Source organism: Acinetobacter sp. SH024 (assembly GCF_000163635.1).
GTDB lineage: Bacteria > Pseudomonadota > Gammaproteobacteria > Pseudomonadales > Moraxellaceae > Acinetobacter > Acinetobacter pittii.
The window spans coordinates 864,524-917,510 of sequence record NZ_GG753600.1; the positions used below are offsets into that span (position 1 = coordinate 864,524).

59 protein-coding genes and 1 pseudogene are annotated in these 52,987 nt (G+C 39.4%); 10 read left to right on the top strand and 50 right to left on the bottom strand.

What is annotated here, in order from left to right; genetic code table 11:
* Both HMPREF0013_RS09970 and HMPREF0013_RS09975 read right to left on the bottom strand, forming a co-directional pair.
* Positions 1-140, bottom strand: a 140-nt coding sequence (locus HMPREF0013_RS09970) for a helix-turn-helix domain-containing protein (protein WP_236753751.1), incomplete at its 3' end; no start/stop codon positions are given.
* Positions 141-209: 69 nt separating this feature from the next.
* Positions 210-590 (bottom strand): hypothetical protein, encoded by a 381-nt coding sequence (locus HMPREF0013_RS09975; RefSeq protein ID WP_005802678.1) that lies wholly within the window; start codon positions 588-590, stop codon positions 210-212.
* 268 nt (positions 591-858) lie between these two features.
* On the opposite strand from HMPREF0013_RS09975, the gene HMPREF0013_RS09980 reads away from it, so the two are divergent.
* Entirely contained in the window at positions 859-1,353 is a 495-nt protein-coding gene (locus HMPREF0013_RS09980) for a CinA family protein (protein WP_002121541.1), read from the top strand.
* A gap of 50 nt (positions 1,354-1,403) precedes the next feature.
* Here the strand turns inward: HMPREF0013_RS09980 and clpB are convergent, their stop codons facing one another.
* Positions 1,404-3,983 carry an ATP-dependent chaperone ClpB gene (clpB, locus tag HMPREF0013_RS09985; protein WP_002121602.1) on the bottom strand — a complete coding sequence of 860 codons (2,580 nt, stop codon included), beginning with the start codon at positions 3,981-3,983 and terminating at the stop codon, positions 1,404-1,406.
* 300 nt (positions 3,984-4,283) lie between these two features.
* On the opposite strand from clpB, the gene HMPREF0013_RS09990 reads away from it, so the two are divergent.
* Positions 4,284-5,093 carry a M23 family metallopeptidase gene (locus HMPREF0013_RS09990; RefSeq protein WP_002121535.1) on the top strand — a complete coding sequence of 270 codons (810 nt, stop codon included), beginning with the start codon at positions 4,284-4,286 and terminating at the stop codon, positions 5,091-5,093.
* On the opposite strand, the gene HMPREF0013_RS09995 is transcribed toward HMPREF0013_RS09990, so the two are convergent.
* From HMPREF0013_RS09995 to HMPREF0013_RS24415, 3 genes are all read right to left on the bottom strand, one after another.
* Positions 5,090-5,515, bottom strand: coding sequence for a GNAT family N-acetyltransferase (locus tag HMPREF0013_RS09995; RefSeq protein ID WP_005802684.1), 426 nt, complete (start codon positions 5,513-5,515; stop codon positions 5,090-5,092). The two genes, HMPREF0013_RS09990 and HMPREF0013_RS09995, sit on opposite strands and share 4 nt — an antisense overlap.
* 96 nt (positions 5,516-5,611) lie before the next feature.
* On the bottom strand, positions 5,612-6,034 hold the full coding sequence (locus tag HMPREF0013_RS10000; protein ID WP_002121528.1) for an OsmC family protein: 423 nt from the start codon (positions 6,032-6,034) through the stop codon (positions 5,612-5,614).
* Between the two features lie 78 nt (positions 6,035-6,112).
* Positions 6,113-6,232: a hypothetical protein gene (locus tag HMPREF0013_RS24415; RefSeq protein ID WP_002121587.1), complete on the bottom strand. Its 120-nt coding sequence runs from the start codon at positions 6,230-6,232 to the stop codon at positions 6,113-6,115.
* A 240-nt stretch (positions 6,233-6,472) separates the two neighbouring features.
* Here HMPREF0013_RS24415 and crp point away from each other — a divergent pair, with 240 nt between their 5' ends.
* Both crp and HMPREF0013_RS10010 read left to right on the top strand, forming a co-directional pair.
* Complete coding sequence (gene crp, locus HMPREF0013_RS10005; protein ID WP_005070320.1) at positions 6,473-7,180, top strand: cAMP-activated global transcriptional regulator CRP; 708 nt, start codon at positions 6,473-6,475, stop codon at positions 7,178-7,180.
* A 159-nt stretch (positions 7,181-7,339) separates the two neighbouring features.
* Complete coding sequence (locus HMPREF0013_RS10010) at positions 7,340-8,389, top strand: NADP(H)-dependent aldo-keto reductase (protein ID WP_002121558.1); 1,050 nt, start codon at positions 7,340-7,342, stop codon at positions 8,387-8,389.
* A gap of 54 nt (positions 8,390-8,443) precedes the next feature.
* On the opposite strand, the gene HMPREF0013_RS10015 is transcribed toward HMPREF0013_RS10010, so the two are convergent.
* The 5 genes and pseudogenes from HMPREF0013_RS10015 to HMPREF0013_RS10030 all read right to left on the bottom strand — a co-directional run bounded on the left by HMPREF0013_RS10015 (position 8,444) and on the right by HMPREF0013_RS10030 (position 13,658).
* A complete protein-coding gene (locus tag HMPREF0013_RS10015; RefSeq protein ID WP_002121572.1) occupies positions 8,444-9,223 on the bottom strand; it encodes a M48 family metallopeptidase in 780 nt (259 codons plus the stop codon).
* Between the two features lie 115 nt (positions 9,224-9,338).
* Positions 9,339-9,655, bottom strand: a pseudogene (locus tag HMPREF0013_RS0105195) (hypothetical protein).
* A gap of 122 nt (positions 9,656-9,777) precedes the next feature.
* Entirely contained in the window at positions 9,778-11,097 is a 1,320-nt protein-coding gene (locus HMPREF0013_RS10020) for an adenylosuccinate synthase (RefSeq protein WP_002121613.1), read from the bottom strand.
* 63 nt (positions 11,098-11,160) lie between these two features.
* Positions 11,161-12,327 carry an ATP phosphoribosyltransferase regulatory subunit gene (locus HMPREF0013_RS10025; protein WP_002121550.1) on the bottom strand — a complete coding sequence of 389 codons (1,167 nt, stop codon included), beginning with the start codon at positions 12,325-12,327 and terminating at the stop codon, positions 11,161-11,163.
* Between the two features lie 311 nt (positions 12,328-12,638).
* On the bottom strand, positions 12,639-13,658 hold the full coding sequence (locus tag HMPREF0013_RS10030) for a type I glyceraldehyde-3-phosphate dehydrogenase (RefSeq protein WP_002121544.1): 1,020 nt from the start codon (positions 13,656-13,658) through the stop codon (positions 12,639-12,641).
* A 269-nt stretch (positions 13,659-13,927) separates the two neighbouring features.
* Between HMPREF0013_RS10030 and alaS the strand changes: the two genes are divergently transcribed.
* From alaS to HMPREF0013_RS10055, 5 genes are all read left to right on the top strand, one after another.
* Positions 13,928-16,564, top strand: coding sequence for an alanine--tRNA ligase (gene alaS / locus HMPREF0013_RS10035; RefSeq protein ID WP_005802693.1), 2,637 nt, complete (start codon positions 13,928-13,930; stop codon positions 16,562-16,564).
* Between the two features lie 286 nt (positions 16,565-16,850).
* The gene (locus tag HMPREF0013_RS10040; RefSeq protein ID WP_002121611.1) at positions 16,851-18,056 is read left to right on the top strand and encodes a tyrosine-type recombinase/integrase; all 1,206 of its coding nucleotides are present in this window, start codon (positions 16,851-16,853) and stop codon (positions 18,054-18,056) included.
* A gap of 161 nt (positions 18,057-18,217) precedes the next feature.
* The gene (locus HMPREF0013_RS10045) at positions 18,218-18,712 is read left to right on the top strand and encodes a LexA family protein (protein WP_001289330.1); all 495 of its coding nucleotides are present in this window, start codon (positions 18,218-18,220) and stop codon (positions 18,710-18,712) included.
* A gap of 3 nt (positions 18,713-18,715) precedes the next feature.
* Positions 18,716-20,014: a Y-family DNA polymerase gene (locus HMPREF0013_RS10050; RefSeq protein WP_002121526.1), complete on the top strand. Its 1,299-nt coding sequence runs from the start codon at positions 18,716-18,718 to the stop codon at positions 20,012-20,014.
* Between the two features lie 77 nt (positions 20,015-20,091).
* Positions 20,092-20,838: an IS5-like element ISAba31 family transposase gene (locus HMPREF0013_RS10055; protein WP_002051611.1), complete on the top strand. Its 747-nt coding sequence runs from the start codon at positions 20,092-20,094 to the stop codon at positions 20,836-20,838.
* Between the two features lie 137 nt (positions 20,839-20,975).
* On the opposite strand, the gene HMPREF0013_RS10060 is transcribed toward HMPREF0013_RS10055, so the two are convergent.
* The gene (locus tag HMPREF0013_RS10060; RefSeq protein ID WP_002045824.1) at positions 20,976-22,139 is read right to left on the bottom strand and encodes a zinc-dependent alcohol dehydrogenase; all 1,164 of its coding nucleotides are present in this window, start codon (positions 22,137-22,139) and stop codon (positions 20,976-20,978) included.
* A gap of 441 nt (positions 22,140-22,580) precedes the next feature.
* On the opposite strand from HMPREF0013_RS10060, the gene HMPREF0013_RS10065 reads away from it, so the two are divergent.
* On the top strand, positions 22,581-22,997 hold the full coding sequence (locus HMPREF0013_RS10065) for a hypothetical protein (RefSeq protein WP_005070343.1): 417 nt from the start codon (positions 22,581-22,583) through the stop codon (positions 22,995-22,997).
* A 112-nt stretch (positions 22,998-23,109) separates the two neighbouring features.
* On the opposite strand, the gene HMPREF0013_RS10070 is transcribed toward HMPREF0013_RS10065, so the two are convergent.
* The 38 genes from HMPREF0013_RS10070 to HMPREF0013_RS10215 all read right to left on the bottom strand — a co-directional run bounded on the left by HMPREF0013_RS10070 (position 23,110) and on the right by HMPREF0013_RS10215 (position 52,642).
* Positions 23,110-23,601: a hypothetical protein gene (locus tag HMPREF0013_RS10070; protein WP_005802707.1), complete on the bottom strand. Its 492-nt coding sequence runs from the start codon at positions 23,599-23,601 to the stop codon at positions 23,110-23,112.
* A gap of 241 nt (positions 23,602-23,842) precedes the next feature.
* Positions 23,843-24,388: a glycoside hydrolase family 108 protein gene (locus HMPREF0013_RS10075; protein ID WP_002121604.1), complete on the bottom strand. Its 546-nt coding sequence runs from the start codon at positions 24,386-24,388 to the stop codon at positions 23,843-23,845.
* A 42-nt stretch (positions 24,389-24,430) separates the two neighbouring features.
* The gene (locus HMPREF0013_RS10080; RefSeq protein WP_000433912.1) at positions 24,431-24,820 is read right to left on the bottom strand and encodes a hypothetical protein; all 390 of its coding nucleotides are present in this window, start codon (positions 24,818-24,820) and stop codon (positions 24,431-24,433) included.
* 67 nt (positions 24,821-24,887) lie between these two features.
* A complete protein-coding gene (locus HMPREF0013_RS10085; RefSeq protein ID WP_002121538.1) occupies positions 24,888-28,313 on the bottom strand; it encodes a host specificity factor TipJ family phage tail protein in 3,426 nt (1,141 codons plus the stop codon).
* Positions 28,306-28,668 (bottom strand): hypothetical protein, encoded by a 363-nt coding sequence (locus HMPREF0013_RS10090; protein ID WP_000835159.1) that lies wholly within the window; start codon positions 28,666-28,668, stop codon positions 28,306-28,308. The genes HMPREF0013_RS10085 and HMPREF0013_RS10090 overlap by 8 nt, the downstream gene beginning before the upstream one ends.
* Positions 28,665-29,171 carry a DUF1833 family protein gene (locus HMPREF0013_RS10095; RefSeq protein WP_025464104.1) on the bottom strand — a complete coding sequence of 169 codons (507 nt, stop codon included), beginning with the start codon at positions 29,169-29,171 and terminating at the stop codon, positions 28,665-28,667. Before HMPREF0013_RS10095 ends, HMPREF0013_RS10090 begins: the two co-directional genes overlap by 4 nt.
* The gene (locus tag HMPREF0013_RS0105200; protein ID WP_000277438.1) at positions 29,171-29,569 is read right to left on the bottom strand and encodes a hypothetical protein; all 399 of its coding nucleotides are present in this window, start codon (positions 29,567-29,569) and stop codon (positions 29,171-29,173) included. The genes HMPREF0013_RS10095 and HMPREF0013_RS0105200 overlap by 1 nt, the downstream gene beginning before the upstream one ends.
* 64 nt (positions 29,570-29,633) lie before the next feature.
* On the bottom strand, positions 29,634-29,795 hold the full coding sequence (locus HMPREF0013_RS25095) for a hypothetical protein (protein WP_002121607.1): 162 nt from the start codon (positions 29,793-29,795) through the stop codon (positions 29,634-29,636).
* A gap of 504 nt (positions 29,796-30,299) precedes the next feature.
* Entirely contained in the window at positions 30,300-34,634 is a 4,335-nt protein-coding gene (locus HMPREF0013_RS10100) for a tape measure protein (RefSeq protein ID WP_002121623.1), read from the bottom strand.
* A 130-nt stretch (positions 34,635-34,764) separates the two neighbouring features.
* Positions 34,765-35,028, bottom strand: a complete 264-nt coding sequence (locus HMPREF0013_RS10105) for a hypothetical protein (protein WP_001275792.1) — start codon at positions 35,026-35,028, stop codon at positions 34,765-34,767.
* 1 nt (position 35,029) lies between these two features.
* Entirely contained in the window at positions 35,030-35,710 is a 681-nt protein-coding gene (locus HMPREF0013_RS10110) for a hypothetical protein (protein ID WP_000721572.1), read from the bottom strand.
* Between the two features lie 98 nt (positions 35,711-35,808).
* Positions 35,809-36,213 (bottom strand): type II toxin-antitoxin system HicB family antitoxin, encoded by a 405-nt coding sequence (locus HMPREF0013_RS10115; protein WP_000966688.1) that lies wholly within the window; start codon positions 36,211-36,213, stop codon positions 35,809-35,811.
* Between the two features lie 92 nt (positions 36,214-36,305).
* Positions 36,306-36,488 (bottom strand): type II toxin-antitoxin system HicA family toxin, encoded by a 183-nt coding sequence (locus HMPREF0013_RS10120; protein ID WP_000838146.1) that lies wholly within the window; start codon positions 36,486-36,488, stop codon positions 36,306-36,308.
* Between the two features lie 325 nt (positions 36,489-36,813).
* Positions 36,814-37,329, bottom strand: a complete 516-nt coding sequence (locus tag HMPREF0013_RS10125; protein ID WP_025464105.1) for a hypothetical protein — start codon at positions 37,327-37,329, stop codon at positions 36,814-36,816.
* A 70-nt stretch (positions 37,330-37,399) separates the two neighbouring features.
* Positions 37,400-38,317, bottom strand: coding sequence for a phage tail tube protein (locus HMPREF0013_RS10130; RefSeq protein WP_002121543.1), 918 nt, complete (start codon positions 38,315-38,317; stop codon positions 37,400-37,402).
* A gap of 52 nt (positions 38,318-38,369) precedes the next feature.
* Positions 38,370-39,698: a hypothetical protein gene (locus HMPREF0013_RS0105205; RefSeq protein ID WP_023187966.1), complete on the bottom strand. Its 1,329-nt coding sequence runs from the start codon at positions 39,696-39,698 to the stop codon at positions 38,370-38,372.
* On the bottom strand, positions 39,698-40,051 hold the full coding sequence (locus tag HMPREF0013_RS10135) for a hypothetical protein (protein ID WP_002121621.1): 354 nt from the start codon (positions 40,049-40,051) through the stop codon (positions 39,698-39,700). Before HMPREF0013_RS10135 ends, HMPREF0013_RS0105205 begins: the two co-directional genes overlap by 1 nt.
* A 68-nt stretch (positions 40,052-40,119) precedes the next feature.
* The gene (locus HMPREF0013_RS0105210; RefSeq protein WP_002121567.1) at positions 40,120-40,518 is read right to left on the bottom strand and encodes a phage tail terminator-like protein; all 399 of its coding nucleotides are present in this window, start codon (positions 40,516-40,518) and stop codon (positions 40,120-40,122) included.
* Position 40,519: 1 nt separating this feature from the next.
* Positions 40,520-40,888, bottom strand: a complete 369-nt coding sequence (locus HMPREF0013_RS0105215) for a hypothetical protein (RefSeq protein ID WP_000539743.1) — start codon at positions 40,886-40,888, stop codon at positions 40,520-40,522.
* Positions 40,860-41,264: a hypothetical protein gene (locus HMPREF0013_RS10140; protein WP_002121581.1), complete on the bottom strand. Its 405-nt coding sequence runs from the start codon at positions 41,262-41,264 to the stop codon at positions 40,860-40,862. The genes HMPREF0013_RS0105215 and HMPREF0013_RS10140 overlap by 29 nt, the downstream gene beginning before the upstream one ends.
* Positions 41,265-41,318: 54 nt before the next feature.
* A complete protein-coding gene (locus HMPREF0013_RS10145; protein WP_005802746.1) occupies positions 41,319-41,762 on the bottom strand; it encodes a hypothetical protein in 444 nt (147 codons plus the stop codon).
* Positions 41,740-41,964, bottom strand: coding sequence for a hypothetical protein (locus tag HMPREF0013_RS25270; RefSeq protein WP_005802748.1), 225 nt, complete (start codon positions 41,962-41,964; stop codon positions 41,740-41,742). Before HMPREF0013_RS25270 ends, HMPREF0013_RS10145 begins: the two co-directional genes overlap by 23 nt.
* Before the next feature lie 37 nt (positions 41,965-42,001).
* The gene (locus HMPREF0013_RS10150; protein ID WP_023187965.1) at positions 42,002-42,370 is read right to left on the bottom strand and encodes a hypothetical protein; all 369 of its coding nucleotides are present in this window, start codon (positions 42,368-42,370) and stop codon (positions 42,002-42,004) included.
* Entirely contained in the window at positions 42,370-42,750 is a 381-nt protein-coding gene (locus HMPREF0013_RS10155; RefSeq protein WP_002121501.1) for a hypothetical protein, read from the bottom strand. The genes HMPREF0013_RS10150 and HMPREF0013_RS10155 overlap by 1 nt, the downstream gene beginning before the upstream one ends.
* Before the next feature lie 3 nt (positions 42,751-42,753).
* The gene (locus tag HMPREF0013_RS25275; RefSeq protein WP_005802754.1) at positions 42,754-43,065 is read right to left on the bottom strand and encodes a HeH/LEM domain-containing protein; all 312 of its coding nucleotides are present in this window, start codon (positions 43,063-43,065) and stop codon (positions 42,754-42,756) included.
* Between the two features lie 261 nt (positions 43,066-43,326).
* Positions 43,327-44,298, bottom strand: coding sequence for a hypothetical protein (locus HMPREF0013_RS10165; RefSeq protein ID WP_002121495.1), 972 nt, complete (start codon positions 44,296-44,298; stop codon positions 43,327-43,329).
* 2 nt (positions 44,299-44,300) lie between these two features.
* Positions 44,301-45,032 (bottom strand): hypothetical protein, encoded by a 732-nt coding sequence (locus tag HMPREF0013_RS10170; RefSeq protein WP_005802756.1) that lies wholly within the window; start codon positions 45,030-45,032, stop codon positions 44,301-44,303.
* Positions 45,033-45,140: 108 nt separating this feature from the next.
* A complete protein-coding gene (locus HMPREF0013_RS10175; protein ID WP_019767894.1) occupies positions 45,141-45,692 on the bottom strand; it encodes a hypothetical protein in 552 nt (183 codons plus the stop codon).
* Between the two features lie 121 nt (positions 45,693-45,813).
* Positions 45,814-45,966 carry a hypothetical protein gene (locus HMPREF0013_RS25100; RefSeq protein WP_005802759.1) on the bottom strand — a complete coding sequence of 51 codons (153 nt, stop codon included), beginning with the start codon at positions 45,964-45,966 and terminating at the stop codon, positions 45,814-45,816.
* 15 nt (positions 45,967-45,981) lie between these two features.
* The gene (locus tag HMPREF0013_RS10180) at positions 45,982-46,224 is read right to left on the bottom strand and encodes a hypothetical protein (protein WP_005802761.1); all 243 of its coding nucleotides are present in this window, start codon (positions 46,222-46,224) and stop codon (positions 45,982-45,984) included.
* A 98-nt stretch (positions 46,225-46,322) separates the two neighbouring features.
* Complete coding sequence (locus HMPREF0013_RS0105225; RefSeq protein WP_000965230.1) at positions 46,323-46,751, bottom strand: hypothetical protein; 429 nt, start codon at positions 46,749-46,751, stop codon at positions 46,323-46,325.
* A 9-nt stretch (positions 46,752-46,760) separates the two neighbouring features.
* Positions 46,761-47,864: a minor capsid protein gene (locus HMPREF0013_RS10185; RefSeq protein ID WP_005802763.1), complete on the bottom strand. Its 1,104-nt coding sequence runs from the start codon at positions 47,862-47,864 to the stop codon at positions 46,761-46,763.
* A 9-nt stretch (positions 47,865-47,873) separates the two neighbouring features.
* Entirely contained in the window at positions 47,874-49,217 is a 1,344-nt protein-coding gene (locus HMPREF0013_RS10190; RefSeq protein WP_005802765.1) for a DUF4055 domain-containing protein, read from the bottom strand.
* Positions 49,218-49,256: 39 nt separating this feature from the next.
* A complete protein-coding gene (locus tag HMPREF0013_RS10195) occupies positions 49,257-50,549 on the bottom strand; it encodes a terminase large subunit domain-containing protein (RefSeq protein WP_005802767.1) in 1,293 nt (430 codons plus the stop codon).
* On the bottom strand, positions 50,509-51,024 hold the full coding sequence (locus tag HMPREF0013_RS10200) for a DUF2280 domain-containing protein (RefSeq protein WP_000729387.1): 516 nt from the start codon (positions 51,022-51,024) through the stop codon (positions 50,509-50,511). The genes HMPREF0013_RS10195 and HMPREF0013_RS10200 overlap by 41 nt, the downstream gene beginning before the upstream one ends.
* 58 nt (positions 51,025-51,082) lie before the next feature.
* Entirely contained in the window at positions 51,083-51,724 is a 642-nt protein-coding gene (locus tag HMPREF0013_RS10205) for a putative metallopeptidase (RefSeq protein WP_002121497.1), read from the bottom strand.
* The gene (locus tag HMPREF0013_RS10210; RefSeq protein ID WP_002121499.1) at positions 51,693-52,127 is read right to left on the bottom strand and encodes a hypothetical protein; all 435 of its coding nucleotides are present in this window, start codon (positions 52,125-52,127) and stop codon (positions 51,693-51,695) included. The genes HMPREF0013_RS10205 and HMPREF0013_RS10210 overlap by 32 nt, the downstream gene beginning before the upstream one ends.
* Positions 52,128-52,186: 59 nt before the next feature.
* Positions 52,187-52,642 (bottom strand): hypothetical protein, encoded by a 456-nt coding sequence (locus HMPREF0013_RS10215; RefSeq protein ID WP_001136775.1) that lies wholly within the window; start codon positions 52,640-52,642, stop codon positions 52,187-52,189.
* Between the last annotated feature and the right edge of the window lie 345 nt (positions 52,643-52,987).

Here is a 52,987-nt window from a genome sequence, read left to right on the forward strand (position 1 = left end):
GTGTTATCAGAAGCATATCGAGCTTGATAAACGTCATTGATGCTATTTCTTTTAAGCTCACGATAGATCGTACTAGGATGTCTTTTAATGAGTTCAGCAAATTTTCTGGCTGAAAAGCCTTCTTTTCTTGACTCAAGCATTAATGCAGTACGATCTTCAAAGTTAAGATGATGGTATGACAATTTTATATACTCCATAAACCCTTTAAATTAATTAGGTGGTTTATGTCGCACTTCAAGTTTTACTCTGCCAAGTAATGCCATCATTTCCAGTTTCTTCTTTTCTTTACTATCGATAACATGGTTTTGTTTTTGTTCTTGATAAGGTGAAAGTACACTTGTTCTAAGTGCATCCCATCGAACTTGCTGTAAATAATTATCACCTAACACCTGACGTGCTTGTTGTTGTTCTATCATTGGTTTCTTAGCATCGTCTTGAGCTTTCGCAATAATCACAGGTAAAGCTGCATTTACTGCCCCTGTTTGTGTTGCTAAGGCCCCTTCACTTAGAGGCTGCGCACCCCATACGTTAATTGGTATCAGTATAATACAACCTAAAATACACAGCGCAGGTCCTTGTTTATTGTTCATTGCATTTATCCTAAATTGTTATTGTTCGTTATATCGAACAAAATTAACAATTTTTTAAACATGTCGCAATGTTATAAATAGACTTCCCGACAATTAACATTGATCATTTTAAAACCTGAACTATTACACAAGCATTTAGTGAATATTCAAGTTGTTTTATAGATTTTTATCTCAGACTTGTACGACACTGCTAAATCACTTACTGTAATTTTATAATTTATCTGTAAATCGATTCTATTTATAAATAAACACCATTCGAGGTGAAATAATGCTTCAGCAGTGCTGCCAACTATTAGAAGATCGCCAGCTCAAAATTGCTTTTATTGAAAGTGCGAGTTCGGGTTATTTAACAAGTCAGTTTTCTATTCATAAAAATAGTGGTGCAGATATTTTACTGGGTGGCTTAGTTAGCTACGACCCAAGCATTAAAATTAGTATTTTAAATATCGATCCAAAGTTAATAGAGACTTACACAGCAGAGTCACCTCAAGTCACCGAGGAAATGTGTAGGCTGGGTCAAAGCTTATTTCAACAAGCTGATATTATTGTCAGTTGTACTGGGCTATTAAAATCTGGCGGAAGTGAAACCCCAGAAAAACCTGTGGGCACCTTTTTTATTTGCATTTCTTACCAACAACATATTTATCATTATCGTTATTTTTTATCTGGTCACTCAGAACAAAAGTTAAAGACATTAACTCAGAAAGTTTCAGATGCCATAATTGCTTTACTCACATCAACCATAAAAACTGATTCACCATAAAAAAAGAGAATATGTTTCCATATTCTCTTTTCGGTTTTAGCAGACAAAGCTTAGCTGAGTTTCATTTTATCGAAGACTAAATGCCCATTTTCGCCTTTAACTAGAATAGTATCACCTGCAACAAAATCACCCGACAAGATTTTTTGTGCTAATGTGTTTTCAATCTGTTGTTGAATAGCACGTTTTAATGGACGCGCGCCATAGACAGGATCGAAACCAGCATCAATCAATAAATCAAAAGCGGTATCATCTACAGTTAGACTCATGTCACGATCAACAAGACGCGAACGTAATCGATCCAACTGAATATCGGCAATACCACGAATTTGTGCTTTTTTGAGTGAATGGAAAATCACAAGCTCATCAATCCGGTTAATAAATTCCGGACGGAAATGCTGACTTACCGCATTCATTACAATGGTACGCACTTCATCGTCTGTTGCTCCCTCACCTAGCTCACGTACATCTTGTGAACCTAAGTTCGAAGTCATCACAATTACCGTATTTTTAAAGTCTACTACTCGACCTTGTGAATCGGTTAAGCGGCCATCGTCCAATACCTGGAGCAAGATATTGAATACATCTGGATGTGCTTTTTCAACCTCATCAAACAACACCACACTATATGGCTTACGGCGAACAGCTTCAGTTAAAACACCACCTTCTTCATAACCGACATATCCTGGAGGTGCACCAACCAAACGGCTAACAGAATGTTTCTCCATGAATTCACTCATGTCGATACGAATCATGGCATCATCACTGTCAAACAAGAAGTTAGCTAAAGCTTTAGTCAACTCTGTTTTACCAACACCTGTTGGACCCAAGAACAAGAATGATCCACTTGGACGATTCGGGTCAGACAAACCGGCACGTGAACGGCGTACTGCATTAGACACTGCAACAACTGCTTCATCTTGCCCTACAACACGGTCATGTAAAAACTCTTCCATATTAAGAAGTTTTTCACGCTCGCCTTGCATCATTTTAGCAACCGGGATACCTGTCGCAGCACTAACAACTTCGGCAATTTCATTTTCAGTCACTTTAGTACGAATGAGTTTTGGCTCTTCGTTCTCTTCTGCAACTTCATCTTGCTCCAGTTGTTTTTGTAACTCTGGAATTACACCATACTGTAAACGTGCTGCTTCAGCCAAATCGCCTTCACGCTGAGCTTTCTCAAAAGCAATACGTGCTTTATCAAGTTCCACCTGAGCCTGTTTAGTACCTTCTACCAAAGTTTTTTCAGACTTCCAGATTTCTTCAAGATCGTTGTATTCTTTCTCGACTTCAGCAATCTGTTTTTCAAGATGAGTGACTTCAGCTTTACTGCCGACATCTTCATCTTTTTTCACAGCTTCCAATTGCATTTTCAACTGGATTAAACGACGATCGAGCTTATCGAGTGCTTCAGGTTTAGAGTCAATCTCCATTTTTATACGAGAAGCTGCCTCATCAATCAAATCAATTGCCTTGTCTGGTAATTGACGATCAGTGATGTAACGATGAGACATTTTCGCCGCAGCAATAATCGCAGAGTCTAAAATTTGCACACCATGGTGAGTGGCATATTTTTCTTTGAGTCCACGTAAAATTGCAATCGTATCTTCAACACTTGGCTCATCAACTAGCACTTTTTGGAAACGACGCTCTAAAGCTGCATCTTTTTCAATATATTGACGATATTCATCTAAGGTGGTCGCACCCACACAGCGCAATTCACCACGAGCCAACGCAGGTTTTAACATATTACCTGCATCCATCGCGCCATCACCTTTACCTGCACCTACGAGTGTATGTAACTCATCAATAAACAGGATGATTTCGCCTTCGTGTTTTGCCAAGTCTTTTAAAACAGCTTTTAAACGTTCTTCAAACTCACCACGATATTTAGCACCAGCCAGTAATGAACCTAAGTCGAGGGATAAAACACGTTTATTTTTTAATCCCTCTGGCACTTCACCATTCACAATACGCTGTGCCAAACCTTCAACAATAGCGGTTTTACCTACGCCCGGCTCACCAATAAGAACAGGGTTGTTTTTGGTACGACGCGATAACACCTGAATGGTACGGCGAATTTCATCGTCACGCCCAATGACAGGATCAAGTTTTCCAGATAAAGCACGCTCTGTTAAATCAATCGTATATTTATTAAGTGAGTCACGTTGGTCTTCGTGATTATTACTCATGACTTTGTCATTACCTCGAATATGTTCAATTACTTTGCGTAAGCTGTCGGGAGTTACACCTACCGCACTTAAAATACTTTTAGTTTCGCCGGTCTCTGCCAAACCTAATAAAACCCAGTCAGTTGATAAAAATTCATCACCTGCCTTTTGCGCATATCTGTCTGCCAGATTAAGTGCTTTCACAGCTTCTGGGTTTAAGTTGACATCACCCGTTGGATTGGCAATTGTCGGCGCATCTTTTATAGCTTGCTCAAGCTTTTGTTTAAGTTCAGGTAACCGTGCACCTGCTTGTTGCAACAAACTAATATTTGATGGCTCTTCTAACAAGGTAGACAAAATATGAATACCTGCGATAGCGGTATGGTCTTTACCCATCGCTAAAGATTGAGCATCTGAGAGGGCTTGCTGCAAGCGGTTTGTAAATTTCTCAAAACGCATTCTTGTTATTCCTCACAACAAATTTGTACTTGTCTAATAGATGGGAACACTTCTTCGAATTTCAAATAAATTTTTATATATTTTTCATAATGTTATAAAAATAACAGTGAGTAAAACTCCATTATAATATGGGATTGTTTTGTATATATTTCAAGTACAGTTCAGCTACATTTTATTAAAATGCTTGAATATTTAGATTCATGCTTATTCTTACTACGCTTTTCACAAAGTCTTCATTGAGAATTTAGTAATTAAGCTTTAGTTTATCTTGCTAGTTTCCTACTCGTTTTGAAATGAAAAATGCACTTTAAACATATTATATTAACAACAACTTGTCTTTTTACTTCGGCACTGGCAATCGCTCAGCTCCCCCAAGACTCTAGACGACCTGGTGGAATTGCAGTTGTTCCTCTAACTACTGATATTACTCAGGTCACTTTTCAACAAAAGCCTGTTTTAATTAGCCAAGAAGGTCAGCAACGTTATGCCGTGCTTGGCATTCCATTATCTACTCCAATCGGCAGTATTCAACTCGACACAAATAAAGCCCCGATTCAAATAGAAGTTAAGTCTTATCCTTACGCAGAACAACGGATTAAAGTCACGAACCAAGATTATGTGAACCCTAACCAAAGTCAATTAGACCGCTACGCTCAAGAAGCAAAAGAACAAAATGATGTGTATACCTCATTTACACAGAGCTCATGGCAAACCCTACCTACATTTATACGCCCGACTTCAGGGAAATTTAGCAACTCTTTTGGAAGAAAACGCTTCTTTAACGGCGAGGAACGCGCGCCTCACTCAGGTCTAGATATTCCTGCGCCAGTAGGGCAAAAAGTTGTTGCTCCCGCAGATGGTGTGGTTATCCAAACTGGATCTTATTTTTTTAATGGACAAACCGTGTTGATTGATCATGGCCAAGGCTTAGTCAGCATGTTCTGCCATTTAAGCGCAATTAAAGTAGAGAACGGCCAACATATCCGCCAAGGAGAAACACTAGGTTTAGTAGGCAAAACAGGACGCGTGACAGGCCCTCATCTGCATTGGGGCATGAGCCTTAATAATGCTCGGGTAGATCCTCAGCTTTTTCTAAATACAGCTCGTTAATTTAAAGCTTTACGAAAATACTTTGGCGCTTCGACATAGCCTTCTCTTAGGTAAAATTGATGTGCCAAAGGTCTTTGCATTCCTGAATGCAGTTCCATTCGATCACACCCTCGGCGTCTGGCTTGTTGCTCAGCCTCCTTTACGAGTAAATGCCCTACACCTTTGCTACGCATATTCTCATCAACACACAGATAGCATATTTTGGCAAAGTCACCTTGTAAGGCAATTTGCGGAATAAAGTAGAGAGATAAAAAACCATAAATTTTACCCCTCTCTTCAGCAATCAAAATTTGTGAGTTAGCGTCATTATGGAGTATCTCAAATTTTTCTTGAATAAGAGCAAAAGGCTGTGGGTATCCCATCTGTTTAAGTAGATCACATATAGCTTGAGTATCTTTTGATTTAGCAGAACGAATATTCACTTTCATTCTTCCTTTTATTTTTTAGTTATTTTTGACAATAAAAAAAGCCAACTCTCATGTCAGCTTTTTTTAATTTCTAGTTATCAAAAAAAGGCCTTATTCCGCTTCAATAATTTCGAAGTCATGTGTAATTTCAACACCACCATCGGAAAGCATTTTACTTGCTGAACAATATTTCTCGGCAGACAATTCAACTGCTTTTGCAACCTGCTTTTCTTTCACAGCTTTACCAGTTACCACAAAATGTAAGTGGATTTTAGTAAACACAGCCGGAATTGCGTCAGCGCGCTCAGCTTTTAAATTACATACAACATTCGTCACATCTTGGCGAGATTTCTTTAAAATAGTCACAATATCAAACGAAGCACACCCACCAAGTCCCATTAATATCAGTTCCATAGGACGTGGACCACGGTTTTCACCACCATACTCAGGTGAGCCGTCCATGATGACACTATGCCCACTATCCGATTTCGCTTCAAAAGCAACATTCTCTAGCCAATGTACACTTGTTTGCATTGCAACTACCCAAAAAAAATTATAAATTTAAGCAGGGTCTGTTGACATTTCATCTATGGATTGCGTTATAGCTAAAAATTAATCCAAATAAGACGCAAAACCCAGACAATGGCAATCCTTTGTCCAGTTTTGTAATAAAGTTTGTGAAATTTCAGCCATAATCTGAGTTGCAATTAAAGCAGCGCAGGCATAGCGCAAGACCAAGTTATTTTGTACGTTCCGTTGTTAAGATCTATTTATTTAGAATGGCTAAATTTCATAGTTCTTATTTGGTACGTCTAAAAGAATTGTCTTATGTTGCAACCATCTGTGAAATGTCAACAGGCCCTTGTTTTGTACACTAACATAAAATGAGTTGATAAGGAATTTCATCTCTTCTGTGTAATAGCTCATCTCGAGCTTGTGTGAATTGTTTACCCTATTCGGAACATATTAAGCATGACTTCAAATTTTTCACAACTCAGCACAGATGCTTTATCTCCGGGGCAACTACCTGAATCCGTTAAAGCATTGTTAAAACGTGCTCACATCAACAGATATCCAAAACGAACCACAATTGTTGATGCCGGAACAGAGTCAAAATCTTTATATTTAATTTTAAAAGGCTCAGTTTCAATTATTTTGCGTGAAGATGATGAACGTGAAATTGTTGTTGCGTATTTAAATCCGGGCGATTTCTTTGGGGAAATGGGGCTTTTCGAACCGAACCCTCAACGTACAGCCGAAGTTCGAACTCGTGATGTCTGTGAAATTGCAGAGATCTCTTATGACAACTTCCACGAACTTAGCAAACAATACCCAGACTTAAGCTATGCTGTTTTTGCACAATTAGTTCGCCGTCTAAAAAATACGACTCGTAAAATGACAGATCTTGCGTTCATTGATGTGTCTGGCCGTATTGCACGTTGTTTAATCGATCTATCTTCTCAACCAGAAGCAATGATTTTGCCAAACGGTCGTCAAATTCGCATTACTCGTCAAGAAATTGGCCGTATTGTTGGATGTTCGCGTGAGATGGTTGGCCGTGTACTCAAAACCTTAGAAGATCAAGGTATGATCCAAACTGATGGTAAAGCCATTCTTATTTTTGATGCATCATTAGAAGAAAACACTGTTTCTGATGATGACTACGACGATGAAGAATAATATTCATTAAATTTTTAATAAAAAGCAAACTTCGGTTTGCTTTTTTTATATGCAACAATGAGTTAATACACAAAACTTACAAACTATTCTAATTTTATGATTTAAGTTGAATACATATTCTCCATTAGGCTAACTCAAAATTTCCAAGGATTCCGCTGTATGCAATTTAACCCACTTAGTCGCACAGGCCTTAAACTTCCAGAAATTTGTTTAGGCACCATGACATTTGGTGAGCAAAACTCCCAACAAGAAGCTTTTGAACAACTCAATTACGCCTTGGCACATGGTTTATATTTTTGGGATACGGCAGAGATGTATTCCGTTCCACCAAAACCTGAAACTTATGGCGCAACTGAAACGATTATTGGCAATTGGTTTGCCCAAAATGGACAACGTGACAAAGTCTTTCTCGCATCTAAAATTGCAGGTCCTGGCTTTGGAGGAACACACATCCGAGAAGGCAATACACGCTTTAACAGTGACCATATTGCCAAAGCTCTAGATGGATCACTTAAACGCCTCCAAACGGACTATATCGACCTTTATCAACTGCATTGGCCTGAACGTCATACTAACTTTTTTGGTACGCTCGCTTATGGTAATCAGCAAGCTGAAAATGATTACGACACAACACCTCTAGAAGAAACATTACTTGCTCTACAAGAAGAGATTAATCGCGGACGCATTCGCTATATTGGTTTATCAAATGAAACCCCGTGGGGCACCATGAAATTTTTACATTTGGCCGAAAAGCTAGGTGTCAGTAAATTTGTAAGTGTTCAAAACCCATATAGCCTGCTTAACCGCACTTATGAAATAGGTATGTCAGAAATTGCTAAATATGAAGATGTCGGCTTGCTCGCCTACTCTCCTCTGGCTTTTGGTTACTTAACGGGTAAGTTTAGAAATGGTGCGCGTCCCGCCAATGCTCGTGTAACACTATTCCCTCGCTTTAGCCGCTACAGCAACCCTCAAAGCGAATGGGCGACTGAACAATACGCACAGCTAGCAGAAAAGCATGGGCTAAGCTTAACTCAAATGGCCTTAGCTTTTATTAAGCAACAATTCTTTGTGACCAGCACAATTATTGGTGCCACTAATTTAGATCAACTCAAAGAAAATATTCAGGCATTTGAGATTGAACTACCAAGTGAAGTTCTAAAAGGTATTGAGGCCATCCATACCCAACAGCCCAACCCTGCTCCTTAAATAAAAAACGGATGCTTAAGCATCCGTTTTCTTTATCTATATAAAATTTATATCTTATTTACGGCTATTATAAACTGCCATTGCCGCAGGTAAGTTTTTACGCATATCACCAATACGTTGTGAGTTAGATGGGTGAGTAGACAAGAATGATGAACCACCGCCACCTTCAAGCTTATTCATTTTTTCCCAAAGTGTAATCGCTGCATTTGGATTATAGCCTGCGCGCGCCATCAACATTAAACCACCTTGGTCAGCACGACTTTCCAAGCTACGAGAATATGGTAAGCCCACACCCACTTGTGTACCTAACTGAGCGGCAGCAGTACCAAGCTGGCCTACGTTATTACCCGCATAGCTTAAACCGATGCCTAGAGCTAAATCAGTTAAAGCTTGTGCACCGATTTTACTTTTTGCATGCTCTTCTAAAGCATGTGTCATTTCATGTCCCATAACAGCTGCAATTTCAGCATCTGTCAGGTTCAATTTATTCACAATACCTGTATAGAACACTACCTTGCCACCAGGTGCAACGTAAGCATTAATCGTATCTGATTTCAACACCGCTAACTGCCAACTAAATGGTTGACCAGTCTGATTCATCTGGTTAGCATATGGTTTTAAACGGTTGAATACAGCATTAATACGGTTATATGTACTAGAGCTTGTATCGAGAGCACCCTTACCACGTGCTTCCTGCACCATCTTATTAAAACCTTGAGCAGATTGAGCATTTAAGGTTGCAGTATCTGCACCAGCCATGTCCGCCACTGTTGCACAGCCAGAAATGGTCATCACACTTGCTGCACACAAGCTTAAAAAGAGTTTTTTATTCATAACACGGATCACCTAAATCGATAAAAAGCTGTTTATTCTTTTGCACTTATTATAAGAAATACCACTCATGCTTTGAATGTCTCATTTCTTCATGATCATAGTATTTATGTAACGATCAAGTAGATAAAGTCATCAAATAAATCCAGAAAATTAAACAAATTACATTTAACCCCAAATAAACATGACTTAAGGTTTTAACTTTCTCTTCAAGATTAGGACTTTCTCGTTTCCAGAGTAAATAACTATTTTGTATGAGTACTACAGGAATTAACACACATGCGAACAAAACCGACAAGCTCATAAAAGCGGTCATAAAGAAATCTTCATGATATTCCTGTCCATAAATAACCAACATCGCCAGCGTGGGTGAACCACCAATAGCAAATAAAAAAGAATAAAAATTGTTTTTGAAATAGTTGGTTGCAGCTTCATCCTGAGCCCATCCTTCCTTATCTATATATAACGTTTTAATCTGAATCTAATAAAACGAAAACTGCACTTTAGTCGGGTATAAAAAAAGCCCCCTTTCAGGAGGCCTTTTTAATCTTTGCTAATTAAGCAGAGAATGGATGACGTAAAACAATTGTTTCTGCACGATCTGGACCAGTTGAAACGATATCAATCGGACATTCGATTAATTGTTCAATACGCTTAACATAAGCCAAAGCATTTGCTGGTAATTGATCGATACTAGTTAAACCAACAGTCGACTCGCTCCAACCAGGCATAGTTTCATAGATTGGCTTCAAGCATTCAAAAGAAACTGCATCTGAAGAACCTACACAACCTGAATCTGTATTTTCATAACCTACACAGATTTTTACTTCTTCCAAACCATCTAAAACGTCAAGTTTAGTTAAGCAAATACCTGAAAGTGAGTTTACATCTACAGAACGGCGAAGAATTTCAGCATCAAACCAACCACAACGACGTTGACGGCCAGTAGAAGCACCAAATTCATGACCAACTGTACCTAGGTGTTTACCAATCGGATCACCAGAATCAGCAGCTGCATCGTAAACCAATTCAGTTGGGAATGGACCAGCACCTACACGTGTTGTATAAGCTTTAGTAATACCTAATACATAATCAAGATGTAAAGGCCCCATACCTGAACCAGAGCTTACGCCACCAGCAGTTGTATTTGAACTTGTAACATACGGATAAGTACCGTGGTCGATGTCTAGAAGTGAGCCTTGAGCTCCTTCAAACATTACAGCCTTACCTTCTTTGCGATAGTCATGCAATACTTTAGTCACATCAATCACTAATGGAGCAAGCACTTCACGCCATTGGTTGCAAAGAGCCAATACATCTTCAAATTTAACAGCTTCTACACCGTAGAACTGAGTTAACTGGAAGTTATGTAACTCAAGCATTTCTTGGAGTTTTTCTTCAAGCGCTGCACCACCACGAACAAGGTCAGCAACACGCACTGCACGGCGAGCCACTTTATCTTCGTATGCAGGACCAATACCACGACCTGTAGTACCGATTTTAGCATTACCACGTTTTTTCTCACGTGCCTGATCAAGTGCAATGTGGTTAGGCAAAATGAGTGGACAGTTTGGAGAAATACGTAGACGTTCTTTAACAGGAACACCTTCCGCTTCCAAAATTCCCATTTCTTCAATTAACGCGGCTGGTGAAAGTACTACACCATTACCAATTAAGCACAATACGTTTTCACGTAAAATGCCTGATGGAATGAGGTGCAATACAGTCTTTTTACCACCTACGACAAGAGTATGACCTGCGTTATGTCCGCCTTGATAACGTACTACCGCAGCCGCCTGATCTGTGAGCAGGTCGACGATTTTACCTTTACCTTCGTCGCCCCATTGGGTACCAAGTACCACAACATTTTTGCCCATAATAGCCTCATTACATCATGCTGTTAAAATTGGAAACCACCAGTAAAAATTTACCGTTGGCGATTAAATCTTTTTAATATTCCATTGTCCATTTTGCGACACGAGTTGATGGGTCGCATATGGAATAGAACTTAAATCATCATTACCTAACAATTGAACCACACGTAAACCTTGAGCACGTGCATTCGAAATTGCTGAGAGTAAATCCTGTTCTGAGCCTTTTGGAGCAACAACAGTTTCGATTTCCGCGAACTGATTTGCACCTAAGGCATATAAATCACAACTAAAGCCAGTAGCAGGACGTGCGCGGCCAAAGTGCTCACCAATACCATCATAACGGCCACCCTGTGCTAAAGGCGCAGCTCGATTCGGTGCATAGACCGCATACATTAAGCCAGTGTGATAGTGATAACTACGTAGCTCTACAACATCAATACCGATATTGAGATTTGGCCAACGGCCTTTAATTTGCGCAAGTGTCGTTTTAAGTGCATCTAATGCTGACTTAAATTCAGCATCTTGTAAGATGTTTGCACTTAAATTCGCCTGCAATGCTTCTAGATCACTAGAATAGCGGCCAAGTGCATAGAAATCAGAACCCATATTGAGGTTTTGAGTAAATTCAGCTAACTCTGGTAACGCTTTTCTTTGATAAAGATCTGAAAGCTCATGCTCTTCATTTTTTGACAGTCCAGCACATTTTACTAAACTGCGGAACAACCCTACATGACCCAAATCTAAATGCGCGCCTTGTAAAGTATAGATGTTCTCGATCAACCCCAGCATAACATCGACCATTTCGACATCAGCTTCGATACTGTCATGCCCGTATAACTCTGCACCTAATTGTAGAGGTGCACGTGTGGCATTAAAATTTTGTGGTTTAGTATGTAATACAGTCCCTGAATAACAGTAACGTGCAACACCTTCAACTGGTCTTACATGTGCATCGATACGTGCAACTTGTGGCGTCATATCAGCACGAACACCGAGTAAACGGCCTGAGAGCTGATCAATGACCTTAAAAGTTACTAAATCTAAGTCTTGATTTGATTCTGATAATGAAGACAACGATTCGATGTATTCGATAAATGGTGTATATACCAATTGATAACCTCGTACCGCGAGGAAATCTAAAGCTTCACGGCGAAGTTTTTCAATGACTTGCGCCTGTTCCGGCAATACATCTGCTACCCCGTCAGGCAGCAACCATGTCTCTGAAATGGTCATATTTCAAGCCTAAAATCTGATCAACGTGGAACGACCCCACATAAAAAAATCGGGAACACACCCGATTTCTCTTAGTGTAGCATGATACTTTGTGCCATGCACCTGACAATTTGCATAAATCTTTCTTAATAAACTCTAAAGTCAAAAAGAAGATTTCATGAATTAACAATAATATTCAATACCTTATTCTCATTCACTCATATCATAGACAAAAGTTCTTCGACCAAAGAATGGGCCAATATCTGAGCTATCTCCTTGTTGCCAATTAACCAGATTTAATCTTTGAATAGCTTTCTTAAGGTATTTTAAATTTAGAAAGAATCACACAGATCCAATAAACGATTTGCATAGCCCCATTCATTATCGTACCAAGCGAATACTTTAGCTTGATGGCCAACGACCATCGTCTGAGTTAAATCAACGATGAGTGAATAAGGTGAATGATTGAAATCACTCGAAACTAATGGCTCATCTGTTACCGCCATAATTTCTGCATAGTCTGTTTGAGATGCTTTAATTAGTATTTCATTAATGTGATGCACAGTAATTGGAGATTGCGCGATAAAAGTTAAGTCAATTGCCGCCACATTAATAGTTGGTACACGAATTGAATAACCATCAATACGGTCTTCCATTTTAGGCATAACACGCTTTAATGCGCCGAGTGCACTAGATGTGGTCGGGATAATATTTTGCCCTGAAGCTCTAGCACGACGTAAATCACGATGTGCGTGGTCAAGAACAGATTGATCTGCTGTCACTGCATGAATTTCTGTCATAAGCGCAGTTTCAATACCGAAAGCATCATCAATGATTTTGACTAATGGAACTAAAGCTTGTGTAGTACATGAAACGCTTGATATGATCTGATCAGTCACTTTGACTTCATTATGGTTCACACCATAAACAATGGCTGCGTCAACATGATCAAAAGGTGCCGCCCCAATAATGACCCGCTTCGCCCCTGCTTGTAGATGACGTGTCGCATCCGCATGAGAACGGAACAGTCCTGTACACTCAAGTACCACATCGATATCTAAACTAGACCATGGTAAAAGTTCAGGTGGTTTCTGCTTTAAAACCTCAACTTTTAGCGTTCGTTGATTTGACTGAATATTCAAAAAAACTTTTTCATTTTCAATGAATATATCTACATTTCCATTGAAGCGGCCGTGCGTAGAATCATATTTAAATAAATGCACTAATGTCTGGACATCTGCTATATCGTTAATCGCCACGATTTCAAAATGAAATTGTTTTGGGCTTTCGAACCAGGCGCGTAAAACATTACGTCCAATCCGACCAAACCCATTAATGGCGATACGTTGCATGACCTATCCTTATCAACAAAACTACAAACTAAAGAAGGCATATAGTAAAGCACGTCAAGGCCAATTGAATATAGATTTTTAGCCAAATCACAGTTTTGTAAGATATTCCTTTTAAAATCGTTGGTTCGGTGGGGTTTTTCCGCTACAATTTAGCGTTTTTAAAAAATAAGCCCCGTATCACATGCAAGGTTTGGCATAAAACAAACAGGCATTGATACATTTAGCCAAATTCGAAAATATGGAGTGACTTGGTTGTGAGTACTCGTTTAATGACATCTGCTGAAATTCGTGAAGCATTTTTGCGCTACTTTGAAACGCAAGGGCATACACGTGTCGCGTCGAGTTCTCTTGTTCCTGCCAACGACCCAACTTTATTATTTACAAATGCTGGGATGAACCAGTTTAAAGACTGCTTTTTAGGTCTTGAGAAACGTGACTACGTGCGTGCAACTACATCTCAAAAATGTGTACGCGCTGGCGGTAAACACAATGACTTAGACAACGTTGGCTACACTGCACGTCACCATACATTCTTTGAAATGTTAGGTAATTTCTCATTCGGTGATTATTTCAAACGTGATGCGCTTAAATTCGCATGGGAATTTTTAACCAGCGAACAATGGCTTGCTTTACCAAAAGATAAACTTTATGCCACGGTTTACCACACCGATGACGAAGCTTACGACATCTGGAACAAAGAAATCGGTTTAGCGCCAGAACGTATTATCCGTATTGGTGATAATAAAGGCGAAAAATACGCATCTGACAACTTCTGGGCAATGGGTGATACTGGCCCATGTGGTCCATGTTCTGAAATTTTCTTTGACCATGGTGATCACATTTGGGGTGGTTTACCAGGCACACCTGAAGAAGACGGTGACCGTTTCATTGAAATCTGGAACAACGTTTTCATGCAGTTTAACCGTACTGCTGATGGCGTGCTTCACCCTCTCCCTGCTCCATCTGTTGATACAGGTATGGGACTAGAACGTATTTCTGCTGTATTGCAACATGTTAATTCAAACTACGATATTGACCTGTTCCAACACTTATTAAAAGCTGCTGCAAATATTATTGGTATTGAAGACCAAGGTCAGCCTTCTTTACGTGTTGTTGCAGACCATGCACGTTCATGTTGTTTCCTCATTGCTGATGGTGTAAACCCAAGTAATGAAGGTCGCGGTTATGTACTTCGCCGTATTATCCGCCGCGCCGTGCGTCACGGTAATAAACTTGGTGCAACTGGTACGTTCTTCTACAAAATGTTGCAACCTTTAATTGAAGTTATGGGTGATGCATATCCAGAGCTTGCAGCGCGTAAAGATGTGATTGAAGCAACTTTAATTCGTGAAGAAGAACAGTTTGCTAAAACACTTGAGCAAGGCTTAAAACTACTTGAAGGCGAGCTTGCTCAATTAAAAGATAAGACGATTCCTGGTGCCACTGTATTTAAACTTTACGACACTTACGGCTTCCCGACAGACTTAACTGCTGATATTGCACGTGAACGTGACTTTATTATTGATGAAGCTGGTTTTGAAGTAGAAATGGCAGCACAGCGTCAACGTGCTCGTGATGCTGGTAAGTTTGCAGTTGACTACAACAACATTGTAAAAGTTGAAGGCGAAACTCAGTTTGACGGTTACATCAACACCACTGGTCAAGGTCAAATTGTAGCGATCTACAAAGATGGCGTACAAGTTGATGAAGTTTCTGAAGGTGATGAAGCGCTTATCGTTTTAAACCAAACTCCTTTCTATGCTGAAAGTGGTGGTCAGATTGGCGACACTGGTATCTTCAAAAATGAAACTGGTATTTTTGAAGTTCAAGATACTAAAAAGTCAGGTGGTGCCTTTGTTCATCAAGGTATTGTGACCGTTGGTAGTCTTAAAGCCGATCAAAATGTTGAAGCGATTGTTAAAGCAGACATTCGTGAAGCAACTGCACGTAACCACTCTGCAACTCACCTATTACATGCTGCCCTTCGTCAAATCTTAGGTTCACATGTACAACAAAAAGGTTCTTTAGTTGCAAGCGATATCTTACGTTTCGACTTTGCTAATGACCAACCTGTAACTTTTGAACAGTTACAACAAGTTGAGCGCTTAGTGAATGCAGAAATTATTGCAAATAGTGCTGTAACAACCGAACTTCTTGATATCGAGGCTGCAAAAGCTAAAGGTGCCATGATGTTGTTCGGTGAAAAATATGGTGATGAAGTACGTGTACTTTCTATGGGTTCAATTATTGATGAGAAAAACTTCTCAATTGAACTTTGTGGTGGTATCCACGTTAAACGTACAGGTGATATTGGTTTATTCAAAATCACTTCTGAAGGTGGTGTAGCTGCTGGTGTACGTCGTATTGAAGCTGTTACAGGTACTAAAGCGCTAGATGTAGTACAAAAAACTGATGCTGATATCCAGCACATTAATGGCTTATTAAAAGCACAGAAAGACCAAACTGTTGAGCGTGTACAAGCCAATGTTGAATTGGTTTCTGCATTACAAAAGCAGATTGAACAGCTCAATCAGAAATTGGCAAACTTCCAAGCGTCAGAATTGATTGACCAGGTACAAACCATTGCTGGTCGTCAAACGCTTATTACCACTGTTCAAGGTGTAGATGCAAAATCACTTCGCAACTTACATGACAGTGTTAAATCGAAATTAGAGAATGCAATTATTGTGTTAGCTGGTGTAGAGGGTGACAAAGTCAGCCTACTTGCTTCAGTTGCATCACAATACACTGCAACTCTAAAAGCAGGTGACATCATCAAACATCTAGCAACCGAGTTAGGTGGTAAAGGTGGTGGTAAACCTGACTTAGCACAAGGTGGCGCGCCACTTAACGAGAAGTTTGGACAAGTTATCGCAGCATTGCCTGCATGGCTTGAACAAAAATAAGACTTCACTTTTTGTGTAACTGACCCTGAAAAGCCTCTCAGGGTCATGGCTTATATGGAACAACTATGGCATTAATCGTTCAAAAGAATTAATGCCATTTAGCCACTCTAAGACACACCAAGACAAAAACAACAATAAAAGCCTTATTTCTCAATATTTCCATCGTTTTTAATATAGACATACTAAGACATTTTAGGACAGAATAAGTCTCATTAATTATGTACACATTGGTGTACATATTAGTACTTATCTCTTACTTGACCAAAATTATGTACACAGGTGGACTATGGCTTTAACTGAAGTGTGGCTGAAAGCTAATAACGGCAAGGCACGTGATAAAGTTGAAGAAATAGCAGATCGGGACTCAATGAGTGTCAGAGTCTCACCTAAAGGTAAAATTGTTTTTCAGCTTCGGTACCGTTTTGCTGGAAAAGCCGAACGTTTAGACCTTGGTACCTACCCTCATATCTCTCTCAAAGATGCACGTATAAAAGCTAGTGAAATGCGTTCACTATTAGATAAGGGAATGAATCCTAAAGTTGAGGTTCGTGTACAGCAGCAAAAATACATCGATGCAAGCACATTTGAAGATGTCTTTAATGATTGGTATGAAAGTTATTGTCTAAAGAAGAAAACATCTGCCCAGCAAATTAAGAATACTTTTGAGCAGCATGTAATACCTGAAATCGGTGATTTACCAGTTGAGCGCATTACTCTGCAACAATGGTTAGCCTTACTTGAAGAATTAGCAGATGATGTACCTTCGATTGCAGATCGCGTATTAACGAATGCAAAACAGGTTCTAAAATGGGCCAAAAAAAGACAATTACTTGAGGTAAATGTTTTATCTGACATCTATGCCAAGGAAGATCTAGGTATAGAGCGAAACAGAGGAACAAGATTTCTTTCTGATGAAGAAATTAAGATGGTTTTGATGGCTATTGAAGAATCAAATATTTTGCCTAAAAACAAAATTTTCTTAAAACTATGTTTAATGTTTGGTTGTAGAAATGGCGAACTCAGAAAAGCTAAAAAGACTGATTTTGATTTAAATAGAAAAGTCTGGATCGTACCAGTAATCAACAACAAGACTGGTAAGAAAACTGGCCGTGAAATTATTCGCCCTATTTTGCCTGAAATGGAGGCATTAATTGTCGAGGCTTTTGAATACAGCACATGTGAGTACTTCTTAACTAATGACAGTGAAGCAACCCCTATGAGCCATGGTTCTTCAAATTCATTGCCTGGTTATGTAATGGAACGCCTTAGAAGACATCATGATTATCACATGAAACATTGGTCGCTTCATGATCTACGAAGAACTGCTCGTACTAATTTCAGTGCATTTACATCGCGTGATGTTGCACAACTCATGATTGGTCATGTAATGTCTGGTGAACAAGGTACTTATGATTATTATGAATATTTACCTCAGCAAACAGAAGCATATGCAAAGTGGTTGGATAAATTAAAGTCTCTAACCAATAATTAGGGTTTACCCTTTTAGAATTGCAGAATTTCCGACCAAATGCGCCAGATACTGCGTCAATTTTTGACTTCTACTTGTTTATCCACAGCTTTTTAAATTTGAATTTAAGCTCATCTCTAGAATATCATCTTGAATATGTTACAAAATCAAGCTAGGGGAAACATATGAGCGAAATTGCACCATCCATTATCCAGATAAAGCCTTATCTTACTCAAGGTATTGTTTTATCTGAGGCCTTATCAATCAAACAAGTTGTACCATCAACTCATCTACTTATCCCTTACGCATTAGAAAAAATAAATGCAGGCTTCCCAAGCCCAGCACAAGATTATGTAGATAAAGCTCTCGACATGAACGAGCACTTAATAAAAAATGAAACCGCTACGTTTATTGTGAAAGTTGCATCACTATCAATGCTCAATGCGGGTATAGATATTGATGATGAATTGATTGTAGATCGAAGTCTTGATGCCAAACACGGCGATATTGTTATTGCACTAATTGACAATGAATTCACAGTTAAACGTTTAATGATCGATGAAAAAGGTCAATGGCTTAAAGCAGAGAATCCTGAATATAAAAATATCTATCTACAAGAGGGCCAAGAACTAATTATCTGGGGCGTTGTCACTCATATCATCAAAATGACACGGCATTAATTCATGAAATATGAGAATAAAGTATTTTTTCTCATCGATGTAAATAACATGTACGTCTCATGTGAGAGAGTCTTTGACCCATCTTTGAATGATAAGCCTGTTATTGTGCTTAGCAATAACGATGGGTGCGCCGTTGCTCGTAGTAATGAATCAAAAGCTTTAGGCATTAAAATGGGTGTGCCTCTTTTTCAAGTTAAAGACATTGTTCAGCAACATAACGTAATCGTTCTTTCAAGCAACTATGCAATGTATGCAGAAATGTCACGGCGCTTTCACAAGATTCTTGGCTCATACGTTACTGAAGAAGAAGTTGAACCCTATTCTATTGATGAGTGCTTTGTTGATTTCACCGCTTATGAGAAGAACTTTGATTTAGAAAAAGTTGGTCAGCAAATGCGCCAACAAATTTGGAAATGGTTAGGCTTACCTGTCTGTGTCGGAATCGGCAGAAGTAAAACAGAAGCAAAGATCGCAAATCATATTGCAAAGAAAAACGCCGGCTTTAACAGCGTTTGCGATCTCGTTAATATGGATCCTTGCAATAAAGAATATTACTTCTCGCTTATCGACGTTTCTGAAGTTTGGGGCGTCGGCCGTAAGCACTCAAAAAAGTTGCAAAGCATGGGGATCAACACTGTTTTAGATCTCGCATGTGCAGAACCGCGCGAGATGCAAAAGAAATTTTCTATCGTCATGGCCAGAACTATTTACGAACTGCAAGGTATCTCATGCATTGAAATTGAAGACACCCCGCCATCAAAAAAACAAATTATTAAATCATGTTCCTTTGGAACAAAAGTTACCGAACTTATTGACCTACAAGAAGCAATAGCCATGCATGCACAAGAAGCATGTAAACGGTTGCGTGATGAAGAGTCACTATGTGGTTGTCTACTTGTATTTGTCCAATCAAGCCCATTTGACGATAGTGCGCCATTTTATAATAAGTCTATTACTGGCGCATTTTCACAGCCAACAGATAGTGCATTAGATTTCGTAAAAGCCGCAACAAAAATGGTTTCTCATATTTATAAAGAAGGTATTAAGTATAAAAAGTGCGGCGTGATATTAACTGGACTAGAACCGAAGGCTGGTCATACATATGACTTACTCACAGATTTTGAAGCTATAGAAAAGAAAGAACAATTGATGAAAACACTAGATAACGTACATACAAAATTTGGAAAGAAAAAACTCGGTATAAGTACGTGTTATGTGCCAGGTCGCAACTGGTCTATGTCACGGGATAAATTAAGCAGAAATCCTTTTTTGTGGGACGAACTGTTGACTATTAATAACTAGGGTGTGTTGACACTTTTCGCTTAAAAAAATAGCGAAGTAGTAAAATCAAATCACCAAACCCAATTTTACTATTCGCTATGCCTCGTACCATGCTGACAGATCAACACTGGCAAAAGTTGAAAGTTATTCTGCGTAATTTATCCATTCACCACAACTCAAATTTACGCAATTTTATTGAAGCTATTCTCTATAGAATTAGAACAGGCTGTTCGTGGCGAGATATTCCTTCTTGTTTTGGTCATTCAAACTCTATTTTCAAACGTTTTAATCGTTGGTCAAGCAGCGGTAAGTTACTTAGATTATTCAAATTAATAGCCTCATGCCCCGATATGGAGTGGATTTTTATTGATGGCTCTCATGTACGTGCTCATCAACATTCTGCCGGCATAGCGAATCAATCTATTTCTAAAAGTGTAGGAGGAAACTCCTCAAAAATACATTTGATTGTTGATGCACATGGCAATCCTATTGATTTCATGATTACCGATGGAACCACACATGATGTTAAAGTTGCGCCTGATTTAATATCAACATTAGATTTAAAAGAGACAAAAGTGGTATGCGCAGATAAAGGCTATGATTCAGAACCACTGCGTGAACAGATCAGGAAAACAGGGACTAAAGCGAATATACCAAAGAAAACGAATAGCCAATCGAACAATGACCATATGGACTGGTATTTATATAAAATCAGGCATTTAGTTGAAAATATGTTTTGTAGATTAAAGCAATTTAGAGGAATAGCTACTCGATATGAAAAGCTCAAAAGAAATTATCAAAGTTCTGTTGCCTTAGCCTGTATATTTTTATGGCTACCTTTATAGGGTTAATTATGAACAGTAAGTATCAACAGACCCTAGTTTTTGATGAAGAAAATTGAAAAATAAAAACAGGTGATTTGATCTGTCTTGATTAAAGAATAAAAAGCGCCTAGAAGGCACTTTTTATTCTTTAAGTAAATTTACGGCGTTAGAATGACTTTACGACAGTCTTCTTCCTTTTTATCAAAAATACGGTAACCTTCCGCAGCATCTTCCAGTTTCATGCGATGGGTAATAATCACATCCGGAGACAGATCTCCATTTTCGATATGTTCGAGTAACTGCGGCAAGTATTTATGCACATGGGTTTGTCCCATTTTAAAAGTTAAACCTTTGTCAAAGGCATCACCAAACAGGAAGCCATGAATTGGACCTGCATAAACCCCAGGTACACTCACCACACCGCCGCGTCGGACTGCTGCAATACATTGTCTTAGTGCTGAACCACTCGAACCTTCTAATTTCAGGTTGGTCATTACTGTTTCCAGAACACTCCCTTTGGCTTCGAAACCAACGGCATCAATAACTGCATCAACACCACGATAACCTGCTGTATTTTGAATAATAAATTCAGCTGCATCGACTTCATCAAAGTTGACCGGAATGACCCCATAGGTTTGATGAGCAAATCGCAAGCGATAAGGGTGATGGTCGACCATGAAGATCTGTTCGGCACCGAGCATCCGTGCACAAGCTGCAGATAACAGACCGACTGGACCAGCACCATAAATTGCCACTGTAGAACCACGGGTGACTTGAGCATTGGTTACTGCCTGCCAGGCTGTTGGCAGAATATCGGTCAGGAATAATACTTTTTCATCAGGCAAGGAGCCGGGAACCTTAAACGGTCCGACATTGCCTTTGGGAATCCGCACATATTCAGCCTGACCACCCGGAACACCACCATACAGGTGGCTAAAGCCAAACAAGGCCGCTCCTGGTGGAATCTGTTTTTTATTGAGAATTGCACCACGACCCGTATTGGTATTTTCACAGGCAGCCATCAGTTCATGTTCACAGAAAAAACAGTGACCGCATGCAATGACAAAGGGAATGATCACCCGGTCACCTTTTTTGACTTCTGTCACTGCAGGGCCGACTTCTTCTACAACTCCCATAAATTCATGGCCGAAAATATCACCGTCTTCAGTGGCGGGGATTTTACCCCGGTATAGATGTAGGTCTGAGCCACAGATGGCAGTGGCTGTCACCCTTAAAATAACGTCATCTGGTTCCTGAATCACTGGATCTGGAACAGATTCAACTCGTACATCCCGAGCACCATGATAGGTAAGAGCACGCATGCGGATTTCCTCTCTAGTTCAACATAAATAGTCTCAAATAAGGCTGCTGATTATTAAAAAGCCTTTTTATTAGAGCCTTATAACCTGACCTAGAGCTGTAAATTAATGTATGAAATAAGGAAGCCGAGTGTTTAAAAGATAAACTTATATAGTACTTGCGTAATTCACTACAAAATATGTCAAAAATCGAGTAAATGATTAGGGTCTGTTGAGAGGTTCCTTATTTTGTACCTTATATTTACGTAACGGATGAAGATTTAGAATAGTTTTATCTTCCTACCAAAATACCAATCACTGGAATACATTAATAAACTAATTAAAAAGAAGATTTTTTAAATTTAACTTATGATGAACTCGTCGAGATTATTAGTAAGGCTCGGATGACTGGGCCTCAGATGATTCCAATCCTAGGAACTGTTGTTTAAAAGGATTAAAAATTAAATGCAATACGAAAAGGTGCACCAGATAACGAGCTCTGCTCTTAAGTTTTTTGAAGACCATCTAAAATCTCCAATGATATGGCAAGTTTTTCCCAGAAACTTTTGTGAGGAAGCAAGTAGCTTACTATTAATAATTCTTCAACAAGAAGGCATAAATGATTTTAAACTCATGAAAGGGACAAATATTGAAAATGAACATCATTTTTGGTTAGAAAATGATGAGTATGTTATTGATCTTACAGCCCATCAATTTGATGAAATCATTTCACCCTTCTTGCTCATAGAGAAAAGTAAATACCCTTTAAGTAAAGTATTTTCACTGGATATAAGTGAAATTATTGATTTTCAAAACTGGGGTGGACTAGATCCATTTAAGCCTAAAATTCAAAGTATTTTTTATGTGGATTATTACAAATAAAGCCCTCCTCAGAGGGCTTTCACACAAATTCCTACATTCACATTACTGTTGATCGTATGTGCTGTACATCCTAACATTAGAATATACAGCTAGCGAAAACTTAACGTTAACTCTATTTACCATTTGGTCCTCTTTTTCCAAAAGCTGGTTTTAGCTCATAAGCTAGATTATCTTCAATCAATTGAAGAATATCTCTACTGACATCATATTCTTTAATATGAATTTGATATTCTCCTTTAAACCAGTTATTTAATCTCAAAGCATAAGTTTTTAAACTACTCACTTTTGTTGTATGTTCTCTTAAACGATTTATTAGATCGTTTATCGAGGAACCTACGTATAAGATTTCTGAAGGACTATTTGGCTTTGCACACCTCATTCGATTTTCACCTTTTAGCCCCTCCTCCTCTCTAAAGGAGATAAAATCATTAAATGTTTTTAAGGGATTACCTCCAATTTCTCGGATAATATATATCGCAGACTTAAAATCCTTAACTTTTTCTATATCAGCTATATTGTCTATAGTTATTTCGCGACTAGGAAAAGCTTTTTTTGCTTCTTCACAATTTGCAATTAATTGGTCTAAGTAATTAAATTTATTCATATAACTTTAAATCTTCAAAAAGACTATTTTATAGAAAATTGTATTTATTTTAAATAAAAGAAGATATTTTTCTTCGATTTAGTATTTTCAATATCGATATTATGAAAGTCCTATTAAAGGGCTTTTACGCAAATTCTAATATTAACCTTACTATTAATTGTATGAGCTGTGCATCCTGAAAATAGAATGCACAGCAGTGTGATTGTGAAAGCTATCTTTGAACGTCTGTATTGAAAGAAAGTCATATAACAACCCGATTGGCAATCCAACCATAGAAAAACTGTTCCTGCTTTGGATTACGCTCACAGATTTCAATGTAGCGTTGTCCTTGCATAATGTTCAGAACTCGAACTAAAACTTTTTCGCCTTCTTTCCCGCGTTTTGACAAGTATGTTTTAAGAGCACCTAGCGTTTCTGAACCATAAACACCGTCTACTTCTAAGTCGGGGAACCCTGCTTTACCTTGGTTATTAAGCAAGTTCAAAGCTCGTTGTAAAAGTGGTTTTGCAAAGCCGGTACCGCAATTCACACCAGTATCTAAAAGTTCTTCAGCTACAGCAGAGGAAATTGCATTAACCTGATCAAAACGTGGAGCAGTCCAATAGTTTTTGCGATAAATTGCTTTGGCCACATCCAGAGGTAAATCTCGCATATTGCCTTTGAATCCATTTGCTCGAGCAACTGCTTCAGTAATTCCATACTTAGTTGCACCGCCCCGATCAGCTGGGTTATTTACATACCCGCCTTCACGCTTAATTAATTCATCAAGATATTTTTCAATATTCATTTCGGTTTCCTTCAGATATAAAAAAACCGCCCGAAGGCGGTATTAACTGTTTTCAATGTCTTTTCTGGCATTCTTAAACTCTTTGATCACTTCAACGATCGTTTTACCTTCCTGTTTATCTATAAAATTAAAAATCCAACGGACTAAAGCCCAACCGGGTAAACCACAAACAAAGAAGAACCCACCTAGAGCAATCATCCCCCATACATCAGTAACCCATTCATGAAGTCCCCACTTCACAATAATGAATGAGCCGCCAGCCAAACTTGATACAACCGTACAGATCAAACCAACTGCCCACTCTTGTGGTGAGCGTGGCATACGAGTCATTAATACAACTGCTGCAACCAAGCCGACTGCTAAAGTCACCATGATTGCAACCCCATATAATTTTAAAAGTGCTGTAAAACCGCTAGTGGAAACTGGTTCCATAAATTTCTCCAGATATTTCAGACAATAAAAAAGCACCCGAATTGGGTGCTCAAAGTTCTTTTAAAGTTTAAAGTGTTTGTAAGATTTTCCCTCCGTTAGTCAATTGAGTTGTTTGCGGTGCCACCCCAACAATTGCAGGTCCACCCGGTCCCGGCTGACCTTCAGTTGTGCCATGGTATTGCCAGTTCCACGTTCCATCATTGGTGGATTTGGTGCCACGTTGGCCCCAATTTCCGCCATCACCTGATAATGGAGATCCATAACGATCATTTTGGGTTCGGTAACCTTTACCGGGTACCGAAGCTTCGGCATCGGTTACTTTGACAACCATAAAGTCACCATTTAAGTACCAACGCCAGTCTTGTGAATCGTTAGTAATAGGTTGTCCGGTCATAACCCGACCAAAAGGTGCTCCAGCTCCACCGGGAATACCCTGAACTCCATACGATAATCCTGTATAAATACCGCTTGGTGTTGCTCCACCACCTGAGCCGCCTCGAGCCAGAGTTCCACCATCAATAATCAGGTTTAGTTTACTGTGCCGGTTTAATAGACCGGGTGCTCCCTGAAAACCATCACGACGGGTTTTGGTAAAGTTGTAATCCGGATCGGTAGACCATGCACCAAATGCCAAATGTGGCAACCCGCCATCTCCACCACGTCCAACAACAGCGCCTTTAATCGTTAGATTCACCACCAGATCAGGTGGGAACTCCCCTGTATCTATCGCTGGTAATTCAGTTGCAGCAGGAACGATATACTCTCGTTTTGCAGGACTATTATTATAGTCAAACTTATAAACCATCCTTGTTTCAGGTCGATAAGAACTTGAGCTTGAAACCAGCGCACCAGCTTCAACTACAAAGCTAATTTCTCCAGTCGTTGGTAAATCACCTCTTTGCATTTGATATAAACGTGCGAGATTAATATCAAGCTGGTCATATCGAATGTAGATCGGTGAATCATCTACCGGCACATCAATGAAATCCTTGTCATTGAGGTAATAACGTTCATCGTAATTAATTGCCGTAATGGTATTTGAGAACTGGTCAGCCGGTTCTCTTTTTGCAACCAGATAAGGCAGTGAGCCTTTGGTATCGTCATTAACCACCGTATAGATAGTATTCACAAAATCATCAGGACTTAGCTTTAATGCACCGTTCGGTAATCGGCCTAAAACTACCTTGTTCTTGGCAGATCCTGCGGTAACAGGAATAAGGTCCACGGTACCATCCCCCATTTGCAGATAGATCACATAGCTCTTGCCTGCAATGAAATCTACATCATGGCTTAGGGTGAGAATTAAACCTTCTTGCTGTACCACTTCCCCGCTTTGATGAATACCATTGCGATAATCTGCTACGGCAATACGGTCACGTAGCACAAGCAACTCAGACTCAGGCGCCGCATCAAAGGTGATGGATTTGCGCTGGAAGCGAAGCTTGTTCCAGATCCGGTACGCATTAAAATGAGCTTGCCACTTGTTTCGCACCCCAACGGATTTCACTTCTTTCGGGTTCTTTGCTCCTTTGTCTGGCAAATAGATATTGATACGGCTATCGTCGGTCGGATCCGTGTATTCATAGATCAGTCCGTCGTAGTCATCCATCACGCCAAAGGTCAGGTCATGCTTGTAACTATCCGGAATGATATTCCTGAAGTTAAACAGCATTACAGAGTTATCAGTTGGACGTTCAAAATAAAGCTTGAGCTTATTATTTTGCCGATATGCAGTACAAAATACGGCATCACAAAGATTGGTAACCAGCTCTTCAAAAGACAGGTTTGTATCATCAATAGTGGTACAGAACTCAGCCGCTAGTGGAGTACCAAAATAATCAACTACATCGTTATAAGTCCGATAGATGTTTTCAAGATCAATCTCATCGATCGAACGGCGGCCAATCTTGTCATCGAGTGCCATAGATACCAAAGCATCAGCAAAGCTAGACGTTGGATATAGCTCTGTCGTCATTGCCCCGTTTTTATAAGTCGGCAACATTCGCTGAAGATCAAAATTGATCTTGCGGGACTTAACAGATAAAGCTCCAGTGGTTGCATAAGTACGCGCACGAAAAACCGTTTCATGCTCATACACTGTGCTTTGCAAAGGATAAGCACCGTAAAGCGCCTGCCACTTTACTTCATCAACAACTGTTGTAACTGCCGGAGTCGGAGTTAAACGGCGTGCACGGACACTACAACGCCCCTGAAACGTGACCATATCAAGTGTTGCGCCAACGGTCTGACGTGACTTTGCCGAACCTTTCAAAATAATCTGCTTCAGCATCGGATTACCAATCGCTGCACCAGATTCATTTACCGGTGTTACTTCAACTTCAATCGTGACGTTAACAGCGGCCTGATTCCCACCTGAAGAAACGGTATAAAGTCCATTGGTGGCCACAAAATTACACAGCACCCGGCTACGTTCAACATTGTCCAGAATGAATGGACCAATCCATTTTTCACCTATTGAACTGATCTTTGGTGACAAAGCTGCAGTTTGTTGGTTATTTAACTCTTTAAGCTTTAACCAGTTAGCATTAACGGCCGCCGGATTTGATAACGTCATTCGATCATCAGCTACCGATAGAACACTGTAAGTGCCGTTTAAATCATAAGTCTGGCCGTTAAACGTGAATGAAGCATTGGTGATTTCTACGCGGTCATTACTTACAAACTTAGTGGTTAAATCCGTATTGTTTGCAGATGCCCGAAGGATCTCGTTTGGATATGCAAAATGAAGATAGTTGGTACCTTCTAAAGATTGTGTATCAGCAGGACGTAAAACTTGGCCATTAACAGAAGTTTGATGCTGAACCGTTAAGGGTGGAGTTGTAATTTCGGTACCAAGCGAGAAATATGGCTCACCCGAGACAATATCGACACCCGGTCGATAGACTTCTACCGATGCACCGGCAATATCGACAATATTGGTTTCACCGTCATAAGCTCCATTGATTTTATAGTGTCCACGACCAATACAGCCCACTACATGCTCAACTTCAACGTTGTTTTCATATACCTTGTAAGGTACTGCGATTAGGTCGGGAGTATTCCACCCAGCTCCATAGTTATCAGCAATACGACCATTCACCCGGATCTTGTTTTCACGGTTAGAAAGTTCATTGTTTGCTGAAGAAGACTGGTTAGTATTTTGAGTCGTTTGTGCTATTGATGGCGTCGGCATTAAAAATGCGATCGCAATACTAATCACAATCGAAACAATAGCCGCGACCCATTTAGGGTTCTCAACTACGATAAAAGTGCCCGGTAAGAAATCAAGCTGCTTTAAGTCATATGCATTCTTCGGTGTGACTTCATTCGCAAATGAAATTTCGGCATGATCCATATTGCTTGTAGTATGAAAGATACGCACATGTTCAGGCATATGTTCATATTTTGAAGTGAGCCATTGCCCAATGGTTTGAGCCTGTTCAATTGTCTTTTCTTCAGACAAAGCATCTTTTTTATAAATAACTTTAATCATAATAACTGACCCGATTAAACCCCATTCCCATCACGACCTCTTCAGGCAAATAAGTGACTCCGCTTTCCATGAGGTGAAGAATCTTTTGCCCACGAAAAAGCCCCACATGCGGGGGCTTATTTCTTTGTCTGGGATGGAAGGCGACTATGCAGCCTTCCTTGGGCATGGGCAGCGGATTTAAAAGTTTTAACCGTGAAGATAAAAAAGTAATTTTGCCCTTAGGCTGCATAAAGAGTTCAAGCGCTTCCGCCCGATCTATACCGTATAGGTCCATTGCAGCTTCATGAACAAAGTGAACACAATTGTAGTGTTCATCGTCATATTGCCTATCGAGCAAATGATCGTGACTTTTCATATAGCCCCCTTCAAGCCACTAAAGCGATCCAGTGCAAAGATATCTCCGGTTTTAGTGGTATTTAATCGCGGCGATTCAGCCTTGAATGTCACAGCCTTATGGTTCATGGCAACACTGGAGAGTTGCAGTCCAAGTAAATAAAATATTGGAGAGTTCAGATTGTCTGAACTGTAAATCCGGTAATTTACGGTTGGCTTTACATCTGGATATTGCCCTTCGATTACCCGTTCAAACTCATCAGGCATCACATCACCTAGACCAGAGATAGAAACGGTTAATGTCTGGTCCAGATCACCAAGCATTCCGGATCTTTGAATAGATGCTGGCAAAAATTCATAATAGACCTGACCGGATCCCTCCTTATGTTGAACATAAACACCTCGGTCATCATTACGGACTATTCGGTATGTATTCATAAAAGAAGGATGAGAAAGCTCAATACACTCCAGTTGATAGACATCAACTTTCCGATTGAAAAAGAATTTGGCATATTCGTTATCCATTAGACCTCCCAATCCTTAATCAAAGCTATATCGGCCGTAAGGTTAGGCTGGTTTTGAACAACTTCGAGCTGTGCATTTACCCGGTAAAGGTTGCCATTCACTTCATTGGTCTTGAACGAGTTCGGAATGAAGTTACACAGGTATTGCTGACGTGCTCCCTGATCAATCACCAGATCCGCATAAAATGAAGCTGGCTTATTCTGATAGATCCGCCAGAAGGCCATCATTTTATTGAAATCGGTTTTACTTAAATTCCAGTTCACATCAACAATGTGGCTATTACGTTTTACATCGATGTAATAGCGACCACGTCCGCCATCCATCTGCTGACGTTTCACATCATCACCTGGTGTTACGCCATAGCCGCTGGTCTGGGGATTTAGCTTTAACTTGTACATAACTTTCCTTCAGGCAATAAAAAACCGACCTTTAATTAGGTCGGTTCTTAATATTCAAATTGATTTATTTTAATAATAGCCATGCAACGCCTCCTAAAGCACTTATCAAAACTGAGATTGCAATAATAAGTAATGCATAACTTTGGATCTTACCTACATAATCAGCACCAGATTCGCTCATTTTTCCATCTACCTTTAAATGTGATTTTGATGTATGATTTGTCATATAGAGATTTCTCCTCTTAACTTTGATCGGTTGAGTTGAATTGAAAACCTCAGTGCGCCAACACTGGGGTTTTTGCTTTTTGGAACTTTATAAATTTCCAACCTGTTTATCCTCATGCGGTTTTTCCGCATACAGACATAAAAAAACCACCCGAAGGTGGTCATTTCATAATATTGGCTGTCAATGGGTTTTAGAAGTAGATGTAGGTTTAAGGTGTCAACAGCTCTTGCCCTTCTATAAGGGTAGCGTTAAATTATCCTCCTTATACCCACCTCTTTAAAAATTAGCTATTACCTTCCATTAACTTTCCACTCCACTCTATAAGTACAATGTTAAATTTATCTCTCCTTATACCTGTTACTTTAAAAGGTATCTGTTACGCTCCATTAACATTTCTCTCTTCTATAAGTGCAACTTTAATTTTTCCTCCTTATACCGTTATCTTTAAAATGTTTTAGTTACATTCCATTAACATCTCTTCCTTCTATAAGGGGGAATCTAAAACTATCGATTCCGTCTTGCTGTCGTATTCTCAGTCAAAGACCGACTAATAGTTGAGTTTGGATTACCAATTTGGTCACTTACAAGTTTCGGTACCTTTCTTGGAAGCTGCTTATCCAGTTCATCTGTAACAATGATCCGGACTGTTTGCTCGTCCAGTTGTTCGGCTTCAACTGTCGCCCCACTCACCTGATTAATCACTTCAATTTTGAAATTGATTGTCGGTGTAGAAGGTTCAATTGAAGGCATCATCTCAGCTTGAGGGCGTGAAATACGTCCTAAAGTAAAATCCTGAACATCATCCAGATTTGAACGATTCTGAACTAAACCATTAGATGAGAAGTAGACCTTGCCATCATGGAATAAGTCAGAATTTGCCGAAGACGCCAACTTAGGTGTGTCTCTATTAACTTTATAGATAATCTGAGTATCTTGAACCGATTGATTAAAGATGTCAGCTTGCTTTTGGCTTTCTATATAGGCATTAGAGCTCATCATTGCACGGCGCATGACACTATCAGCTGAGGCATTGTTATTGAGAAAAGCTTCAGGGTTTGCACTCTTACGCATTTTCTCAACTAAACCAACTCCCCCCCAGCGTTTAATATCTTCTTGGGACCAGACCACCTCTCCTTTATGGACAATACCAGCAGGCTGATATTTCCCACCTCGACCTGTATAACCACCTTCCGCAAAACCTTGATCTTTGATTGCCCGGATGTTTGCAATGATGCTTGCACCCTGTGCAACAGCTCCAGCAATTAATGGAATGTTAAGAGGAAAACCAGCTTTTGAAGCTGCTGCAATATTTTGCTGAATCGCAATACCCGCAGCTGCAATCGCATAAGCTTTATCTGCAGCGAACATGATTTTGTAAGCTTTAGATTGCTCTCCAAACATTGAACCAAACATAGATGTAAGAGAACCCATCATTTGGCCACCAAATGCAATTTGAGTGTTCAAGCGGTCTTGCTGATACTTATCTTCAATATCCTGAGCATTCTTTGCATATTCGGTGGCAATCTGATTACGTTGATCTTGAGCAGCTTGAATGATAGCTGTTTTTTGATTTTCGTAATCCTGCTGCTTAATTAGCCCTGCTTCGAATTGAGCGTTCAAACCATCTAAAGAGTTTTGCTCATTCAGGTCGGTAGCAGCAAATTGACTATCTGCTAAATCATTTGCAGCATTTAAACGGCTAAAACGTTCCTGATCCTGTCTGAAAAACTCGCCAGCACCATTCATATCGGCTTGGATACCACCCCAGTTTTGAACAGCGTTATTCACTTTATCGCGTGTCTCTTTATCCTGATTGGCTTTAGATAATGCGATTAGCTTTTGCCGCTCTTCTATAGAAAGCTTGGTATTCTTAAGAATTTCCTCCCGTTCGAGTCTGTAACGTTCCTGCATGGCTTGCGTTTCCGAAAGCAATGATAAACGTGCCTGAAATAAACGCTGTTCCTGAGCTAATTGCATTAACCCAAGTTCTTGCTTTAATTGTTGAGCTAATAGATCAACAGCCTCTTTACGCTGATCGTTCGTTAAATCTAGGTCATGCTCGGCCTCAAACTGACGCTTGGCATAGCTATCTTTTAATATTTGCTCTTCCGTCTTTGTGTAGTCTCGGAATGAATCAAGCTTAGTCTTTGTAGCTTGCTCAGCAATAGCAATATCATTATCTGCACGTGCTTGAAGTTCTGCTTTAATTTCGGCCTTGCGTTCTGGGCTAAAGTTAGCTTTATCAACATCCTCAAGTTTTTTGGCCAGATCATTCCTAATCTTTGTTACTTGATTAGCAACCTCATTCTCTAACTGAAGGCGAAGTTTTGCCTGCTCCTCAGCCATTTTAGTTGTATCTTGAATAAGCTTATCAAAGTCTTTTGATGAAATATCGCCAGCAGAATAGCCATTAATACCAGCCATATAACTTTGATAGTCTTTCCAGTATTGATTATTATTTTTACCAATACCTTTACCCTTCATTACATTGCCTTCACCTGCATGGTATGCACGTACAGCCTTTTCTAAATCACCTTTAAAAAGCTTCAAAAGATAAGACATGTACTTAGCCGCACCTTCAGCAGACTGTGCTAAATCAGTGCGGTCTTTTACGCCATATTGCTTGGCAGTACCTTCGAGAAACTGAAATCCACCAGTCGCCCCGGTTTCTTTGTTATAGGCTTTTGCATTACCTTTCGATTCGATCATATGAATCGCGGATAATGTTCCTGATGGAAGTTTGTATTTAGACTCTAGATCTGCAAAGCCGAATTTTGAAGCATTCGCTAGGACTTTCGCATTTACACTTAGTACTTTTTGCTGATTTTTAAGCTCCTTGTTTTGCTCACGTATAGAATCAGTTCTAGCATCCGTGATGGCTTTGATTGATTCTTCTGCTTTCCAAGTATCCGTTAATGCTTTCATAGCCTCTCGGTCTGCTGCCTTAAGACCCTTAGCTAATGAATCTTTATAAAGCTTCAGTAAATCATTAGCCTGAGACTCAGAAAAACCTTTTTTCATTACTATCTCGACAAATTGCGTATCCCACAATTTATCTGCATACAATTTCTGTAAGGACTTTTGAGCCTCATCTGCAGCCTGTTTTGTATTCTTGATAGCATCAGCATGCTTCTGTTGCTCAATTGCTGCATTTTGGGCTTTATTACCCGTTAAGGTAACTTCAATACCAAACAATTTAATGGCTGTTTTGGTCTTATCAGCCTTTTCATAAGCTTCATTATATTTGTCGATTTGCTCCTTTAATGCATCTCTTAGGCTTGGGGGTAACTTCTGCTTTGCAAGTTGCTCCATAGCCTCCTTGTAGCTAATCGTGCCCAATCGAGCTTCATTAGAAATCCTTGTAAGTTCAACATTACCTTTACCGTAGTTTTGAATATCAATTAAAGCTGAACCAACAGCCATTTCTGTTTTTTTCAACTCCTCATTTTGAGCTTTAAAAGCCGTTGTTAAGTCATTAATAGCTTTGGTTTTTGCCTCACCTTTTAAGCCTTTTAATTCTTCAGCAGTACGGTTAGCCACTTCGGCTTGTTCAGCGAGAGTTCTATTCGCTTCTTCTGCCTTACCTTTAAAATAAGTGTAAGTTGCAGCCAGAGCGGATACACCTAAGGTAATTGCTCCAATTGGACCCCCGATAAGTCCTAATGCTCGGCTACCAATACTACCAACTAAAGAAGAAGCTGCTGAGAGGCGTGTTTGCGCAGCAGTTTGTGCATTTGTAGCAGCAGTTACTGCTGCCTGTGCTTGTGCGTATCGAGTTGCTGCCGCAGTTGCTCCAAATTTAGCTTGGGTTTCTGCATTTGTTGCTCGCACATTCGCGAGATGAGCTTTTGCTGCATTCAAAGCAGCGGTAGCTTCTGCATATTCTGCTTGAGCATTTAATACAGATGCTTGGCGGCTCGCTAAAGTTGAAGCCATTCCCTCTTTAATAGCAGCGCTCTTAATCAAAATTGCACGAGTTATATAACCAATACCAACGACCAAAGCCCCATCAGCAATTAAATCTAAATTACTTGCAAGAGTTTGAACTGATCCAGCTAATACCTGTGCCGCACCACTTCCCTTACCTGCTTCGCCAACAAATTTTGTGATCTCGTTGTTTAGGAGTGTGAGAGACTGCCCGATTGTGATATCTGTTTTAGCAAAAAGAGCATCAACATCAGATTCTACATTTCTAAGCGCTTTTACAATTTCTTGTGAAGTAATTTTTCCTTCAGCCGCAACTGAACGCAACTCTCCTACGGTGATCCCCATACCTTTAGCAATAGCCTTTGCTAGAGCTGGTGTTTGTTCCATAACTGAGTTGAGTTCTTCACCACGTAATGTACCGCTTGCCAAAGCCTGCCCGAATTGAACTAAAGCTGCATCAGCTGCTTCTGCACTTGCACCACTGATCGCAACTGCTTTTGATACTGTTTCAGTTAGTCGAGCAGTGTCATCCATAGTTAAATTCAGTGTTTTAGCATTATCACTAAAACGTTGATATACCTGTAACACAGAATCCCAAGCTGAATAGGTTTTTTGAGCAATTCGGAAAGTGTCTTCCGTAGCCTTGTTTAACTCAGCTTGATTGTTAGTGACTAACTTAAGGCGATTTTGTAATCCAGTATATGTATCCATCTTTGAAATGGCTGAACCTACTGTTAATAAACCAGCCATGTGTCCAGCTAAAGCTCTGGTGGCTACAGACAAGCTGTCCATAGACTTAGATGCAAATTCACCTTTACGTTCAATGCTAACAAGTTCATTGCCTAGATTACGCGCATTACGTTCAGCATTTTGCGAATCAATAACAATGACCAAACGGGATTCTTGTGCCATTTTACTTTCCTCTAGGCAATAAAAAACCCACTCAATGAGTGGGTAGTTCTTTTTAAGTTAAATATAATTACCAAGCAGGGTAGTTAAACCAATTTTAAAAAGCACCCTAGGGTGCTTTTTATACAAGATATTATTTATTCTCATGGTAACGAAGAATACTAGCTACTTTTTGAAATAAGTAGCCTGCAAGGAATCCATTAAATATAATTCCGATTCCTGTTGCTATCATAACTCCAGACCAAACCGTTTCTTTACCATAGTAAGAAGCTACTTCAATTCGACCAAATGCAAGAATAAATAAAAAACCTGCGATAAAGCCGAGAGCTATTAACACCCACCCGATAGCATTACAAACTTCACTTTCTCTCATTGGTTTATATTGTGGTGCACTCATCTTAATCTACCTTGTTAAAGTTCTTCAAAACTTTGTAAGTAATATCTTGATTAGTGGCATCAATTACTTCCAATAAAGCACCTTTATAACCTATTTGCTTAGATTGGCTTAAATCATATTCAACATCATTATTGAATGCAGGACGTGCTTGATTACTTGAGAATTCACGGTACCCGACATTAATTTTATTTCCAAATTTTCCACTATAAATTAATGTTTGTTGGAAGGAATTATCTGATGCAATTGCTACTGTCTTCATAGTAGCTTGATGTTTATCAGTACAGTTTTTTGCATTAAATACTGTTACTACACAGAGCTTACCTTCAGTATCTAACATAACTACTTTAAATGGGTCAGCTAAAGGGTTTTTCTGAACCATCCCCCCACCACTGACAGTGTTGAATGGCTGAAAATATTGCCCTTTTTCATTTTTGCCTGTTTTTAAGTAAATGCCTGAAGTAAGTGAATAAGCAAAACTAATTTTAATATTTTCAGGGACGTTTAGAACTTCACGATCAACCACCATTCCCTGTTCAAGCATTTGATCCCCTACAAATGCTTTATTAACTGATCCAATTGGCGGTTTGCTTATATTTTTAGGTATAGCTTGATAATTATAGGCTGGAGTAGCGCACCCCACCAACCCAAGACCAATTAAACCCGCAGCCAATATTTTTTTCATGAATTTCACCGTTTGTTATAAAGTGTACTAACTTTAACAAACTGGTTACTAAATGTCACATAAAGGAAAACCACCCGAAGGTGGTCTTTTAAATCAGGCTATGCATGTAAAAGTTTTTCAGCACCAGCAGCCAAGAAAGCCGATCGAGTAGTATATCTCTTACCTTTACCTACATTCTCATCAATTTTACGAATCAAACGGCTTGGTAAAGTAACATTGATTTTTTCTGGTTTACCCAGATAACGACTAACATCAACTTCGGTAACCGCCCAGATCATTCCTTTATATTCAGGATCATCGACAAATTTAACTAGTTCGGAAGCTAATGGGATTTCCTCACCATCTTCAGCCAATATTTCTAAATGGCCTGAAATAGCTTCTTTAACATTCTCAATAGCTTCTTCAAGTGTGTCACCAGCACTAAAACAACCTGGAATATCAGGAACAGTGACACCAAATGCCTCAGTATCTGATCCTCGTTCAATTGCAATTGGATATAACATCTCAACACTCCATGCCCTTGGCATAAACATATCGCCCACTGCGTTATGATTAGTTGTAAGGGATATAGTATTTAAAGTCGGGAAACAGCGGGTCAATTTAGACCCGCTTGTTTCAAAATGCTTTTAACAGTTCCGTTTGGTAAATCCTTTTTAGGATGTGGGATTGTAACTAACCCCTTTTTGGTTGGGTGTTTAAAGTGATGATGACTTCCTGAAACCCTAACCTCATACCAACCATCTGCTTCAATCATTTTGATTAAATCCAGACTTTTCACACCAATCCCTTATTAACTTGATGAGATAATAATAACCCTAGAGTTATTATATGTAAATAACTCTAGGGTTACTTTTTTGAGGACTTGGAATTTATTTTTTTATGGGCTTCATCTAAAAACAAGTTATCCAATGCAAAAATACAGTCATTAAAGATATGAGCAGCTACTGGTAAATCATTATGCTCTGCATAGACATTGATTGCCTGCTGATCTAAAGATAACGGGATGCCCTGCTCATACCGTCTGGATCTGGCAATAGTACTAAATGCCGAAAAAATAGAGTCAGCCGCATGCGAATATTCTGGCGGATCCGGAATACGGCCACCTAAGAACTTGATTTGCTCGATTTCGTGCGGCGTTTTCGACGCATACGTTTTTTGATATTTGTAGAGCTCGATGACTTTCCCAGAATTAAAGCCTTGTCCTTGTCTGCGTCTTCCTGAATCTTCTGGGCCTGTTCTTTAATGAATAGCCAGATTGAAATACCAATATCACCAAGATTAAGAAGCTTTGAGGCATTCTCAGGTGTATAGGGCTTTTCAGACTCAACAGTTTTACCGTCTACGATTTCGGCAAATACCACACCCTTCCAGTCTTCTATTAAATGGGCAGCACATGCATCCATTAACAACTCGTGATAAAGCTTGGCATCTTCATCTTTGACCATTACATCGTAGCCCTTAGACGAGATCTGGTTACCTGCTCGTTCAATGGCTACCTGAAAAGGCTTATAAGCGATACCACGGACTTTGAACTCTGCCTGTACTTCGCCATCAACCCCCTTGTATTCACACCATTTTGATACGTCCGAGCTTTTAATAATTCCGACTTTTAAAGCCATAACAACCTCTGAAATTTTAGAAATAAAAAAGCCCATGGGATTCCATAGGCTTTGTTACTGAATGAGCTGATTAAACAAGAGCACGCACAATCGTTGGCGCTGTACGGACTTGGGCAAAGTTGATGTCTACAGTAATAATGTCGTCACCACCGCCATCTGGGTGATTGGCTTCCATGACTTCCAGTTGCGGGAAGTTAAACGAATATTTACTGCCTTTGCTGTCTTTAATATCAAAGGTCAATGTAAACACATCTCGGGTTTTAATGGCATCAATCCACCCTGCTGAAGTTGACGAGAACATGAAAGAAGCATTCGCCTCAATATCCATCATCTTTTCAATATAGAACTCTGGTGTGTACTTACCCGAACCGATACAACGGATTGCTTCAAGGTTGTTATTGATAGAAATGGTAAGAGACTGTAGACACGCTTTACCCTGAATTGACTGGCCGTTTACAAGCAAGTTTTCCACGTTTGGCATACTGACCAGTGGACGTGTTGAAGCTGCAACCGGATTTACAACAGGGTTGACTTGCTGTCTAGTAAATGAGCTACCTACAAGACCAAAGTTACCAGTGATCTTTCCTGTAGTCTGGATAGTAATTTCACCAGAATTGACCTGAACTCCACGGTAAATAAACACCTGCCCAATATCTTCAAAAACTTTAACTAACGTTAATGATTTTCGAACAGTACCGCCAATTGTTAAGCTGTTTGTCGCCCAGTTATTAAAGGCTAAAGCACTTAAGAATAAGTCAAATGTTCCAAGAGATAGTTCAAACTCTAACTGCCCTGCCACTTCGGCTTCAGTAACTACCCCGCCTTGTCGATAGCGTGAATCCACTACTTCGCTGCTTTCTTCAGTAGATACGTTTTCTGATAAGCCATCTGTTACTCTTCGAACGGTGTACCAAATTGGATTTGCTGGAGTCGTCCCTAATACTGCTTCTTCACAAGCATATAATCGAATTTTTGCGCCTGAACTCATTTATGGTTCTCCAAAATTTAGGCAATAAAAAACCCGCTGAAATAGCGGGTCATTAAAGTGTTTCGTCTGTATCCGAGATTTCTGGCGGTTCCACACCATTCATGGCTGCAGCTACAGCCTCGGATAAATTTGTTGGTTGAAAGTCTATAGGAGTCTCTGTTGGAATAATTTCGGAATCTGGCTCAGGTTCCTCATGTAATCGAATATCGATCCAACGGGTTAATGGAATATCCATTGGATTTTCATGATCAGCAACAACTGCAGCAAGCTCAAAATCAAATTTACGCTTATAGGTCTTAATTGAAATGTCGCCATTTTCTAGAGTTGAATACTCTACGGCAACCACTGTATTACCGTTGGCATCTTTGGGTAACTCAATGTACCAACCTTCTTGAGCAAAACCCAAAGAACCTTTTAGAAGATAATTACCTACATCAATTTTTTCAAATTCAACCGGCTGTTTTCTTGCTTGGTCATTTAATTCTATTGAGTCAGCAAATAACTTAACGATTGGTGAAGATGACTTAATAAACCCATTTGCATCTACGGTAGTATTTGACTGTGTCCAAAATTTATACCAAGAACTCCATGCTCCCCCCAATTTACGACGAATTGAAGGAGAAATTAATTTAGTGTCTCCTCCATTACCATCGAACGAAATTTGTGTCTGATAATTAGGACCATCAGATGCTAGATTTAATTGCAGTACTGTTTGCCATTGAGAAGTAGTGCCTGAGTTCGTCCAAGTTTGCCCAGAATAAATACCACTCGGTAAGTTTGCAGTATTTAAATCAATACTATTCGTAGCCTGTAGAGTGTTTAATCCTAGACCAAAATTATTGTAAGTTTTACCAGTACGATAAATATCGCCACCAGCAGAAATAAAAAGGTTTGCAGCCTCATTTCCAGCTGTAACCTGATTAAATGTTGGTAAAGAGCGAAGCTTACTATTAAAGATAGTTGTATTTGCTGTCACATTTAAAATGCCCGCTCCCGCATTAGCCGTATCACCGCCTGTAGCAAGCAACCGAACATCGTAATCAGTAGGAGCTCCAGATGTGTGAAAATCAATAAAAGTATTGCCCGCTACTGACGTTGAACCCATTTCTATAGCAGTGGCAGAGGAGCTTGCTGATGTACCTAAATCTAACCGCTGCGCTCCCTGACAATTAACAAGAATACCTGTCACACCAATTACATTTCCATCTGCATTTCCAATATTGGCTGCAGCAGCTGTACCTGCACCTTGAACTTGAGAAAGCTGTGGATTTAAGTTTGGAATACCCGAGGCAAATGGCAGCATAAACTGCCGTTTTCCCTGCGAAGCGTTATATGGGAATGGCCGATGATCCCAACTAAATTTAAAAACAAGATTTGCCATTATGCTGTCACCCCATCAATCACTTGGAAAATCAAAGTATCTGTATGCTGGGTAACTCCATTCACGACAGCCTTAATATCCATCTGACACAGTCCTAAAGGCCATGCTGCTGTACTGCTTCCCGACTTCACATTTAACCAACCTTTCTGTGTACTTTGATTTAATGCAGCACAAGTCAATGTTGCTACTGCTGCGCCATCGGCTAAGGCTTTAACTTGTGAAGTAAATGTATAACCGGTTAGATCAATTGCACGACGGATATCATCGGGTGGATATTGCAAAGTTTCATCCATATCAACTAGCTGAAGATTTAAGTTGAAAGTGTCACCACGCTTAAAAACATGATTGCTCATAAGTGTTTCCTTTAGACATAAAAAAACCACCGATGAGGTGGTAGTGAAAGATTGGTTTGTTATGTGCTTTAGTTAACTAAAAAACTTATTGATACATTGTATTGAATGAAGTCAGCATCTTTACCCGCATAAATAGATTGGCCATTCAAACATTCTAAGTGTTCGATTGTGAAATATTCAAAATGAGCAAGTAATGCATCACTCAGTTTTGTGATTTCGATTATTCCTGAATTGGGACGTGCAAAGCATTGAATCATAATATTACCGGTACGGCGAGTACATGGCTTATCTGCAATGCCAGAAGTAAAACTGGGACCACCTGCAATCGTTAAGCGGCACCACAAACCTTCCTTTGGAACCTTAAAGCCTGGTAAATTTGGATACTGGATTCTGTCTTGCGTAATACCGGTAAAAGCTTGCATACGATCGATAATAGCTTGCCTTGTCTGCTCTAAAGTCATTGCCATTTTAGCCGCCATACTTCTGAGAAATAAAGGTAAAGGTGGTGTTGTAAATTCCTTGTGGTGCTTGATCAGACCACCCATTTTCTAAGCGCTCTGCATAAGGCTGGTTGTTCTGGATATAAACTAAATTGCCCAACTTAAACTTCACGGCTTGAATAGCGGCATCTTGAATTGGGTTAGTTTCAGGTCCACGTATGCCATAGTCACCAGATCCAACCGAAACCATATGTGAAGCACGGTATGCACCAGTATCGACGGGACTTAAATTAACTAAAGATTGCACAGTATCCATAACAATATGCTTCACATGGTCTTCTGCTGCTTTAGACACATCAAGACTAAAACTAGACGGCTTTTTCCCCTTCCATCCCATGCTTTACCTCACTTTCTTCATACATTTCGAAAAGGTCTTGAGCGATCGCCTGAATTGAATAAGCTTCAAACTCAGAGCTCGGTTCTCGCTCACCCATGAGCTTTTTAATCTTTTGCCAGACTTGAACAGCTTCATGTAAAAGCAATCCATAAACTTGAATTTGGTCTTTATCCGCAGTATCACCAATTTGGACGATTGCATATGCGCCATCAGAAAAAGTACTAACCTGTGCATCTGCTCCCATATCCAAAAATTGATCGGCTTTATCCATATCTTCAAATAGCAAATCCATATGCAATTGATTTCGAGCTAATGTGTAATGCACATGTTGAAATGGTGAGATATGCCATAAAGGGACGTAGTCTGTATTTACCATTCAAACTCCTAATTCGCGCCCATAAAAAAACCCACCGAAGTGGGCAGTATTTTTTTAGATTTTTAAATCAACGGAAATTTCACTCAATTTTTCCTGATTTACTACTAATTCATCTAGAGTATTCGAAATTTTTTTAATATCAATTAAATAAGATAAATCATCTGCATCATACTTTTTTTGTACCTCAAACATTTCTGTAGCGCATTCACGTATTTTTATCAGAGATTTTGCTGCTTCAATACAGAACATTTGAACATTCAAATCATGTAAATTTACTCTTTTAATATCATTGAAAAGCATATTTGTTTGTAGATAAATATCATTTCTTAATTCAAATACTTTTAAATAAGTACTCATTTGCTTCTTTTCCCCTACACATATAGAGTTAAAAAAAGTTAATAGAGTTTTATTCGCAATGTAAATATTATGAATAATTTGCTCCGCATCTTTTTCAAGCTTTACTAATTTATGTTGTTCACCAATCAGTAAAAAGAACAAAAGCAGCTACAGGAGCTAAGAAGGACGCTGCAATAGTTAGAGCATCTTTTAAAACATCATAAGCTTTTTTATGATCAAAAATGAAGTCTTGTATTGGATACTCACTTAATAAAAAGAAACTAATAACCAAGTACCAAAAAACTCCTCCAAAAGTCCAAAAACCTACGAGTTTAATTTTATTTTTTAACTCTTTCTTAGCCATATATCCCCCTATTTTAGAAGGATATTAGATCAAGTATTTAAACCTTCCTCAACTGACATTTCCATATTGTGCTAGCTGGATCCTGCTGGATATGAATAACGCGGAATGAGCCTAAGGTTGTTAACCATTCATCATCAATTTTTGGAGTTAAAGACACTTCATTTTGAAGCACGGTCGCCTTTTTATCCGTAGCCAGTACTCCAAGCGTTTGGATCTCATATTGACTGTATGAGCCAAACAGAACGCCACGACCAGAATAGTTTTCTTTAACCTCAATAGAAGTTTCAGTTTTAGGATCCCAATTAGTTTTTGAGATGCGCTCACATGTAAAGGTATGAACGGCATCTGCTAAATCATCATTAAATGCTTCAGCAATGTCTGCCTGAATTTCGTCACGTAAGCCCATTAGATTTTCCTGACAAAAAAGACGGATTTCCGTTTGCAATACGGTTTTATCAAATCAAGAATGAATTGCTCGATTGCACTAAGCTTTACTGATCCGTCCTGATATTCCTTTTCGGTCTCAACCGTATCAGCTTTGACTTTCTTACGTTTTAGTGCCTGTTCTTGCCCTTGATATAGATCACCTTTCATAATGCCCTTGATGATTTGATAGGAGGCCGTTTTTAAAGGTTCAGGTACTTGGGTAGCATCTTCATAAGGCCTAACGTTACGTGCTAGTAGATAAGCTTCTGACATCTGAAGGTATTGAGCCTTATCACTAGCAGATAAAGCATCAAAGCCTTCAACATGTTCTATCGCTTCTTGTTCAGTGATAAAGCTCATGGATTATTCCTTTGGAATTAATGCTAAAAGTTCATCTTTTTTAGCACCTGCTTCAAATGCAATGCCTTTTTCAGTTAGTACAGCTCGAAGCTCATCTACTTTTAGACCAGCATAGTTAATTGGTTGTGGTTGAGTATCACTTGGTTTTTGGTCATTTTCAGGTGTTTGACCACCTTCACCTGATTCAAGTTCAGCAATACGTGCTTTCATCGCTTCAGGATCATTTTGAAAAGCAATAAATTCGCCCTTCACAGTTGCAAGCTGTTCCTCAGCAGACAATATTGCTTGTTCTGATTCTGTTAATTTCGCCACCACAGCATCAAATTGCTCAACAGGAACAAGCGAGCCTACATTAAAATTTGGTTCTACTGACCCGTTTAAATGTGAATATGCATTACGAATTTCATCTGCATTAGGAAAATCATCATCTACATGTACAAATGAAGCTTCTCCAATAACTCCTAAAAATGAAGTCCGATAACATGCATTGTGTTCACGATTTTCAGGAATTGTATTTGTATAAATGACTTTCATTTTTATCTCCAAAAACAAAGGCGACCGAAGTCGCCATGTTTATTAAGGTGTGCCAGAAATAACTGCAGCAAATGGGACAAGTTTACGGTCGAACACTCGTTTCCAATTTGAGCCGTCCGAATATTGGCCAATTGTTGGTGTTTTATTTGGATCCTTTTCGCCTTCCCAAGAAAAACCAGCAGGTTGTAAAATATAAGTTTTACGTTCAACAATAGTTTCTGAACCACCACCGTTACCACCAAGCTCATCACGTTGCAAGCCAACAGGATTAGCTGGAGTTCCTTCACCATAGCCAAACGCACCGGTACCAAAGAACATCGTTAGATATTGCTTAGAACCATAGGTAAGGCCATCATCCATGAAGATTGGTTTGCCAAGATAGGTTGTTAAAATGATTCGACCTTGTGAATCTTGGATATACTGGATAAGGTCTTTCTTCACCATCTGTTTCATTACAGCTGAATGAACACCAATAGCAGCAAACTGATCTGCTGCATCACCAGCGGTAAATGCAGCATCTTGCATAGCATCAGCGGTCATTGTTGCTCCCGCATCAATAACCATGTCACCAGAATTATTAGCAATGTTAGAGGCAATAATTCCTCGAGCTGCACCTAATAAGTAACGCTGCCATTGACGCTCCCAATACTTTCCATATCGGTTACGAATGTGTTGCATTGGCTCACTATTAGCCAACTCGGTTGTTAAATCTGCTACACCATAAGGTTTGTTGAGATAAAGAGTTCGTGCTTGCATACTACCTTGAGTAGCTTTACCCACTTTACCTTTTTGATCAGGATCATCTGTAGAAGTGTTTGGCTCTTCATTAGCATCAAGATCTTGCCAATATGAAATAGTTGAAGTGCCTTGGCCGTTGTTGGCAATTGCATCTAAGGCTTCATTTTTAGTGACAATACCGGATTGATAAACTGCTGTTTTTTCTGGAGAGTTTACTGGATCTAAAGTCGCGTAATATTCACCAACGAAAATATCTTTTAATTGGGTGGCTGGCATATTTATTTACCTTTTGTTTGCAATAATTGTTGGAAAGCTGTTGGGTTTTCACGAGCTAAAGCCGCTCGCTCAACTTCTGTATAGTCAGACCATTTCTTAATTGAAGTTCCTGAACCAGGCGAACCAGAACCATTTGCTTTAGGCCAGAAGTAAGGTTTGTTCTCGCGTAAGCCTTCTACCCACTCCTTAGGAGTAACAGGGTTAGAACCATCTTTACCAATCACCACTTCACCATTTGCATCGATTGCAACAGCCTTGCCGTTTTCATCTAATGAGAACTGTGATTGAGCTAAAAATGCGATATCTGCTGTTGCTTCACTCAAGGCACCCATTTCAACGGCTGCCTGAACGATCTGACCTTGAATTACGGACTGACGGAATTTATTTGCATAGGTCTCTGCTTTGTCAGCTCGCTCTTTCTCGGCCTTAAGAAGCTTTTCATGCTCTTCACGCATTTTCTCGGTACGTTTCTGAATAACTTCTTCAATTTTGCCTTCAGCAATAAGTTTGGATTCTTCATCCTGATTTGATTTATCAAGCAAGACCTTGATTGCATCCAGATCCAACCCGTCAACCTTTGATTTCAATGAACCTAGTTCATCTTTCAACTCTTTTTTATCTTTGATAAGTTCTGCATTCTTATCTTTAAGACCTTTAACAGCTTCATCAACGGCTGCTTGAATAGCTGCTTTAATTTCAGGATTTTCCAAATCAACTTTGATTTCGTCTGGCATATTAAAATCTCCTAGAGATACCGCTTAGCGGGTTTAATTGTTGAACCTTCTGCTTAGCTTCAGGCAATAAAAAAGCGCCCCTAAGGACGCTCTATTTCAATGAGTTATTTATGCAATGTTGTAGCCTTCTACACCACGTTTTTGTCGATTACGAGTTCGTTGCTCAAGCCACATTTGACCTTGCTCAATATTAGTAATAGCAAGCGAATTTTCACGGCAAGGAAATTTTTCATTCAGAACACGTAAACGATGTAAAACTATCGCAAGTAATGCTTCATTCGTGATGCCATTTACTCCAACTTCCTTAACTGGACCAAGTTGAAATTGAATTGGAGTAAGTGAATCTCCAGTTACGATGTCATAGAAATGACCGGTTTCAAGAGACTGTTCACCATCACGGGTTTTAACAGTTTCGTTATGGGTAACTGTTACTCCATTATCATCTTTATGAATTTCACGGCCCATTACACAATTTTGAAAACCATCTAGTTGATATGAATGCTCAAAAACATCTTTTGGCGACCAAGAAATATAACCTTCATGATCTGGATGATTAGCCTTGCCACCATCTTTGTATTCGATTAAATAACCAGGATCACTTGGGTCTTCATTTTCAGGGATTTGCCACCCTTGGTATTCATTGTATTCACCACGCGTCATGGGCGTTGCTAAAACTGACTTAGTACCAATGTATGCAACCATAGATGCTGTTAATAGTTTCTTGCTCATTTTAATACTCACAAAAAAAGCACCCGAAAGTGCTAAGGTTAAAAATTAAGTTCTAAGTGATGAGTGCGATTGCTTTTAATCTTTCAAAAGTAAAACCATAAATTGCCATGGCTCTTGAAATCTTAATTTGAAGAAAAGGCACCAGAATTAATTTTGTGCTCAGAATATATTGAGCATCTGACATATTGATTTGCTTTTCAGTCATTTGCAGTACCTTTAGCTACGTTTCCTTTGCGCCCCAAACCCTTTGTCTAGGTTCGTCACCAACCAAGCGGATTCCTTGAGGACCACCTACATCAAATGTTGCTGTGATAGTCGCTGGACCCTCAAAAACACCACAATTCATCTTTACAGAGGTTAATCCAGCTAATGGAATACCTGTTTCCTCGTCACAAAGGGCGAGATGAGAAGATCTATCTGAAACTCTTTTAAGAACTAAATGTCTAACTTTTGATTCACTCATAGGCCAAACTCCATAAATGAGAAAAGCGCCGTTTGGGCGCTTATATAGGTGAAAATTGTGTCTTAAGTGAGTTTAGGATTACCTGTCATCGGCAATAATTACTCACATTTAAACCCTGTTCCAACAAGGTCTTTTTTCAAATTTGAAACGAGAGTTTGTTGTTCCTGCTGTTGTCCACTAAGATAATTTTGATCTAGAGCTTCTGCACCATCTAAAGATTTATAGAGCTCTTTAGATTCCTCTAAATTGTCTTTTAAAAAAGTGGTTAGGTTTAGTTTCGCCTGAGTCGCTCTACACAAATTATTTTTAGCTTCTAAATCTTGAGCAGCCTGTTTTACTTGGCCAGTTGTAGGATCAAAAGAATATGCATTTGCCATTGCTGACTCTAAAGCTTCAGACAATCGATCATATTCTTTAAGATATTTTTCACTTGGTTCAGCTAAACATGTGATTGAGATGAGAGTAAGAGATATAAAAGCTATTGTTTTCATATTGTATAAATTCTGATGTTTTAAAAAATATAACATAAGAAAAAATTACAGACCCAACTCTTTAAAAGATTTTTCATCCAACTTTCTTAACTCATCTAAGCTATACAAACGCCCTTCAGGATCGAAGAACTTATCAAAATCAAACCTTCCCTCTTTATAGAGCTTATAACGCTTTGGCCCTAGCCACTCTTTTTGGAAGAAGTCATCTGTCTTTTTGAAGAACTCTTTAAATGTAGTGTTGGCATCTAGCTGCCCTATTAATTGGCTCCGCTCATCTTTTGGAATGTCTTTAACTCGGCGTTCGTCCATTACAAATGGCCGTTCGCCAACAAGCAGACCATCTTTTTCGACTGGTACCAAAATGCTCCGGCAGTTAGGATGTAACGGCGGTACCCGTTTTGCTGGATCGTTAATCTCCCAAACCGCACCATCAAGTGAAGCACACAGTTTAGATGTTCTTCCGTCTAATGTAGCTACCAGTCTTACATATTCAAAACCAATCTGGTTAAAGCTATTTAGATATGCTTGATTGGCCACATGGCTGCGAACTGTTCTCACGGTACGGTCAATATCAGACTTTGAGCCACTTAAAAGCCCATCCTCATAATTAAGCCGTTTGGTACCACGAATACGCTGAACAATTTCCTGATTAGTTTTACCTGAGTTAATGCCTTCCCGAATAGCATATTCAACTTTTTGGCGTGCAGTCTCAGCAATATTGGAAAGAAGATCATCAACTAATGCTCCACCTACTAAGGGTACTTTTTTAGCTGCTGTATATAGCTTTTCACCGTTAGGTTTCTTAATCTTGCCGCCGTATAACTTAGCTGTGTAATTAGCCTCATATACAGCCATTGCAGTTGCTGAAACTGCAAAAGCTTCAGGCAATGAAGAATTTAGACTTGTATGCCAGCCGGATATTAAATCTCGTATCTCCTTGAGGTTGGCCGTTGTGTAAAGACCCGCTGCAAGAGCTGCTTTCTCAGAATCATTTAACTCATCCAACAAATCCCGAAGCTTTGCCAGCATTAAAGCTGACTCATCATTAAAGATTGTTAGTAATTCCTTAACTGATTGAGACGATGCCCGGAACAAATATGCTTGATGTTGAGTTAATACCTCGAGCAGTGATTTATCTTCTGAGGCCATTTATTACTCCTAAAGCGGCATACTATCGCGCTCACTTTCAACACGCTTCAACTCTTCCTGAAAATCATGAGCTGGCAGCTTACCAGTAGCGATATATTCCCAATACGTCTGGAACGAATTCTTTCCAGCTATGGCGCCTTCATATAGTTGCTTAGCAAGATTGATATCGTATTGCTGAACAATAAATTCAGGATCAACCGTAAAAGAGTATTTAGATGGGTCTAGCTTTAACCATTGAGCAGCATATTTGATAGCCTGCTCAATAGCCGCAGCAGCACAAGTGACAATGCTATGTAGGCTTGCTTGTTGGTCATCCTGACGCGCACGTCGTGCTTCACCTGACTCTTGTGAATTGGTATCAATCACCTTTGCTCCAGCTTCAAGAGCTGCGTTTTTTTGTGCATCCATTTCATGCTTTGTGAGTTCAATACCATTACCTGAAATTTCCAAATAACCACATTGCGAATCTTTGGGCAGGCTCCAGACAGCCATTACACCTGTAACGCTAAGATCGGGATCTTCATCATCAATACCGTTAATCCATGGTTGCGGGTGCGCTGTATGGTGAAGTGACTGAAAATAGTCCGCACTAAGCTGGTAATACTTCAAAGCAGCTTTAGCCATTGTCAAAAGCGGGACCGTTCCAACATCTGGCGAATTGTCAGTGGTACCGCAAAAAACGAATGGCGTAAAAGAAAGCAGATTACCGCCTAGATCAGGTGTTTTATCTTCTTCAGTAGAACCATCAAATAATCGAACTGATAAAGCGCCGTCTGTCATAGATAAAACACGATGAACTGTCTTTGTGTTATGGCCAAATTCATCTTCACTATTATCAAATTGCTCCTCAAGCACTAATAGTTTTAGATCTTTGCGGCCACCTATACTGTTTTCTTTCCAGTTAATAATGGATAAAGCATCGTAAAGCGCGAAGTAAGGCACGCCTTTAGCATCGACATCAACCAGCAATCCACAGCGACCATATTCCAATAATTCTAAGCAAATTCGGATAAAGAGCTGTTTAAGACCAAATCCGTCATTGGTTGCATTCGTGATAAGCCCTTGCAGCAAAGTGCTTTCAATCACAATATTTGGATCTAACTTTGAAACCAAACCAATCATCGTGCGGAGAGAATCTTGAACCCATAACGGATACTGAGCACGGCTTAAATAAGCTTTGTAAATCTCTCCAGCTGTATCTCCCTGCTTTTCAGCTTCAATCATGCCAGCCGATTTAGCCAAGTACTTTGTTTGTGCCTGTTTGATCTGCTCTTCACCGGCAACGGCATCACGCATAATCAACCAGCTTTTTTGTGCAGCAATATACTGCGGATGTTTATCAGTAACTGCCATAAAAACACCAATAAAAAAGCACCATTAAAGGTGCGTTGTTTAATGAGAAAAACCAGCGATTTTGCGCTGTTTAAAGACTTTCTGAATAATGATTGGGAACCGCTTAGCTATTGGATAACCGCCAGCATCACCCACATGGTCCAAACCAGCACTTTTATCAGGCATTCCAAAATCATCATAGACTTGCTGTTCTAAAGTAGCCGTAAAGTTAGGGCACTTGTTTGTATTCACTTTTAAATGTCGTTCACCCTCAGCATTTAGGATTTGTGCATTAACAGCAGTAATACGATCTTTAATTCCGGGATTCACACCATTCACTTCAACTTTGAATCCATTTTTCTTTAAGATTGCATGATCTGATTCACTGAAGTTCTTTGAAGATGTTGCCTGACCTGAAGCATCTGGAATCACGGTAATATCGTGATCTGGAAAGCGCTCATTAATCAATTGACACATCGTCGGAGTATCTCTAACGCCAACCAGTTCATCTAAAGCTCTTGGCTTCCCTTCTCGAATGACATAAACCACAGCAGCCATTTTAAGCACGTTAAAATCCATACCAATGAGTAAAGGCTCACCTTTCTTAATTTCTTCATCCGTGTGGTTTAGAACTCGATCAAAGTCGGGGTAAACAGCACCACTGGTTAAATTGACAAACTGCCCTCTTAGATAAGCTGAAATTAACTGCGGCGGATAAGACTCATAAAGTGATGATATATAGTCATCTGGAAGATTAGCCTCATTGTCATAAGTTGAAGCTTGAATCATTCCATACAGCTTACGCTTAGCCTCTGATTTATTTGCCTCTTTAACAAATTGCTCGTATGTAAACTTAAAACCTTCAGGTGTAGTGGCCACATCAATACCGTTGAGCAAACCAGCTTGCTTATAACGCATACGCGCGATGATCTTACGCCAAGCCTGTTGAGCTTTGACCTTGGCCATAACATCAAGTTCATCAATCAAGGCGTGGCCAATTTTAAAACCTACAATTGTTGCTGGTTTCTCCATAGACCGGCAAATGATTGTCGTTCGATATTGCCGACCATAATAGATATCCACCTCTTTATTGGTTTCATAAACCTTAGTTTTAAGCCCCCAATCGAAAGCAACCTCTTCAATAGTTGGAAAGAAAATGTCGCGAATCTGCGGGTAAGTTGGAGCAAAATAACCCAAAGGTACTTTAGGGAATTCCCAAGCTTTGTTGCATAAACTGGAGCATCCAACCCAAGTCTTTCCCGATCCAAAGCCAGCGACAAATGCGCGGAACTTCTTTTCCATCTGCAAAAAATTAGCCTGAGGTACATTCAGTGTCGGATTGATGTTCGGCATCTTTTTTACTCGCATCCACAACTTGAATAGTTACCTTGACTGGTGTTGGATCTTCATCACCTTCACCCTCTCTTAACTTTTCAATCTCAAGTTGCTTTAACTCAAGATTTAATAACATCAGGTCATAACCCTGCATTTCTTCCCGAACCTGTTTAATAACCCCTTGCTTCATAAGCCTGTTGTTCTTCCAGTCTTCATAAATCTTCTGAAGTTCTTTAAGCCGATAGGCTTTATTAGCTAAAGGGATGTCATAAACATTCTTTTTAAAGTCCTCTCGGGTTTTATGAAAAAGGTCTTTATATTTCTTACTTAAATTCTTTCCTGCCGCTTTTGTCGGGTCATAAAGTTGTACCTGTTTTCGATCAATCTCAATGTTAAATTCTTGCTTGACAGCATTAGCTACCTGTTGAGGGGTATCCATGCAGGCAAGCGCTTGAACAATAAATATTTTTACCTGTTCTTTAAGTGCAGCCATACCCCCACCTTTGTCTAGCTACGTCTAGCAAAGAAGGCAAAAAAAAGAGCCATTCGGCTCAGTTGATTACGCAGTTTCCGCAGCATTTTGAAATATCAAGATTCGAAACAAACGGAGGATTTTTTGCGACTTCAATAAGTCGCTTAACATTCTTACTTGGCCCCCACCGTTTAACCACGCCAACAAATTCTTCTACATCATGACCAGCTAAGTAATGCTTAGGCAGCCCTGTACTATCGCTATAAATGATTTCGCCGTCCTCGTCTCTCATCACTCCAATGTGGTAAAGCTCATGTTCAAGCAAGTAACAGAACTCTGTATCGTTTGCACGCTCACAGAAAGATGCATCGACCGTTATTAAATATGTTGGTACAAAACCAAACCAGTCGCGCATCTGTTGCTCTTGTCTTGCTTTACGCCAACCACCGACGTTAAACATTACTTTCTCGCACTGGCCTAATACCATAGCTTGCTTGCTTTTATATGCAGAAGAAGCCCATGCAAATGCTAAAAATTCTTCATTGTCGTGAAGTAGCTCTGCAATATGGTCATGATCCGGGTTGTGAAGAGGTCCGCCAATCGTTAAGTAATTTGCAATAACCCATTTTTTTAAATCTGATGCAGGTATTAAACGAATTGCTTCCTCTTCTTCAGCTTGATCAATAAAATCAGTCGGTGGAAATGGTCTTATTTGCTCCATCTTCAATTCTCGCTAATTCACTTTTTATCCAGTTGATGACATATCCCGACAAAATAGAATCTGGATGAAAGCGCTCTATTTTGTAACCCATCTCTTCAGCATGATCATATCGATCAAGACTCCATGCTTTATTTGACAGCTTTCCACCACGCCCACCAGACCAGGGACCACCCTCAATTTCAATGAGCAAACGCAATTTCACTATATGAAAATCAAAGCGCCAGTGTTTGGTATGGATCGGCTGAAACTTACTTTCAAATCCAATCGCCAAATCCTCAAGCTCTTCCTTAAGTGTTGCCTCAGCCTCGAGATATTTTTGCTTCGCCTTAGGCAATGGCCGGCTTTTAGGTTTAGTTTTAGGTTCTTTTTTCCGAGTAAGCCAAAAGTATTCTGTAGAATCCATTATTCTCACCCAAAAAAAACCGCCCTAAGGCGGTGGCTAAACTCACAGGCAATATAGTATTACTTCTTAAAAGTTGCCTTATAAAGCTTTGAATTAAAGTAATCCGTAATTTCTTTACCTTCGTTTTGAATTTTTTCCTCATTTAAGGGTAAAAAATCTAATTCAAATTTCAAGCTCATATACTCTGGAATAAACTTCTTTATAGGCGGAGGTGGTTTAGGTCCACCTTCTGTAATTTTTTCGATTAATCCAGCTAACCATAAAATATACTCACCTTCTGAATTATGAGGAGGAATCAAACTCACATCTATTTTTACTTTACATTCATCTAATGGTCTACTGAACAATTCAACAAAATCAATAAAATTATATTTTAATTTAAATTCTGTTCCCTCAATTTCTCTGCGTATACATGTCATAAGTAAGTTCATATTTTCAATACAGTCATGTGAAAACAATTCCTCATCTTTAATTTTGTTATAAATATTTTCCGCAAACATGAGATACTGTGGCATTTCAGCAGCTCCTCATTTTTATAAAGTATTTTTCTTAAGGTAATCCTATTATAACAATGTTGCAACAAGAAATTTTCCATTTTTAGTTTAAGGAAATTTTAAAAATTATAAAAACGATTATATTCAATAAATTAGTACGAATAAAAGCTAGGGAAGTTTGATTTTTCTATTGAGCTTTAAAATGGATTATTGTGTTTAAATTATCAATTTAAAAAGCTTGCCTAGTAGGCAAGCTCCCCCTTTTTTTGATATTTGCGCTGATCAATAAGGTTTAGTGTTACTTAAAGCAACACACTGATAATACTGAAATATTTAAAAATAAAAAAGCCCACTTCCTATTTTTAT

Excerpts from the sequence above, each read along its gene's own strand:
- HMPREF0013_RS09975 (WP_005802678.1), bottom strand. The coding sequence starts at position 590 with ATGAACAATAAACAAGGACCTGCGCTGTGTATTTTAGGTTGTATTATA.
- HMPREF0013_RS09980 (WP_002121541.1), top strand. The coding sequence starts at position 859 with ATGCTTCAGCAGTGCTGCCAACTATTAGAAGATCGCCAGCTCAAAATT.
- clpB (WP_002121602.1), bottom strand. The coding sequence starts at position 3,983 with ATGCGTTTTGAGAAATTTACAAACCGCTTGCAGCAAGCCCTCTCAGAT.
- HMPREF0013_RS09990 (WP_002121535.1), top strand. The coding sequence starts at position 4,284 with ATGCACTTTAAACATATTATATTAACAACAACTTGTCTTTTTACTTCG.
- HMPREF0013_RS10000 (WP_002121528.1), bottom strand. The coding sequence starts at position 6,034 with ATGCAAACAAGTGTACATTGGCTAGAGAATGTTGCTTTTGAAGCGAAA.
- crp (WP_005070320.1), top strand. The coding sequence starts at position 6,473 with ATGACTTCAAATTTTTCACAACTCAGCACAGATGCTTTATCTCCGGGG.
- HMPREF0013_RS10010 (WP_002121558.1), top strand. The coding sequence starts at position 7,340 with ATGCAATTTAACCCACTTAGTCGCACAGGCCTTAAACTTCCAGAAATT.
- HMPREF0013_RS10015 (WP_002121572.1), bottom strand. The coding sequence starts at position 9,223 with ATGAATAAAAAACTCTTTTTAAGCTTGTGTGCAGCAAGTGTGATGACC.
- HMPREF0013_RS10020 (WP_002121613.1), bottom strand. The coding sequence starts at position 11,097 with ATGGGCAAAAATGTTGTGGTACTTGGTACCCAATGGGGCGACGAAGGT.
- HMPREF0013_RS10025 (WP_002121550.1), bottom strand. The coding sequence starts at position 12,327 with ATGACCATTTCAGAGACATGGTTGCTGCCTGACGGGGTAGCAGATGTA.
- HMPREF0013_RS10030 (WP_002121544.1), bottom strand. The coding sequence starts at position 13,658 with ATGCAACGTATCGCCATTAATGGGTTTGGTCGGATTGGACGTAATGTT.
- alaS (WP_005802693.1), top strand. The coding sequence starts at position 13,928 with ATGACATCTGCTGAAATTCGTGAAGCATTTTTGCGCTACTTTGAAACG.
- HMPREF0013_RS10040 (WP_002121611.1), top strand. The coding sequence starts at position 16,851 with ATGGCTTTAACTGAAGTGTGGCTGAAAGCTAATAACGGCAAGGCACGT.
- HMPREF0013_RS10045 (WP_001289330.1), top strand. The coding sequence starts at position 18,218 with ATGAGCGAAATTGCACCATCCATTATCCAGATAAAGCCTTATCTTACT.
- HMPREF0013_RS10050 (WP_002121526.1), top strand. The coding sequence starts at position 18,716 with ATGAAATATGAGAATAAAGTATTTTTTCTCATCGATGTAAATAACATG.
- HMPREF0013_RS10055 (WP_002051611.1), top strand. The coding sequence starts at position 20,092 with ATGCCTCGTACCATGCTGACAGATCAACACTGGCAAAAGTTGAAAGTT.
- HMPREF0013_RS10060 (WP_002045824.1), bottom strand. The coding sequence starts at position 22,139 with ATGCGTGCTCTTACCTATCATGGTGCTCGGGATGTACGAGTTGAATCT.
- HMPREF0013_RS10065 (WP_005070343.1), top strand. The coding sequence starts at position 22,581 with ATGCAATACGAAAAGGTGCACCAGATAACGAGCTCTGCTCTTAAGTTT.
- HMPREF0013_RS10070 (WP_005802707.1), bottom strand. The coding sequence starts at position 23,601 with ATGAATAAATTTAATTACTTAGACCAATTAATTGCAAATTGTGAAGAA.
- HMPREF0013_RS10075 (WP_002121604.1), bottom strand. The coding sequence starts at position 24,388 with ATGAATATTGAAAAATATCTTGATGAATTAATTAAGCGTGAAGGCGGG.
- HMPREF0013_RS10080 (WP_000433912.1), bottom strand. The coding sequence starts at position 24,820 with ATGGAACCAGTTTCCACTAGCGGTTTTACAGCACTTTTAAAATTATAT.
- HMPREF0013_RS10085 (WP_002121538.1), bottom strand. The coding sequence starts at position 28,313 with ATGATTAAAGTTATTTATAAAAAAGATGCTTTGTCTGAAGAAAAGACA.
- HMPREF0013_RS10090 (WP_000835159.1), bottom strand. The coding sequence starts at position 28,668 with ATGAAAAGTCACGATCATTTGCTCGATAGGCAATATGACGATGAACAC.
- HMPREF0013_RS10095 (WP_025464104.1), bottom strand. The coding sequence starts at position 29,171 with ATGGATAACGAATATGCCAAATTCTTTTTCAATCGGAAAGTTGATGTC.
- HMPREF0013_RS0105200 (WP_000277438.1), bottom strand. The coding sequence starts at position 29,569 with ATGTACAAGTTAAAGCTAAATCCCCAGACCAGCGGCTATGGCGTAACA.
- HMPREF0013_RS25095 (WP_002121607.1), bottom strand. The coding sequence starts at position 29,795 with ATGACAAATCATACATCAAAATCACATTTAAAGGTAGATGGAAAAATG.
- HMPREF0013_RS10100 (WP_002121623.1), bottom strand. The coding sequence starts at position 34,634 with ATGGCACAAGAATCCCGTTTGGTCATTGTTATTGATTCGCAAAATGCT.
- HMPREF0013_RS10105 (WP_001275792.1), bottom strand. The coding sequence starts at position 35,028 with ATGAGTGCACCACAATATAAACCAATGAGAGAAAGTGAAGTTTGTAAT.
- HMPREF0013_RS10110 (WP_000721572.1), bottom strand. The coding sequence starts at position 35,710 with ATGAAAAAAATATTGGCTGCGGGTTTAATTGGTCTTGGGTTGGTGGGG.
- HMPREF0013_RS10115 (WP_000966688.1), bottom strand. The coding sequence starts at position 36,213 with ATGTTATATCCAATTGCAATTGAACGAGGATCAGATACTGAGGCATTT.
- HMPREF0013_RS10125 (WP_025464105.1), bottom strand. The coding sequence starts at position 37,329 with ATGGCTTTAAAAGTCGGAATTATTAAAAGCTCGGACGTATCAAAATGG.
- HMPREF0013_RS10130 (WP_002121543.1), bottom strand. The coding sequence starts at position 38,317 with ATGAGTTCAGGCGCAAAAATTCGATTATATGCTTGTGAAGAAGCAGTA.
- HMPREF0013_RS0105205 (WP_023187966.1), bottom strand. The coding sequence starts at position 39,698 with ATGGCAAATCTTGTTTTTAAATTTAGTTGGGATCATCGGCCATTCCCA.
- HMPREF0013_RS10135 (WP_002121621.1), bottom strand. The coding sequence starts at position 40,051 with ATGAGCAATCATGTTTTTAAGCGTGGTGACACTTTCAACTTAAATCTT.
- HMPREF0013_RS0105210 (WP_002121567.1), bottom strand. The coding sequence starts at position 40,518 with ATGGCAATGACTTTAGAGCAGACAAGGCAAGCTATTATCGATCGTATG.
- HMPREF0013_RS0105215 (WP_000539743.1), bottom strand. The coding sequence starts at position 40,888 with ATGGGATGGAAGGGGAAAAAGCCGTCTAGTTTTAGTCTTGATGTGTCT.
- HMPREF0013_RS10140 (WP_002121581.1), bottom strand. The coding sequence starts at position 41,264 with ATGGTAAATACAGACTACGTCCCTTTATGGCATATCTCACCATTTCAA.
- HMPREF0013_RS25270 (WP_005802748.1), bottom strand. The coding sequence starts at position 41,964 with ATGGCTAAGAAAGAGTTAAAAAATAAAATTAAACTCGTAGGTTTTTGG.
- HMPREF0013_RS10150 (WP_023187965.1), bottom strand. The coding sequence starts at position 42,370 with ATGGGCTTACGTGACGAAATTCAGGCAGACATTGCTGAAGCATTTAAT.
- HMPREF0013_RS10155 (WP_002121501.1), bottom strand. The coding sequence starts at position 42,750 with ATGAGCTTTATCACTGAACAAGAAGCGATAGAACATGTTGAAGGCTTT.
- HMPREF0013_RS10165 (WP_002121495.1), bottom strand. The coding sequence starts at position 44,298 with ATGCCAGCCACCCAATTAAAAGATATTTTCGTTGGTGAATATTACGCG.
- HMPREF0013_RS10170 (WP_005802756.1), bottom strand. The coding sequence starts at position 45,032 with ATGCCAGACGAAATCAAAGTTGATTTGGAAAATCCTGAAATTAAAGCA.
- HMPREF0013_RS10175 (WP_019767894.1), bottom strand. The coding sequence starts at position 45,692 with ATGACGCGTGGTGAATACAATGAATACCAAGGGTGGCAAATCCCTGAA.
- HMPREF0013_RS25100 (WP_005802759.1), bottom strand. The coding sequence starts at position 45,966 with ATGACTGAAAAGCAAATCAATATGTCAGATGCTCAATATATTCTGAGC.
- HMPREF0013_RS10180 (WP_005802761.1), bottom strand. The coding sequence starts at position 46,224 with ATGAGTGAATCAAAAGTTAGACATTTAGTTCTTAAAAGAGTTTCAGAT.
- HMPREF0013_RS0105225 (WP_000965230.1), bottom strand. The coding sequence starts at position 46,751 with ATGTTATATTTTTTAAAACATCAGAATTTATACAATATGAAAACAATA.
- HMPREF0013_RS10185 (WP_005802763.1), bottom strand. The coding sequence starts at position 47,864 with ATGGCCTCAGAAGATAAATCACTGCTCGAGGTATTAACTCAACATCAA.
- HMPREF0013_RS10190 (WP_005802765.1), bottom strand. The coding sequence starts at position 49,217 with ATGGCAGTTACTGATAAACATCCGCAGTATATTGCTGCACAAAAAAGC.
- HMPREF0013_RS10195 (WP_005802767.1), bottom strand. The coding sequence starts at position 50,549 with ATGCCGAACATCAATCCGACACTGAATGTACCTCAGGCTAATTTTTTG.
- HMPREF0013_RS10200 (WP_000729387.1), bottom strand. The coding sequence starts at position 51,024 with ATGGCTGCACTTAAAGAACAGGTAAAAATATTTATTGTTCAAGCGCTT.
- HMPREF0013_RS10205 (WP_002121497.1), bottom strand. The coding sequence starts at position 51,724 with ATGGAGCAAATAAGACCATTTCCACCGACTGATTTTATTGATCAAGCT.
- HMPREF0013_RS10210 (WP_002121499.1), bottom strand. The coding sequence starts at position 52,127 with ATGGATTCTACAGAATACTTTTGGCTTACTCGGAAAAAAGAACCTAAA.
- HMPREF0013_RS10215 (WP_001136775.1), bottom strand. The coding sequence starts at position 52,642 with ATGCCACAGTATCTCATGTTTGCGGAAAATATTTATAACAAAATTAAA.